Below are 57,487 nucleotides of genomic sequence, written 5' to 3'. Positions count from 1 at the left end.
TCTTAGTGCCGGCAAAGGTCTCCTACGCTATGGTCCATGTGGACGATCGATCGTTCAGGTTGGAGCTTGCCACGCTTTGGCGGACGGCAGCTGCGGCCCTGAATCGGATGCTCGGCAAGTCATCCGGCGGTGAGCTCATGAGCCGGATGCGTGAAAGCCTGATAGCTGCCAACGAGGCCGACTATCACGTGGTCGAGGACAGCGCCTAGCGCGATCGCCCCGACGCAAGACCCGGCGATGACTCGTGTGGGCCGCCGCCCGCAGCGCTCACTGCGGTTCCAACTCGAGAAAGACGAGTTCCGGTGCGCAGAGAAGCCTGAACGGGACGAGACTGACACCCAGCCCCCGGGACACGAAGGCGGGTTCTGGGGCTTCAACCCAACCCTGCGCGTAGCGCGCCCCGTATTGAGAAGACGTGACCAGCGGCCCAACGAACGGCAGGCAGACCTGGCCTCCGTGGGTGTGGCCGCAGAGGATCAGGTCGATCGGCCTACCGGCTGCTGCCGTCGGCCCCAGGTCCGGAATGACGTCGGGGTTATGGCTGACCAGAACCCTCGCTCCTTCACCGTCGGCCAGCCCCTGGAACGTCCTGCCCACGTCCGGTGAGCCACGCCTGAGGTCGTCGAGACCCCCGACGACAAGGTCCTCGCGGAGCCGCACACCCTGGTTCACGAGGAGCGACGCCCCGGCGGCTTGCACGGCCGCGTGCAGCGGCGTCAGGTCAGGGTAGCGGACCCGATCATGGTTACCCGGCACGGCAACGACGCCGAGGCGGCTGGTGAGACGGGAGCCTTCCGCCACCAACTCCGTAAGATCACCGGCGTAGAAGCGGTCCACGAGGTCGCCACCAAGCACGACGAGGTCGGGGACCAGGTCGTTACTCGCGTCCACCCACTCACGCAACTGGCGCCTGCCCATGTAGGGTCCAAGGTGAAAGTCGGCGAGGAACGCGATCGTCAACGGCTCCGTGAGTCCTCGCACTGGCATGGTGTGATGAGAGACACCGAACGCGTAAGCCTCGCGTACGACCTCGCCGGCAAGGAGTCCGCCGGCCAGCGAGGCCCACCCCAGACCCTTCAGGAACCGCCTGCGAGAAGGCTTATCGGGGCCCGTCACCTCCTGCGGCTCCCACCAAGAAGGCGCGCACCACCGCGCGTCCCGAACCCCGACAACCACATGGCCGCGTACGTGATGAGCCAGGCGGCCGCCGCCACCCACGCGAACACCAGCGAAAGGTCGAGCATGGCCTGTAGGCCGACATGCTGCGCGAGTTGATGGGTAGCCACGCTGTACATGCCCAGCGGGAACACGAGCCCCCAATACTCGGGTGCATAGCGTAAGGGGTAACGGGCCACCAAGTGGCGCCACACGCCGAACACCACCAGGAGCGGTATCCACCAACTGCCGAAGGACCAGAACAGCAGGGTGAAGCCGGACAAGAACGGCCTGACCATGCCCCAGATGGGCTCCGGACCGGTCACGGACAGGAGCGTGGCCCCGGTGAGCGTGGTTATCGCCAGGGCGCCCATGTTGATCCAGTAGGGCGGGCTCAGGTCCGCGGGGTGGATCGGGAGGAACGTGAAGCGGTAGAAGATCAACCCGATGACAAGCAGGTATAGGACGCTGCCAACGAGGAACAGGCAAAGACTCACGAAGACGAGTTCGGCGCCCCCCCAACCGCGCGCACCGTCCAACTGTGCGCCGAGAAGCGCGACGGCCTGGGTGGCCACCACCGCCAGCAACCACGAGCCGCTGATGGCTCGATCGAGACGCGGCTTGGCCCTCCTCAGCGTCACCGCGGCGAAGAAGGCGTAGATGATCAGGAGCCAGAGCCCGGCCGCCACCAGCCACAAGACACGCGCCAGCTCGAAGCTTCCGAGGAGAAGCTGCGCCTGCCCCCCGAGGACGCCACTGGCCGCGACCCACGTGAAGTAGCCGGGGCCCCGCACGTGATCCACCAGGTCACGCAGCGTGCGGCCCGGGTAAAGCAGCAGCCTGGCGACGACGAGGAGGATCAGCAGGCCGTAGGTGGCCAGGTTGAGCCACGTGAGGGCCAACGCCAACCCCCCGGCGCCCGCGAGATCCAACGCGAGCGCCACGATCCCGGTCGCCATCACCAGCCCGAAGTACTCGGGAGGGAACTCCCTGACGAGCGAGCGCAGGGCGCCGTCGGGTCGGGTTCCCGGGACCTTACCGGTGCTCGCCTCGCCCGTCACCCTCCCGAGCCCGCTTCCGCCATCATCCGAGGATTCTAGCCCCGCTCGAGGCGCCGCGAGGCGGAAGGCGCCCAGTCACGAGAAGCGCCCGGTGACGAGAGGCGCCGCCCAGCGGGCGAGTACACGGCATGATTGAACCGGGGTAGTCGAGGAGGTATCCATGGCAACGCGCACCGAGATCAAGCCAGGCCACCCGGTCTGGGCGGACGTCATAGCTCCGGACGTCCGCGAGGCGGCAGACTTCTACCAACACTTGTTCGGCTGGGAGTACGAGGTCGGTGGCTCCGAACTCGGCTTCTACCGCACGGCCCTCGAGGCCGGTCGGAAGGTGGCGGGCATCGGCGACGCGTACAGCCCTGATGCGCACATGGCCTGGACGGTCTATTTCGCGACACCCGACGTCGTCAGGACGGTGGCGAGGGCGAACGAGCTCGGCGCCGCCGTCGTCATGGAGCCCGAGGAGATCCCGCAGCAGGGCATGGTCGCCATGGTGTCGGCGCCCGGTGGTGCCACCTTCGGTCTGTGGCAGGCCTTTCACCATCCTGGTTTCGAGCTGAAGTCGGAGCACGGCGCCTACACCTGGTGCGAGGCCGGTGTCTCCAACGTGCAGGCGGCAACGGCCTTCTACTGCGCCCTCTTCGGCTTCGGCAGTTCGGCTTCGGCCGATGGTAAGCACCAAGTGCTGTCGCTGGACGGCGAGAAGCTCGCGGGCGTGAGCGGGCGGCGTGACGACCAGGAAGCAGACGAGTGGACGGTCTACTTCCAGGTCCACGACACCGATGCAGCGGTGGCGGCCGTACAGGCGGGTGGCGGCAGCGTGCTGTTCGGACCGAGCGACCAGGCCGAGGGCCGGGTGGCCGTATTCAGCGACCAGGCCGGCGCCCGCTTCGGAGTCCTCAACCCTTGACCGCCCGTTCCCGACAACTCTCGAGGTGACGGTGACACGCCCTTGACCACGCCCGGGACGCCCAACGGGCGTCCCGCCTACCCAAAACGCAACTGGCTCCAGGTCCTCCCCTCGAATCCCCTCGAAGGTAGGGCACCGGACGGCCCGAACGTTGGCCGACGTGCGAGACTGGTGGCCGTGAATCAGCGAACCGAGGACCAGTCCGAACCAGTACACACCAAAGGTGGGGTGGCGCAACCCCGCCCAACCGGGCCGGTGACCGGCACCAAGGGGCCAAGCAGCGTGGTGAGGGCGACCGGCCTCTCCAAGGCTTACATCAACGGCGAGACCCGCTTCGAGGCGCTAAAGGGTGTGTCGCTGGACGTCCTGGCGGGCGAAACGCTCGCGATCCAGGGCAAGAGCGGCTCGGGCAAATCGACCCTGATGCACATGCTGGCGCTCCTCGACTCCCCCACCGAAGGGAGCATCGAGGTCAACGGGATCGACGCCAGGTCGCTCAAGGACAAGGAACTGAACCGCCTACGCAATTCCACCTTCGGCTTCGTGTTCCAGCAGTTCTTCATGATCCCCAGCGCGACGGTGCTGGAGAACGTCATCCTGCCCCTCAAGATCGCGGGCATGGGTTCGCGAGAGCGACGCGAGCGTGGGCTCATGGTGCTCGAACAGGTCGAGATGGCGGACAAGGCCGGCAACCGGGCCACCGACCTCTCTGGTGGCCAGAAGCAGCGCATGGTGATCGCGCGGGCCATCGCCAACGACCCGCAGGTGATCTTCGCGGATGAGCCTACGGGTAACCTCGACAGCGTGACGAGCAAGGTGATCGAGGACCTCCTCTTCGACTTCAACCGCACAAGGGGCATCACCGTGGTGATCGTCACCCACGACGAGGACCTGGCGCTGCGCTGTGGCCGCCGAGTCATCCTGAAAGACGGGGAGATCGTGGCCGAGCACGTAAGTGGGGCTCAGGCATGAGGCCCCGTGAGATAGTCTCCACCGCCATCGCGAACACGTTCCGCAGCAAACTCAGAACGCTGCTCACCTCGTTGGCGATCTTCGTGGGGGCGTTCACCCTCACTCTCACTAACGGCCTGGGTACGGGCATCACGCGCTACATCGACGGTCAGATAGGCAGCCTCGGCGGTCAGGACCTGCTGTCGGTGTCCAAGGCCTCCACCGATGACGGACCCTTCGGCCAGTCGGACGGACCGCGGGAGTACGATCCCGATCGTCAGGTCATCAAGGCCGGGGGAGGCTTCAACCTCGAAGCCATCGGCCAGGACGACCTCGACTTCATCGCCGGCCTGCCCGGAGTCGTCTCCGTCGAACCCGTGCGCCTCGTTGCGCCTACCTTCATAGAACATGACGGCGGCAAGAAGTTCGAGCTCTTCGTCTCGCCGGCACCGAGCGGCCTGACGGTCGACCTTGCGGTGGGCTCGCAGATCTCGGCTACGGGACTTCGCTCCGTGCCCGGTCATGACGAACCACTGCCGGAGCTACTCCTGCCCGTGGCCTACGTCACGCCCATGGGGTACGCCTCTAACCAGGACGCGGTGGGGTCCATGGTGAGCATCTCGGTGGCCGACGTACAGGGCAAGCAGCATCTCGTACAAGCAGCCGTGGCGGGAGTGCAGCAACCAAGCCTGTTCGGCGACGCCGTCACCGTGTCGCGCCCCCTGATGGACGAGCTCTACGCGGCCCAGACCACCGGCCTGCCGGCGGCCGTAGCCAACGTCTACAGGGGCGCCACGGCGCACCTTAAGCCCGGGCTCTCCAAGGCAGACCTACGCCAGTTGAAAAGCGACCTCAAGGAGCATGGCCTCACCGGCCTCACGCTCGCGGATCAACTCGGGGCCATTAACAGCGTCATCAACGGGATCGTCGGCGTGCTCAACGCCTTCGCCGGCATCGCCCTCGTGGCCGCCGGCTTCGGCATCATCAACACCCTGCTGATGGCCGTGCAGGAACGTACGCGAGAGATCGGCCTCATGAAGGCGATGGGCATGGGGGCCGGGAAGATCTTCGCGCTCTTCTCGAGCGAGGCCGTGTTCATCGGGTTCCTGGGCAGCGCCGCCGGGGCGCTCGTGGCGATAGTCGCGGGCACGCTCGTCAGCGACTGGCTGTCACGGGGCCCATTAGCCGACCTCTCCGGGCTGCACGTCCTCGCCTTCGATCCGCTACGTGTAGCCGTGGTCATCGCCGTGGTCATGCTTCTCGCTTTCTTAGCGGGCACCTTGCCGGCAAGCCGGGCCGCGAGGCAGAACCCGATCGACGCGTTGCGTTACGAGTGAGCGTGCCGGCCGGTCGCGTCCGAGGCGGCCCGGGCCCCGGGCCGGCACTACAATCGGTGCATGAGAAACGATACGCAAGCAGGCGGGAAAACCCCTGACGCGACGCCACTGCGAGAGCGCCTGACGCCTCTCGCCTGGCGCGTCACGCAAGAAGCCGGCACCGAGGCGCCCTTCACGGGTGCCTTCTGGGACCACTTCGCCGCGGGCGACTACCACTGCGTGGTGTGTGGGACCCAGTTGTTCAAGTCCGGTGACAAGTTCCACTCCTCCTGTGGCTGGCCCAGCTTCTCGGACGTGGCCGCGCAGGGTCACGTCACGACGCACGAGGACCTGAGCCACGGCATGCACCGGATCGAGGTCAACTGCGCCCACTGTGGGGCTCACTTGGGCCACGTATTCCCTGACGGCCCTGAGCCCACTGGGTTGCGCTATTGCATCAACTCCGCCGCGCTGGAGTTCGAACCCCAGGACTGACCGCTGCGGCGTGTACCGGACCAACGAGAGCTGCATCCGTACCTATCCTTGCGAGCAACTGATGCTAGCGTCAGCGAGCACGCTAGTTTAGATACGACTCGTTGGAGGAGGGCTTCCATGAGCATCCTGTTGTTCATCATCCTAGGAGCACTGGCAGGCTGGCTAGCCGGCGCCATCACCGGTACCGGGGGCGGGATATTGACCGACATAATCGTCGGCATCATCGGCGCCCTCCTGGGCGGCTGGCTCTTCCAGGAGTTCGGCAGCGCCGGCATCACCGGGTTCAACTTCTACAGCCTGCTCGTGGCGGTCGTCGGTGCCGTCATCCTGTTGGTGATCCTCAAGGCCGTCAGGCGCTGAGCAGCGCACGAGTGGCACGTGCGCCGGCAGACGGGCCGTGTCGGCGTCGGCTAGGTGTTGGCCCGGTTCGGAACCTCGCCCACGAACGCCTCCAGCCAGGCCCTGACTTGCGCCACGTCCTCCTCCACCAGCTCGTGGCCCGCGGCAACCGAGATCTCGCTGACGCGTGCATTGGCGTGCGTAAGGTAAGGCGCCAAGTCGCGCGCGTAGGGCGCGTACGCGTCACGCACTCCGTGGAGCACGAGCACGGGCTTGCCGCCCAAGTCCACTTCCGGAGGCTCGTCGAGCGGCATGACCGCCCTCAGCAGGATCGCGGCCGCGAACGCGTCGGCGTCGTACGCCAAGGTGGCCAGGGCGATGTTGGCACCGTTCGAGTAGCCGCAGGCGACCAGACCCCGCCGATCGAAGCCGTAAGTATCGGCCGCAAGGCGCGCGAACCGCCCAAGCGCCTTCGCCTCGGAAACGAGGTGCGCCTGGTCGTAGCTGGTGGCGCTGAAACGCCGGAAGAAGCGGGTGACCCCCTCTTCGTTGGAGCGTCCACGCACACTCAACAGGTTGGCCTTCGGCGCGACGAGCCTGCCCAGGCCCACCAAGGAGTTCTCGTCTCCTCCAGTGCCGTGCAGCAGCAACAGCGTCAGGGGGCCCGCATTGGTGCCGCGGTTCGGCACGGTCCCCCTCGCAACTGCCGCATCTGCCTCAGCAGGTACGTAACGGTGCAACCAGCCTAAGTCGGGCGCCATGCGTCATCCTCTCGCTACCGAGCGTCTATGGCCGCCCCGTGCAGGCCGAGGCCGCCACCTACCGAAGATCATCGTTGCATGCTGTTCCGGTTCTCGCCGCCCACATGCCACGACCGGGCACCGACCAAGCGAAGGGAACTTCATTGCACCACGGGTCATCTCCCGGTTCTCACGGGCCCCGCGACTGTTCGAAACCTGCGTGAATGGCGGCAGGACTGCTTTCAAGCGCTAGCGGTCGCGGTTCAGTCGAATCCCAGGAAGCGCCTCTTGGCCGCTTCGTCGCTCGGCGCGTCGGGCCCGAGGCCGACGATGTCCGGGACCCTGCTCGGGTCGCGCGCGTAGAGGGGCCAGAGTCCTGCTCGCATCGCGTCTGCGGCCGTGCCGGGCGTTCGGTACACTTCTCTCAGCCACGAGGTCTGCCTATGCAAGGACTCGTAATCGCGGGTCGCGGTCGCCGCGTAGGCCCTTCCCGCCTCTTCCAGCGCGTCCGGCTGGAAGGAGCCCACTCGCCTGATCTCGTCCGTTAGGGCCCTCACGCCCCTCAGCGTCAGGGCCATCCCGCAACCGAAGCTCGGGTCACTGGCCGCAGCGGCGTCGCCTACCAGGGCCGCGCCCTTGCGGTAAGGCGACTCGACCCACACGTCCGCGCCCGAGAACTCCGCGAGGGGGCCGGCGACCTCGGCCTGCTCGAGCCAGGAGCGCGGAACGCCGGCTCCTTCCGTGATCCGCCTCAGGTCCTCGAACGCCGCCTTCCCAGTCAGCCGACGCCGCCCGGTCTGCAGGTCGTAACCGCCGTAGACACGAGTCCTACGGGCATCGATGGGTAACACCATGGCCAAGAGGCCGTCGCTCGGAGCGAAGAACACGTGAGCAGTGTCGCGCGCCGCTTCCGTGAAACCCACCTTGGCACCAGTTACCAACGCGCCCGCGAACATCGGCCCCTCGGGATCGGCGCTCACCTCGAAACCACCCCAGACGCGTGTTCGCGACGTTCTACCGTCGGCGCCGATCACCAAGCTGGCGAGGTAGTCATTGGTGAGCCCGCCTATCCGCGCCTCGACCGAGTGCAGCCGCTGGCCACCCGGGGCCGCGTACAGGCCGGTCGCCACCGCACCGCGCAGCACCTCGGCGCCGGCCCGTTCGGCCGACTCGAGCATGGCGGCCTGGAGTTCGGGGTGGAAGAAGGTGAGGGCGGTGAGACCGGCTTCCAGCTCCGCCGCCAGGTCACGTGGAGCTGCCCGGGCCACTCCCGCGACGTGAGTATGCCAGTACCTCAGCGGCCGACTCACGGCCGCTAGCGGACCGTCGAGAACGCCGAGGCGCTCCGCCTCCACCACGCCCCATGGGTACAGGACGTCGCCACGGATCCGGTCGGCGAAGCGGTGCTCACGTTCGAGCACCAGCACGTCCGCACCGTCGCTGGCGAGCCGATGGGCGCAGGCGGCGCCCCCCACGCCCCCGCCTATGACAACTACGTCGTAGACCCTAGGACTCACCCCAAGCTCCCAACGCCCCGCGAACCGGTGCCAGGCTCAACCGGCCGCCGACGCCCTGCCCTGGGCGTGTGGCAACCGCGCCACCACCCACAGGAGTGGCGCACTCACGGCCGCTCCCGCGATACCCATGGCGAGGTAGCCGGAACGGGCCATGATCAGGCCCCCAAGCAGGGTCGCGGCGGCGGCGGCCCCTCCTACCAGCAGGTCGTTGAAGCCCTGCATCCGGCCCTTCTCGGCGGGCGAGAGGGCATCGGCCAGCAACGCCGACCCCGCCACGTAGCAGAAGTTCCAACCGAGGCCCAGCAGGAAGAGCGCGAAGGCCACTGGCAGGAGGTTCGGGGACAACGGCGCCAGCAGGCAAGAGGTCAACAGGATAGCTGCCCCGATGCCCAGCACCCGCCGGCGCCCCCACTTGTCCGTCAACCAACCCGACAAGGTAGAGAACGCGTACATGCCGAACGTATGGCTGGAGAAGACCACCGAGATGTTCATCAGACTGTGCTCCATCTGGTGCATGTGCAACGACGTCATCTGCATGAGCCCCACCATCACCATGTGCGCCAGGACCACGCTCGTGACCGCCGTGCGCACGGCGGTGTCGGCCAGCAACTGCCGCAGGCTCCGGGCTTTCGCTTGCACGCGCGTCCCGGCCTCCTCGAACGCGATCGCGTCGCCGATCAGGCGCGGTTCCGGCCTGAGCGCGACGAACAGGAGAATGGCCGTAAGCAGGTAGCCGGCGCCGGTGGCGAGGTAGGGACCGGCGATCTCGTTCCATCCCCACGACGTCACGAGGCGCCCGGTCGGCGCCACCAGGATCGGGCCAAGGACGCTGCCCACGGTGCCGCCGAGCACGACCGTCGAGATGGCGCGTGCGCGGCGTGCCCTCGGGTTGACCTCCGCAGCGACGAAGCGGCCGAGCTGCACGGCGGAGTTCCCGGAGCCGGTGATGAAAAGCGCTACCAGGACGAGCATGAAGTTACCGCTCGCCACCCCGATGAGCGAGAGCGTGGCTCCGAACGCGCCGGTGAGCAGCGCGGCCGTGAGGGCGCCACGGCGCCCAACGCGATCGGACCGGCGGCTCCAGAAGTACGCGCCTACGGCAACGCCGATCTGCACGACGGCCGCCGGTAGGCCGGCGAGTGAATCCCGTCCAGACAGCTCGGCGCCCACGATTGCCGCCACCGTTGCCGCGGCGATGGAGCCGGCGGAGCCCAGGCTCTGGCTGACGAAGAGGGCGGCCGTGATGCGCCGGGCATGCCGCGCGCGTGTTGCAGAATCGCTCAGGGACGAGGAGGCGGCGGCGCTGATCGCGGGTGCGCCGATCACGCCGAGTGTGGCCTCGGCCTCCAGGTTGGCTGGGTCGGGAGTCACCCAGCCAGCCTACTCCCGAAGCAGCGACCGTTCCGCAACTGCGAAGTGTGAGGGCTGCCCTTCCCCAACGGCGGCCGGGGCGCCACGCTGCGCTTACACCCTGCCGATACGCACCCTCCACACTTTCGGCCCCTCTTCCACGGGATCCCAGGAGAACTCACCGGGGTGCTCGGCGGCGAACTGGTAGTAGAGCGGCTTGGGGTCGTGGTCGTTCACGAGCACGAAGGCCTTGCCGGGCTTTAGCGCGAAGTAGGTCTCGAAGATCACGCGGTGACGCTCGGCCGGGGAAAGGTGCCGCACTTCGAGCAGCTCGTCGTCCGCTTCGGCGGGGGCGGGCTTGGGTTTCACCGTGCGGGTCAGGTAATGCAGCGTGCCGTTGAGGCGCTCTCCCTCGCGGGGCCACTGATGCCTGAGGAGCGTCCAGCCCTGCGCGGCCAGCTCGCAAGCCGCATCGGCCTGGCCGGCATCTCCGAGCGCCTTCAGGGCGGAGTCGAACAGCTTGTTGAGGCGGGCGATCGCCGCCTCCGGGGTGACCGGCTCCGGTACGGCCGTATTCCCTGCGGGTTCTGATCGTGACATGGAAGTAACTTAAGCTCGGCCGGGAAGCGCGCTCCATGACCTGGGCCATGGCGCCGGCGCCAGCTATTCCGCCGCGCTCTCACTCGTCTCGGCGAGGGCGGCTTCCAACTCCGCGATGGCCCGTTCCTGGCTCACGAACTGCAAGGACCTGATTCCCAGCGAGGCGGCCGCGGCCACGTTCACCGGCAAGTCGTCGATGAAGACGGCAGCGGCCGGACTGGCCGCCTCGGCAGCCAGGATGCGCAACCAGAAGTTGGGGTTGGGCTTCGAGACGCCCATGAGGTTGGAGGCGTAGACGTGGTCGAAGACTGCGTAGTCCCCGCGGGCCAGGTGTACCTCGTAGTGGGCGTCGATGGTGTTGGTGCCGACCACGACCCGCGCGCCCGCGGCCTGGAGGCGTTCGACCAGCGCATACATGGCGGGGCGCCGCTCGGGGGCGAAATAGTCGCGCCAGGGCTCTCCCGGAAGGGTCAACCCTGTGAGGGCCTCGAAGCGCGCCCAGTAGTCGGGTGCCGTGAGCGTCCCTTCGTGCAGCTCGTCGGCGCCGGCCGCCTCCATCATGGCCCTGAGCTCGCCGAGGTCCAGGCCCAGGGCCGGGGCCATCGTCGACGTCACGTCGAAGCCGTCCACCATGACGCCGCCCATGTCGAAGATGAAAAGCCTCATGAGGTTCTCCCGCCGCGGACGCAGCTACCCAGGCTGTCGCGGCGGGTCCGGGGTGAGCCGCGCGCCTTCACTCCTTACCGGCCGAGAAGACGTTGGCGCCCTTGAGGAAGTACTTCGCAAGGCTGAAGAAGATCACCAGCATCGGGATGCTGGCCAGGGCCGCCACGGCCACCATCGCGCCCTCGTTGGTGGTCTTCTCCTCCATGAACGTCACCACGTACAAGGGCATGGTCTTGAGCGCAGGCTTCTGCACCACGAGCAGCGGCCAGATCAGGTTGTCCCACTGCTGCTCGAACGTCAGGACGGCCAGCACGGCCATCACGGGCAGCATGTTGGGCACGACGATGCGGAAGAAGATGCCCAACTCGGAGGCGCCGTCGATGCGAGACGCATCGATCAGCTCGTCCGGGAAGGTGAGCAGTGACTGGCGCATGAGGAAGACCCCGAAGGCACTGAGGAGGAACGGCACGATCAAGCCCGCGTAGGTGTTCTGCATCCCGAGCCCCGTGACGACTACGTACAGGGGGATCATGACGGTCTCGAACGGGATCATCAGCGTGGAGAGGATGAGCATGAAGACGACGTTGCTGCCGCGGAACCGGAGCTTCGTGAGGCCGTAACCGGCGGCGGTGGAGAAGAGCACGGTGGTGAACGCGACGCTGCCGGCAACGATGACCGAGTTCAAGATGGCGCGTGGGAAGATGAACTTGCCGTCGTTACCACGGATCGCTTGCCAGAAGTTGTCCAGATAGAGGCTCTTCGGCCACCATTCGAACGGCATCCGCATGATGTCCTTCGCAGGCATGAACGAAGCTATGAACATGAAGGCGAGGGGCGTAAGCACGAGCGCCACCGCCAGGACCAGCACCACCCAGCCGAGGACGTTGAGGACGGACTCAACGAGGCTGCGCCCCCGCACGACAGTGGCCACGGAGCGCCCCCTGGTCACGGCTTCAGTTGCCATTCAGGCGTCCTGCCTTCCCGAGAGGCGGAACTGCAGCAGGGCCAGCACGAACATGACGAGCAGCAGCACCACGCTCATCGCGCTCGCCAACCCTATCTGGTAGTCGCGGATTCCGGTGTTGTAGATCCCGAGTGTCACCACGTTGATGGGCTCGAGCGGAGCCCCGGCGCGAGTGAAGAGGTACTGCGTGCTGAACGTGCGCATGCAGAAGATCATGGCCATGATCGATACGAGCAGCGTCGTTGGCTTGAGCAGCGGCAAGGTGATGTGGCGGTACAACTGCCAGCCCGTGGCGCCGTCCACCCTTGCGGCCTCCTTGACGCTTTGCGGGATGGCCCCGAGCCCCGCGATGAAGATGATGGTGAAGAATCCTAGCTTGCCCCAGAAATATACGAGCACGGTGGAGAACCTGACCATGTCGGGGTTCGCCAACCACTTGCGGTCCACGCCGCTGACGCCCAGCACGAAGTTGACCCACTGGTTGGCGATGCCGCGCGGGTCGAGCAGCAGCAGCCACACGGCGGCGGCCACCACGCCCGGGATCACTGCGGGCGAGTACAAGGACATCTGAAAGAAGCGTTGCAGCCTGAGCCGGGACGCGATGAGGCCGGCGAGGAAGAGGCTGACGAGCACCAGGGGCACGGCCGTGCTCACCGTGAAGAGGCCGGTCGCCTTCCACGAACTCCAGAAGGTGGCGGAGTTGACCAGGTCGACGTAGTTGCGCAAGCCGATGAAGCGCGGCGGGCGCAACGAAAGGACGTTCTTGCTGTGGAGGCTCAACCAGAACGCGTTGAAGATCGGGTAGAAGCTGAAGACCGCGAAGTAGGCGAGGGCTGGGAGTACGAACCCCCAGCCCCACAGAGCCCTCCGGGTAGCGACCGTTATTACGGGCTTCCTACGGGCCACCGATGCTGCTTAGAGCTCGCCACGCATGGCGCGCTCGACGCCTTCACGCATGGTCTTGAGCACGTCGGCCGGGTCCTTGCCCTGGAGCATGACGGCCTCGACCGCATCCTTGAGGACCTGCTGCACCTTGGGCGAATCCTCGCCGTAGTAGATGACGTGGGCCTTGGCCAGGTCGCTCATGAACACGTCCGAGTACGGGCTGTCCTTGAATAGGTCGGAGTTGACGAGTGACTGCGTGGGCTGCAAGATGGCGACCCGCTCGAAGAAGTCGGCGGCGTGGTGCGACAGGAAGCCGAGGAAAGCCCAGGCGCCCGCCTGCTTCTCCTTGGAGGCCTGCGCGTTCACGAGCCAGTAGTGACCGTAGTAGGGCTCGGCCACGTCGGCGACGGCGTCCTCCCACTGCGGGAACGGGATGACCATCCAGCCCTCACCGGGCTTGAAGCCGGGGTTGTCATGCATGATGCGCGCGGCCTGGTACTGACCGGACTCCATCATGCCGATGTCGTTGTTGTCGAGGTTGAAGATCTTGCGTGCGGCGGTGTAGGTCGGCGAGCCGAGGTTCTTGCCGTTGGGGCCCCACTGTTGGAAGTACTCGAGCACGCGCAGCCAGGCGGCATCGTTGACGATGGCGCTCTTGCCGTCGTCGGAGATGAGCTTGCCGCCGAGTTGCTCGGCCATGGGAACCATGAAGTTGAGGTAGTACGGGTAGCGGAAGTCGAAGCCGCGGCGCGTGATGATGTCGCCGTCACGGATCGTGAGCTTCTCGGCCACGTCCATCATCTGCTCCCACGTCTTCGGGTAGTCGGTGAGGGGGTCGAGGCCGGCGCTCCTGAACACGTTCATGTTCAAGTAGATCGCCCAGTTGGTTACCTCGAGCGGCAGACCGTACAGCTCGCCCTCGTAGGTGACCGGATCCAACACGCCCGGGAGGTAGGCGTCGTAGATCGCCTGCGTGTCCGCGTAGCCGGCAGCCGCCGCATCGACGGGCGTCACGCGCGCGTTGACGATGTACGGGAACTCCTGGGGGATGTCCATGTTGAAGATGTCAGGGCCGCGGTTGGCGGCGAAGGCGGTGAGGATGAGCTGGCCCATCTGGTCGGACGGGTTGGTGACACGCACGACCTTGTAGTCGGGGTTCTCGGCTTCGAACTTCAAGATCAGTTCGTCTTCGAGAGCGGTGCGGTTGGGGTCCTCGTGGGTCCAGTAGACGATCTCCGTCTGGGCGAGGGCTGCTCCGCCGGCCATCATGAGGGCCAGCAAGAGAAACGACATTCTGCGGAATAGCTGCTTGGACATGCTACCTCCCGGCCTCCAGGCGTGCGCCCGAGGCTCCGCGGCACGAGGACGCGAAACCGAAGACGGTTCGGAACGGCAGATGGCTGACCGCGCCTTCCACCCGAGGCATTCGCCACGAGCATAGTGGTTCGGCTTGGAGCCGGTCAACGTGCCCGGTGTAGGGACGAGAGCCAGAGGAAGCAAATTCTACGTCGCAACTGAGTGGTTCGGGGGACCGCGCCCCAATCCGAGGTCCCCAGTAAGTCAGTTGCGCGAGAAGGTGTCGCAGGCGTTGGGGTCGCCCGTGTCGTAGCCGGTGCTGAACCACTGCGTGCGCTGAGCGGAACTGCCGTGCGTGAAAGTCTCCTGGTTGGGGATGCGGCCGGCGCGTTTGGCCAGCGTGTCATCGCCGACTGAAGAGGCCGCGGTGAGCCCCTCCTGAAGGTCACCCTCCTCCATGATGCCGCGGCCCTCGGCCGAAGCCGCCCATACTCCCGCGTAACAGTCGGCTTGGAGTTCGGTGGCCACCGACTGGCTTCTGCTCTGCGCCTGGGCGAGGGTGCCGAGGAGGTTCTGGACGTGATGACCCAGCTCGTGGGCTATCACGTACGCCTCCGCGAAGTCTCCAGGTGCCCCCAGGCGCCTGCTCAGCTCGTCGAAGAAGCCGAGGTCGAGGTAGACCTTCTGGTCCTCAGGGCAGTAGAAGGGTCCGGCGGACGCCGGTGCGACGCCGCAGGCGGACTCCACCGCCTCCCGGTACAGCACGAGGTGGGCGTCGGTGTAGTTGAGGCCGCTAGCGGTGAAGGTAGCTGTCCAGAACGACTGCACGTCGTCTAGCACGAACGATACGAACTCGACCCGTGGTTCCTCCGCCTGGATCTGCGCCTGGCTGGGCGGTGCCTGGGCCGGACCCGCAGTCGGGGTGATGCCCAGTGCGGAGAACAGGTCGGTGCCGGTGAGGGCGCTGAGCGCGAGGATGATCAACACGCCACCGATGCCGAGCGGAACGGCGGCCCTGCCGGGGCCACGTTGCCCGCGCCGGTCCTCGATGTTCTTGCTGCGTCCTGTGTCTTCCCACTTCATCCTCGAGCTCCCGGGGTCGCTGCTGCCAACCGGCGCTCATGCCGGCATGAAGCCTGGTGGCGAGCATGCTACACCGCCAAAGTGGGAGTGGCACGCGCTTCCGCCACAACACGCGCGGCCCGGGAGTACCCGCGGCGCAACGGCGCGGTAGCATTGACCGATGGCAAGTCCCGTGACTCCCGGTTCTCAAGATGCGCGTTTCCTGACGCTGGACGGCACGCTGAACACCCGTGACCTCGGCGGGTTGCCGGTGACCGGCGACGGCGTGACCAACTTCGGCGTCTTCTTCCGCTCCGACATCCCGATGCAGTTGGGCGAGGCCGATTTCGAACGCTTGAGTTCGATGGGCCTCAAGACCGTGATAGACCTGCGTCAGCCGCAGGAACTGGAGCGCGACCCGAACAGCCTCGCCTCGCGGGCGGGCATCGATTATCAGAACGTCGAGATCTGGGGTCACATCGATGCCGGCGCCCAACCCGAGGACCCCTACGACATCACGGCGTTCTACCTCCGGGCACTCGATCACGCCGGTGGCGCGTTCGTGCGGGTCATGACCCTGCTCGCCGACTCGCCGGGGGCCGCGCTTTACCACTGCACCGCGGGCAAGGACCGCACGGGCCTCGTGTCGGCGTTGCTGCTCGAGGCCGTGGGCGTGGACCGCCAGTCGATCATCGACGACTTCGCTCTAACCCACGACCGGATCGACCCGTTGCGTCAGCGTCTCCTGGACGACGCCGAACGACACGGGATAGCGCGCCACGACTTCGAGCGGCTGCTCGGTGCTACTCCCGATCTCATCGGACCGGCTCTCGATCACTTGGACTCGGTTTTCGGCGGGGCCGTCGCCTACCTGCGGTCCAACGGACTGCCGGACGACGTCCTGGAGAGGCTCAGACACAAGCTAACCGGCTGAGGGGGTTGCGCCGGAGCCGGTTGCCACCCCTTCACGGAAAGATAGTGTCATCACATTACGGAACGATCGTTCCATAATGTGTTAGCCTTGGCCCGATGGCGAGGCCGAAGGAGTTCGATCACGACCAGGTGGTGCTCAAAGCCGCGGCGCTGTTCCAGCGCCAGGGTTACGAAGCTACCTCCGTCAGGCAACTGCTCGACGAGCTCGAGCTTAGCTCCAGCTCCTTCTACGCCGCCTTCGGCGGCAAGGAACAGCTGCTCATGGAGGCACTTGCAGCTCACGCGCGGATCGAACGTGACCAGCTAAGGCAAGCACTCGAAGGCCCCGGCCAGTTCCGCGACAAGTTCGCGGGGCTACTGGCAACGCTCATCGACGAGCTCAGCTCGGCAGGCGGCGTGAGCTCCCTCACCCTGAGCGCGGCAGTTGAGCTGGCCGGCACGAAGCCCCAGGTCCTCGCGTTCCTCTCGAAGTACATGGAGGAACTGGTGGGGATGGTCACGGAACTGATCGTCTTGGCCATGAACCGAGGAGAACTCGGCCGCGGCCCCGCGCCCGAGCACCTGTCCCGCTTCCTGCTGTTCAACGCCTTCAACCTTGGCTTCGTCGCCAAGGTGACGGGCGCGCGCGACGACCTGGAAGGTTACGCGGCGGTCGCACTGGCCGCCCTCGACGCTCACCCGAACGCACACCCAACCACTTAGGAGGCTCACGAAAGAATGATCCGCGACCCAGCAGCATCGAACCCCATCTGGAACGAACGTTCCAACTTGAGCCTCGCATGACCCCGCGCTCTCGTCGCCGCGACTGGGCCATCGTGGTGGTGTTCGCCCTCGTGTCCGCTGTGCTCGGCCTCGGCGCGCTCAGGCTGAAGCTCGACGCATCCATATCTGCCATGCTGCCAGACAAGAGCAGCGTTGCCGACCTGCAGCGCGAGGCATCCGACGTGTTCGGCTCCGACGGCATCATGGTGGCTCTCGTGGAGGGCGACATCTACACGCCCGCGGGAGTGGCCACCTTGCGCCGCGTCTCCGCCGACCTCGCCAAGGTGCCGGGCGTCACGAGCGTCACCAGTGCCGGTAACGCCCAGCGCATGGTCGACGACGACGGTTTCCTCCTCACCGAGGACCTCCTGCCGGATAACCCCACCGCCGAAGAGATCGCTTCGGCGAGGGAGTACCTCGAGACCTCGCCCCTCTACCGCGGCGGGCTGCTCGTGGCCGAGGACGGCCAGGCGGCCAACATCATCATGGAAGTCGACGGGGACGCCGATTCGGAGGCTCTGAGCAGCGGCATCCGGGGCATGCTGCAGACCGACTGGCAGGGCGCAGGCATGGGCGCCTTTCACCTGGTCGGGGGACCGCTCATCGACGGCGAGATGCGCGCCACGCTCGCCAAGGAGATGCCCCTGCTAGGCGGGTTGGCGGCCCTCCTCATCCTCGTCATGCTCTACCTCAACTTCCGTACCGTGCGGGGTGCGCTACTGCCACTCATGACCGTATCGGTGGGGCTCTTGTGGTCGTTGGGTGTCATGGGCTGGATAGGGGCCGAGCTGAGCACCCTCAGCATCATCGCCCCCGTAGTCATTCTCGCCGTGGGCAGCTCGTTCTCGCTTCACTTGTTGGGCCGCTTCTTCCAGGAGCTCGCACACGGCGCCGACAAACGGGCGGCCGTTGGCATCTCCGTCAAGGAGACGGGCCTTGGCGTCCTGATCTCGGGCCTCGCGATATCGGCGGCGCTCTCCACGTTCGCGCTCTCGGGCATGCCCACGGTGCGCAGCCTCGGCCTCCTGACGGCCGGCGGCGTGCTCACCACTTTACTGGCCTCGCTCGTGCTGCTTCCGGCCGTCCTCGGGCTCATGCGGGCACCTCGCAAGACCATCGACCCCGAGCAGCCCGGCGTCATCGCGCGGTTCCTGGAGGCCCTGGCCCGCTTCGTCGACAAGCGCCGCTACCCCATTCTGATCACCGCGGCGTTACTGCTGGTCGTGGCCGTCGTCGGCGCCACCCGCATCGTGCCCAACACGGCCGTCATCGACTACTTCAACGTGAACTCGCCCCTGCGGAGAGACTACGCGGTCGTCGAGGAAGCGTTCGGGGGCTCGAGCCAGGTCGTCGTGTTGGTCAAGGGTGACATGAGCGACCCCGCCGCTCTCCAAGCGATGTTCGAGTTCCAGCAGGAGGTGGCGAAGATCGACGGCGTGGGGCCCACCAGCTCCATCGCCACGGTGCTCCGCGCCATCCATCACACGCTGACCGGCGTCGACGGCCTGCCCACCACGCGCGAGGAGGTGGCTCAGGAACTCCTCCTCTACCAGCTCTCCGGCGACCCGGAGCAGGTGAGCAAGTACCTCACCCTCGACTCCCAGATGGCCCTCGTGGACATCGCCACCAAGTCGGAGCCGACCGCCATCCTGCGGCGCATGGTGGACGACATCGAGGCCGCCGGTGAGGCGACACTCGGCAACTACGCCGAACTCGGCTACACGGGCTCGACGCCATTGCAGCTCGCCATCGAGGACTCGCTGCTGCACGACTTCATCATCAGCCTCTCGCTGGCCATCGTCTTGGTCATCATCATCGACTCGTTCGTGCGCTCAGTCCGCGCCGCCGTCGTGACCATCTCCGCGCTGCTCCTCACCATCGCCTTGCAGTACGGTCTGCTCGGTTTTTTCGGCATCCCACTGGATCTCTCGACGATGCTGCTTGGGGCGCTGGCCATCGGCGTGGGCGACTACGCCATCCACCTGACCGTCAGGTACATGGAGGAGCGCCGGGCCGGCCTGGCACCCGAAGCCGCCATGAGCCAGGCCCTGCACTCGTCGGGCCGCTCCATCCTCTTCACCGCACTGACGCTGGGGGCCGGCTTCCTCGCCCTGGTCGTGAGCCAGTTCGTGCCCGTGCGTACCCTGGGCTCGCTCATGGCATTCACCGTCGTGTCGGTCGGCACGGCGTCGTTGACGCTGCTGCCCGCCGCGTGCCTCGTGTTCCTACGCAACCCGCGCGGTTCGACCACCGCCGCCACCGCCCCCGCCAAAGCGTGACCCCTAAGGAGACCTTCCCTATGACCAGCAAGCCAGCCGCCCGCTCCATTCTCGCTCCAGCCATGGCCCTGCTCCTCGCCCTCACGGGTCTGGCCGCCGCCCAGCGCTACTCCACGGCCCAAGAGGTCGTGGACGCCATGAAGGCGCAACCGGCGCCGGCTACGACGATCGCCACCATGAGCATGACCATCACCGCCGCCTCAGGGCACTCGCTCACCCGCGTGATGCAGATCTGGGCCGCCGACGACGGCCGCTCGCAGCTCATCAAGTTCCTGGAGCCCGCCGACGTGCGCGGTTCGGGCTTCCTGTCCGTAGAGAAGGCCTCGGGCGAGACGGAGACGATGATCTACCTGCCGGCCCTGGGCCGCGTCCGCCGGGTGGCGGGCGGCCAGAAGCAGGACTCCTTCTTCGGCTCGGACTTCTCGTACGAGGAGATCTCGAGCTTGAGTGGCGACTTCGGCGACGACTTCGACTCCGCACTCAAGGAGACCCTCCCGGGCCCCACCTACGTGCTGGAGGGCACGGCCAAGCCGGGTTCGGAGAGCAGCTACGACCGCATCGTCTACCAGGTGCCCGAAGCCACGCTGGTGCCTGAACGCGTCGACTTCTACCGGGGCGGCGAGCTGGTGAAGACACTCACCATCTCGGCCACCTCGCAAGTGGGCGACTACGTCCTCCCCAGCACCATCCGCATGGAGACCGTGGCCGCGGGTTCGTACACGACCCTCGAGCAGTCCGACTTCAGCGTCGACCAGGACATCCCGGCCGACGTCTTCACCGAACGCTTCTTGCAGCGCTGAGGCGCTGAAGGCAACGAGGTGCCACAGATGAGCCGTCACGCGACCCTTAACCCACTTCTCGCCGCGCTGGTCAGCCTGGCCCTGGCCCTCGGCACACCCGCGCTGGCCCAGGTGAGTTACCGCTTGGGCGGCAGCGTTGCCGCCGAGTTCGGTGTGGCCATCGACGGGAGCATCCCCGTGGCCGCCGCCGACCTGACGCTGAAACTCGACGGCGAGGTGGGGTCGGGGTTCTTCCCCGACGCCGTCTTCACGGCCGAGCTGCTCTCGCGCTACGACGCCGCGGCCGACGAGCCCTTCAGCGTGCGCTTGGGCCGCGCCTACGCGACGGTCTACCTGGGCGCCCTCGACCTCAGCCTCGGCAACCAGGTCGTGGCCTGGGGCTCCGCCGACGCCGTCAACCCGGTGGACGTCGTGAATCCCCGAAACCTCTCCAATCCGCTTGCCGACCCCGCCGACCAGAGGTTGCCGACGCCCCTGGTGCGCGCCACCTGGCACGCCCCCGAGGGCGTGACCGTAGACCTCGTGCTGGTGCCGGTGTTCGTGCCCTCGACCCTGCCCGGCGCGCGTTGGCAGCTCTCTCCCGCCGCGCCGCCCGCCCTGCCACCCGGTGTGACCATCGTCGGAGTGTTGCCGCCGCAGGAGGCCGCGCCGGCCTTCGAGTTGGGGAACATGCAGTTCGGGGGGCGCGCGACCCTCGACCTGGAGCTGGGCGGAGGGGCCGACGTCAGCGTCATGGCCTACCGCGGCTTCAGACACCTGCCCACTGCCTCGGTCGACTTGGTGCCGACCCCCACTCCGGGCATGTTCGAGCTGCAACCCAAGCTGGCATATGACCGGGTCACGGTCGTCGGCGTCGACTTCTCGGCCGTGTTCGGCGACTACGTGGTGCGGGGCGAGTCGGCCTACACTTTCGGTGACGACCCAGGAGGCACCGAGCCGAGCATCGGCAACGACGACTTCGCGGCCGTCCTGGGCGCCGAGACCAACGTCTCGGGCGGTCCGTTCCTCACCCTTCAGGGAGCGTACCAACGCACGGCGGCGGACGCGGGCGCCGACCCGGAGCATTCCTTCTCGACCGTCCTGGCCGCCTCCTTCGACCCCGACAACCGCATCGGCCTCGACGTCGCCTGGCTGCACGAATGGACCGACGGCAGCGGCGTTATCAGGCCCTCGTTCAGTTACACCTTCGCGGACGGCCTGACAGGAACCGCCGCGGCCACCGTCTTGTACGGTTCCGATGGGAGCACCTATGGAGTCTGGAAGGACAATACCCAGCTCAGCCTGGGAGTCGAGTTCTCGTTCTAGGCGGTTCGCGAGGACCAGGGGCACGCGCGTGCTCGCGGCCCTCGCCTGCGCGCTGCTGCTCGCGCCACTGGCTTGGGGCCAGACACCCACGGCGCTAGCGGACCGGGGCGATTACCCCGCCGCCTGGGAGAAGGCGAGCCAGGTGCAGACGGCCGCCATGCAGACGACGGCGGCGCGCGCCGCGACCGACGAGGTCGCTTACCATCTCGCGCGCGTCGGCGCACCATTGTCCGAGGAGCTGATCTGGTTGAACCGCGCCGTGACCGCCGCCGAGACGGCCACGAAGCTCGACCCCGACTCGGCCGCCGCCATCTTGCAACTGGTGAGGGCCAAGGGCGAGATAGCCCGGCGCTCGGGGATCTTGCAGAACCTGAACGTGGCTCCCGAGCTCAAGACGCTCTTCGACCGCGCACTGGCGCTCGACCCCAACGAGCCCGACGCGCTGGCCGGTCTCGCGATGTGGCACCTCGAGCTCGTGAAGCACGGGGTGGGCTGGCTGTACGGCGGGCGCAAGGAAGCCGTCATCCCCCTCCTCGAGAAGAGCGTGACGCTGGCGCCTGAGCAGATAAACCTGAGGCTGGAGTACGCCACCGCGCTGATAGCCCTGGGCAAGCCCGACGGTGCCAGGGCGCAGCTCGAGGTGGCCCTGACCCTGCCGACAAGGCGGGCGTCCGATGACCTCGACAAGGAGAAGGCCGCCGACATGCTGAAGGGCCTGGCAAGCGACCGCTGAACGTCGGCGGCGCGTCCGGCTCGATGTAGTAGACTCTCGCTACCCGATTCCCCAACGGGTAACAGTCTCACTCGTCAAATGGAGGCAGCATGCGGCTCAAGCGGATAGCAACCCTGGTGGTTGCGCTCATCTTCGCACTGGCAGCGGCGTTCGGCGCCGCGCAGTCGGCTCGTCAGACGACCCTGGTAATAGGGGGTGACTGGGGCGATCTGTTGACCATCGACCCGGGCGTGAGCTACGAGTTCTCGGGCACCGTCGTCATCGACAACATCTACGAGCGCCTCGTCAAGTTCGAGGGCGCCGACCTCTCGAAGATCGTGCCCGGCCTCGCGGAAAGCTGGGAGATCACCCCCCGCGACGACGGCGGCAACAGCATCACGTTCCACTTGCGCGACGCCAAGTTCTCGACCGGTCGCCCCGTGAAGGCCTCGGACGTGGTCTTCTCCTTCGACCGCGCCATCCAGATCGCCGGGCCGGGTTCGTTCCTGTTCACCGACACGGCCGGCATGCAGGTCGGCTCGACGGTGGCCGTCGACGACAAGACCGTGCGCCTCGACCTTCCCGAGGGCAAGAACCCCACCATCGTCCTCAACCTGCTGACCTTCAACATCGGCGGGGTCATGGATCAGGCCGAGGTCGAGCCGCACTTCCAGGACGGCGACTACGGGCAGACGTGGCTCAACGACAACTCGGCCGGCTCCGGCCCCTACAAGCTGGAGCGCTGGGACCGCAGCGCCCAGGTGGTGCTGGTCGCCAACCCCGAGTACCCCGACCCCGGCCCCATCACCCGCGTCATCATGCGCTACATGCAGGAGTCCAACGCGCAGCGCACCGCGCTCGAGTCCGGCGAGATAGACATCGCGTGGGACTACACCCCCGAGGCGTTCCAGGCCGCGGCGGGTAACCCCGACCTCAAGACGTACAAGACCGACACGTTCCAGATGACCTACCTGGGCATGAACTCCGGGGAGGGCGCCCCGTTCGCCGACAACCGCGTCCGCGACGCCGTGCGCTACGCGGTGGACCAACAGGGCATCATCGATAGCCTCCTGCTGGGTCTTGGCCGCCGCATGCAGACGATCATCCCCGCGGGGCTCATGGGCGCCGACACGACCATCTACTACGAGCGCGACGTGGAGAAGGCCAAGTCCCTGCTCGCCGAGGCAGGTGCCACGGGTCTCACGGTCGAGTTCCTCGTTCCGACGGGCGCCTGCGGCGGCGGCATCCCGTGCGCCGACCTGGCCGCGAAGATCCAGTCCGACCTCGCCGAGGCCGGCATTACGGCCAACATCAAGCAGACGGTATCGAGCGAGCTTTACACCATCTACCGTGCCCAGGCCGCCCAGCTCGTGCTGGCCGCGTGGAGCCCCGACTACCCCGACCCCGACGGCAACGCCACGTCGCTTGCAAGCTACGCGGCCAAGTCGATCGCGTGGCGCAACGTGTGGGACAACGCCGAGGCGAGCGAGCTGGCGGGCGAAGCCGCCACCACCATCGACGTGGACGCGCGCAAGGCGCTCTACGCCAAACTCACCAAGCTCGTCGCAACCGAGGGCCCCTACGAGATGCTCTACCAGCCCTACAAGCCCGTGGTCACGTCGGCCAAGGTCGAGGGCTTCGAACGCAGTGCCCAGGGGGACGTCGAGTTCGAGCGCATCAGCAAGCTCCCCTGACGGCGGCCGGAGCAGTCCGACGTCTACGAAGTTCTTGGAGGGCTCGGGTGACCGGGCCCTCCTCCAGCTGACCCCGGAGGGCCGTTGCTAGCTTTCCTACTTCGCCGCCTTGGCTCGTTGGTCTTCGTCGTGTGGGGCGTCGGGTTCGCGGCCTTCTTCATATCCCAGGTGGTGCCGGCCGATCCGGCCGCGGCCGCCCTGGGCAACAACGCCCGGCCGGCGCAGGTGGCCGCCTACCGTGAGAAGCGCGGCCTCGACAAGCCGGCCTGGAAGCAGTACCTCATCTACATGAAAGCGCTGGTGACGGGCGACCTCGGCCGCTCGCTCCGCACGCAACGCCCTATCTTGAACGACCTGCGAGACTTCTTCCCCGCCACCTTCGAGCTGACCCTGGCCGCCATGCTCTTCGCCCTGGCGCTGGGCATCCCGGCCGGCATCCTGGCGGCGGTGCAACAGGACCGCCCCCTCGACCTGGGTGTGAGGGCCCTGGCGCTGGTCGGGGGTGCCACGCCCGTCTACTGGCTGGCCATCCTGATGCTCCAGCTCTTCCACGCCAAGCTGGGGTGGCTGCCCGGACCAGGGCGGCTCGACGCCTATCTCCTCGCCCCCCACCGAGTCACCGGCATCCTCACGCTCGACGCGTTTCTCGCCCAGGACTGGGAAGTGCTGGTGGACGCCCTGCGCCACCTGTTGCTGCCTGCCGTGGTGCTGGGTGCCTTCTCGATGGCGCTCGTGGCCCGCATGGTGAGGAGCGCCATGCTGGAGACCCTGTCGCAGGACTTCGTGCGCACGGCCACCGCCAAGGGCCTGCCGGGGCGCAAGGTCGTCATGAAGCACGCGTTGCGCAACGCCGCGCTGCCGGTACTGACCGTGCTCGGAAGCCTCCTGGGCTCGCTCCTGACCGGCGCCGTCCTTACGGAGACCATCTTCTCCTGGCCGGGCTTGGGCTCTTACGCGACCGCCAGCGCCACGGCCCTGGACTTCCCGGCCGTGATGGGCGTGACCCTCGTCGCCGGCTTGGCGTACAGCCTCATAAACCTGTTGGTGGACGTTTTGTACGTCGTTCTGGACCCCCGGGTGTCGTACGTATGATCGCCGCCGCCAAAGAGAAGCGGCTGGTGCGCAACAAGGCGCTGAGGCGCTTCCTCAGGAACCCGGGCACGGTGCTCGGGAGCGCTCTGGCGCTGCTGCTACTGCTGGTGGCGGTCTTCGCGCCTCAGATCTCGGGTGACCCGCTCGCGCAAGATCTCGCCGTCCGCCTCCAGCCTCCCAGCGCCGAGCACCTGCTTGGCACCGATCAACTGGGGCGCGACGTCTGGTCGCGCGTCGTTCACGGCTCACGCATCTCACTGCGCATCGGATTGACCGTGGTGAGCGTGGCGCTGCTGTTGGGCGGCTTCATCGGGCTGGTGGCCGGCATGTTCGGCGGGCTCGTGGACGAGGTCGCCATGCGCATCACCGACATCTTCTTCGCCTTCCCCGCCCTCATTTTGGCCATGGCCATCGCGGGTGCGCTCGGGCCCAGCCTCGGGAACCTCATGATCGCCGTCGCGGCCGTCACGTGGCCCTACTACGCCCGCCTGATCCGCGCGCAGGTCCTGAGCCTCAAGACGCTCGACTTCGTCGACGCCTCGCGCGCCCTTGGCGCGAGCCGCTGGCGCCAGGCCCTGCGACACGTGCTGCCCAACGCCATCACGCCGCTGTTGGTGCAGGCGAGTTTCGACGTGGGCGCCGCCATCCTCACCGCCGCCGGCCTCGGCTTCATCGGCTTCGGCGCTCAGCCCCCCACGCCCGAATGGGGAGCCGTGGTGTCCGAGACGCGCTCTTTCATCTCGGAGGCGCCCTGGGCCTCTTCCGCCCCGGCGATCGCCATCCTTATCACCGTGCTCGCCTTCAACTTGCTGGGCGACGGCTTGCGCGACATCCTCGACCCGCGCGGTCGGCGGCGCAGCTAAGCTCGAGCCACCCGGCCGGCAGCGCAACTGAACTCAGGCCACATGGTCGGCGGCGCAGCTGAACTCAAAACACGAGGTCGGCGGCGCAACTGAACTCAGGCCACGCGGTCGAAGAGGCCGGGCTGCCCTAGGGGCGCGTCCACCGTCACCCACTTACCCTCACCAGCTTCGAAGTTCACCCCGCTCCAGCGGTGGCGCCACGTGCCGCTCGCGGCCGGGAGGTACGCCCGCACGCTGCGGGCGCCCTCGTCCAGCACCGGCGCCACGAGCAGGTTCGGGCCGAGGAAGTACTGTCTCGCAAGGTCCTCACAGTTGGCGTCCTCCGGGTACTGCAGCCACGGGTGGCGCGCGACCGGCATGCCCGTCTCGCGCGCCTCCGCCATCAGGCGTACTCGCAGGTCCCGCCATCCCGCGTGAAGGCGTGCGGCGTGCGCGAAAGCCGACCTGGTGCCCTGGTCCGAGTACACCTGAACGTTGTGCTGCGGCCGGTTGCCCTCGTGGGTGCGCAATAAGGCGGTGAACGCCATGAGCTCGCCCCAGCGGGCCAGGAGTTCGGGGGAGCGCAGAGTGGTGGGGAGGGGCGGCAGGGTCGAGGTGTACCCCCCGACGTCGCCGTGATTCAGGGCGAAACCCGAGAAACCGCCCGAGAGGAGGCCCGTCAGGGCGCTGGCCAGGCCGTCGAAGCGGTCCCACGTAACGCACTGATCGCCCAACCAGAAGAGCCCGGCGTCGCCCGGGCTGCGGGTGAAACCGGACCGGAAGAACGTGAGGTAGTCGTCGGCGCTCCCGCCGCTGCGCTCTGCCACGAGGCGGCGAAGGTCGTGGTTGAACGCGGCCCAGGCCTCCGGGTAGTGGTTGTGCCACTGGAGTGCCGTGCCGTGCGCCAGTTGGGCGTCGAGCGGCAAACCCTCGCCGAAGTCCGCCATCCAGCCCGAGGCGCGGCTCTCGCTCAGGTTGAGGGCCAGCGTCTCCAGGTACCAGGAGCGCGCCTCCGGGTTCGAGAGGTCTATGAGGCCCGCGGTGAAATCGCCCTGGTCGGTCAGGTACGTGCCCCCCGAGGCGTTCTTGACGAAGTACCCGGCGGCCTCGGCCTCGTCGAAGAGCGCGGGCCTCCCACCGGGGCGATCGTCCATTGGTGCCAGGAAGGGGTTCACGTACGTGAGGACCCGAACACCACGGGCCGCAAGGCGCTCGAGCATGCCGTGCCAGTCGGGGTAGCGGCCCTCGTCGCGCTGCCAGTCCCACCACAGCCTCGTGCCGAACGGCAACTGCCGGTTGCCCACCCAGTCCTGCAGCCACACCGCGGCGAGCGGGGCGCCCTCGGCCAGCAGGTCGGCCACGACCCGCTCCACCTTGTCGGCGCCACCCTGCAACCCGAGGATCGCACCGGCGTGGGCCCAGTCCGGTAGCGGGGGCATCCGCCCCGTCTCACGCGTATGGATCTCGAGGAGGGTACGCGGGTTGTGGGCCGAGTACGCCAGTGCCCGCAGGCGCGGGCCGTAGAGGCGGACGCTGCCGACACCCGGCCAGCGCAGGTCGAAGCGGGCCGGCTCCGACTCTCGTACCAGCAACCCCGCCATCTCCGTGGTAACGAAGCCGGGCACGGGAGCGTAGGTGCTCCACCAATCGCCGCCGGCGCCACCCAGGCTCTCGGTGAAGCGGGTCAAGGGTTGCGCCCCACGTCCTACCCCCTGCTCGGCCGTGATTATCGGTACGGCGCGGCCGCGCATGTCGAGGTAGGTGAACTGCACCCCGAAGCCGAACACGCGCACTCTGGGCGGTTGCTCCCAGAAAAGGTCCGTGAAGAGGCCGTCCTGCTGGAGGCTCACCTCCACCTCCAGCCGCTCCGCGTCCACATCCACCAGACGGACCTCGTAGGCGACGGCGTCTTCGGGCACGCTCCCGGCGGCTACCGCCTGCAGGTCGCTCGTCGTGAGCGTTAGGAGGCCCCGTAGCTCGAGCATCGGGCGGCCACCCGTTACCCCGCCGACCACTCCCCCAAGCCACTGGTGGCGGTAGCGCGCTGCGAGCCGTTCCGCCGGCCTCAGGTGGCCCGCCAGGCCGGTGGCGCGGTACTCACCGCGAGAGGCCGCCAGGAACGCCCGTCCGGCTGGACCGCGGAAAGTGGCTGCGTGGGCCCGGCCGGTGCTGCGACGCACGTTCAGTCGATCGAGTCCATCGCTCCCCCGCAGCCGCAGTTCGAACGCCCCGAACACCACGGCAAGGTCGTGCAGGCTAGGGGCCATCCTCAGCCTGCCCGGCCGCGTGGTCCTGCTGCTCGTCGCGAACGGAAACGCAGTGGTGAGAGCCGACGCCCCACCATCCCGCGGCATGAACGTCAGCCTTGCCGGCCGCGGTTGATGCCTTGCATCGCCGCTATGGCCATGCCGAACGAAACGGCCGCCAGGAAGAAGAACAGCGGCCCGCCGCCCTGCAGCGCCCGCCACAGCAGATAGCCGCCTATGGCCAAGAACACCAGCACCATGATCACGCTCGGTGCGCGCTTCACGAGCTCGACCTCCTCTTCCGCCACTCGGGCGCCCCGTCAGGTGAAAGTATCACGTTGCTCGTTGCGGCCACCTGACGAGGAACCCAACTGTTACCGTTACGTGCCATGAGGGCTGCGAGGGTCGAACGTGCCGCGTTGACCGGCACGGGCCTCGCGTTGCTCCTCGCCCTCGCGCACTTCGCCAACGACGCCTTCACCAACGTGCTCCCGGTGTTCCTGCCTATCCTGCAGGTTCGCCTAGGGGTCGGTGAGGTCGTGCTGGCCACCTTCGTGGCCGTCATCTCCATCTCGGCCAACGTGATGCAGGCCTTCGTGGGCGGGCTGGCGGACCATTGGGGCCTGAGGCGAAGCGCGGCGCTTGGCCTCATCGTGGGTTCCGCCCTGATGAGCTTCGTCGCCGTGGCGCCGAGCGTGGTCTCGCTCCTCCTGATCCTCCTGATCGGCGGGCTCGGCTCGGCGACATTCCACCCGGCGGCCGCCTCGATGGCCGCGGCCTCCGGAGCGCGCAAGAGCCTCGCGGTCGGGCTCTTCACCGCCGGCGGCCCCCTTGGCGTGGCCCTGATGCCTATCGTGGTGCTGGCCATAATCCGCGGAGCCGGACCGCAGTACGTGCCCTATCTCGCGCTCTTCGGTACCGCCGTCGGCCTGCTCCTGCTTTACCTGGCCCCCAAGCGGGCCCGTCCCCTGACGAGCAGGCGCGGCAAGGTGTTCGACGCCACGCTGTTCGCGGGACCCGTGGGGCTATTGGCGCTGGCCGGGCTGTTCAGGGCGATGGCCTTCATCAGCTTCATCAACGCCGTGCCACTCTACCTAGCAACCGTGCGCGGCTTCGCGCCCGACGCCCAGGTCATCGGCTTCACCCTCGGCCTCTTCAGCGGCGCGGGAGCCATAGGTGGCTTGATAGCCGGGCTGCTGGAGCCGCGCGTTGGGCGAAGGCGCCTGGTGGTAGGAGCCATGCTGCTTGCGCTGCCGCTGATGGCCGCGGTGCTGTTCGTGGCTCCGGGCTCCCTCCTTTACTACGTGCTGGTCGCGCTCGCCGGGTTCAGCAGCAACTCGCCCATCCCGCTCCTGGTGGTGAGCGCACAGGAGCTGGCCCCGCACGCGGTCGGGGCAGCCTCGGGCATGTTGATGGGCCTCACCTGGGGCACCGCCGGCGTCTTGTACATAGGCTTCGGTGCGTTGCAACAGGCCGTGGGGCTGACGCCCGCCATGCTGCTGGGCTTCGCGTTCCTCCTGCCGGGTGGCTGGCTGGCCGGCAGCGTGCTGAAGCGCAACGCCTCGCTGCTCAGCAGCTGAACTCCCCTGGAGCTCCGGACGGGGTTCGGAGGAGCAAAGCTAACCTCCGGGATGGTTCCTAGCCCGCTACAGCCGATCTAAGAACGCCAGAACGTTCGTCATGAACAGCCGCGCCACCGCCGGCTCGTAGTCCGGCAGCGAGCTGTCGGCGAAGAAATGCTTGTTGCCCGGATACAAGAAAAGCTCGGCGTCAGCGGCGGCGGCCACCACGGCGCGGGCCGTGGGCAGGTCGTAGCCGTTGTCGAACTCCGGGTCGTGCTCCTCGGCGTGAATCTGGAGGGGAACGCCGCGCGGCCACGGCCCGCCGAGCTCCTCCGGCGGCAGACAGGCGGCCACGAGGACCGCGCCTCTCGCACCCGGCCTGCTCTGCGCGAGCTTCTGGGCTGGAATGCCGCCCAGCGAATAGCCCATGTAAACGGCCGCCGGGCTCAGCGCCTCGGCCGCGCGGACACCCCTGGCTGCAACCTCCTCGAAGCCGAGGGTCCGGACGTGCGCCATGCCTTCTTCGAGCGACGAGAAGACCTTTCCTTCGAACAAGTCCGGGGCAGTTACCGCGTGTCCGTGGTGCCTCATTTCCTCGGCCAGGCGCTCGATGCCTTCGGTGAGACCGAGCACGTGGTGGAACAGTACGACTTCAGCCATCGGACCTCCAATGTTCCAAGCGGAAGTGCGCTATGAGAATTATGCACGGCGGCGGCGAGTACGCCGGGGCATTCGCCGGCAACTGCCCGTGTGATGCTCCTGCAGCCCGCCAATGCGAAGGTGGCCGGCGGCCGCTACCCTCCGTTTCACGATGGGCTACTCTCGGATGAGTCCGTAGCCGTCCGTGCGCACGACGTCCGCCCAGACGCCGTCGGGAAAGATGTGGCATAAGGAGTCCCAATGAGCAAGTTCCACGGCGTTCACACCATAATGCCCACGCCCTTCACGGACGCCGGCGCGCTGGACCTCGAGAGCCTGGCGACCCTAACCGAGTTCCTCATCGGCCTGGGTGTCGACGGCCTGGTGGTGCTCGGCGTCCTCGGGGAGGCACCCAAGCTGTCACAGGCCGAACAGGACGAGGTCATCCGCGTGACGGTCGAGACCGCAAGGGGCCGCGTGCCCGTCTTCGCCGGCTCCGGCGCAGGCGGCACCGACCTGGCCGTCGAGAAGAGCCTCAGCGCCCTGAAGCTCGGGGCAGCAGGCCTGTTGGTCGCACCGCCGCCGGTGCAGAACGACGCCGTCATCTTCGAGTACTACCGCCGCATAGACGCCGCGGTAGACAAGCTCGTCATCTTGCACGACTATCCCGCCGCCACGGGCGTCAGGCTGAGTCCGCAGTTGATCGTCAAGCTCCACGCCGAACTGCCTAACGTGCAGGTGATCAAGCTGGAGGAAACACCGAGCGTCACCAAGGTCACGGCCTTACGCCAGCTCGGTTCCGACATCGCCATCGTCGGCGGCCTCGGCGGCATGTACTTCTACGAAGAACTCGAGCGCGGCAGCAACGGCATGATGACGGGCTTCTCGTACCCCGAGGTGCTCGTGGAGGTCTACCGCGCCTTCACCGCAGGCGACAAAGCCAAGGCAAGGCGCGCCTTCTATGCCGCCTGCCCCATCCTCCGTTACGAGTTCCAGCCCGGCATCGGCCTGGCGCTACGCAAGGAGGTCTACCGGCAACGTGGCGCCATAGCCAGCGCCTTCGTGCGCCACCCCGGCGCGCAGATCGACGCGCAACTACGAGCCGAACTCGCCAGTGCCCTCGAGCACTCGGGGCTTAAGGGGAAGTAAGGGGAGTGACCCCGGGCGCCGGCTGGCCAGGACCCTGCTCCCGGACCGCGCCTTTGTCGCCAAGCAGTGCCAGTACCCGCGCAACACCGAGTCGGCCCGCCTCCTCGTAATGCGGCAGCGACCCCGCCGCCAAGTGCATGACCAACCCGTATTCGCGCCGCGCCTGCGCCAGCTCGCCCTTCTCGAAGAGCGCGCCCGCCAGGTGGTAGCGGCTGACGACTTCCTGGCCGCGGTCCTCGAAGACCCGGGAGTCGACGGCGGCGTGTCGCAACGACTCCACGGCAACTTCGAGCTTTCCGGCCGCCAGCTGCACCATGCCGGCCGCTGCTTTGAAGGCCGCCGGGTGCTCCGCCGGTAGTGCACTCCGGGCCAGGTCGAAGTAGTGTTCTGCGCTCACGGCGTTCTTCTTGCTAAGCGCGACGTGCGCAAGGGCCGTGTAGGCGTTGCGGGCACCCCAGAACTCGCCGGCGGGCAGCAGCACGTCCAGCGCCTCTTGGGCCTCCGTTGCTGCCTCCTCCAGTCGCCCCGTCCACATGAGGTTCATGGCCCTCATGGCCAGGAGCTCGCCCACGAGCCCAGGGGTGCCGGAGTCGGCAAGCGCTTCCAGCCCCTCGTCGGCCAACGTCAGGGCCTCCGCGGTCCACCTCATACGGCCGTACAGGGCGTAGATGCCTCGCGCCAGGCTCCTCGCGGCCTCACTGTCGCCGCGAGCCAGCGCCCTGCGGAAAGCCAACAGCGTGTTGGGCCGTTCGTCGAGCAGCAACTGTTGGATCGCGGCCTGCCGCGCCCCGAACGCTTGCTGGTAATGGCGTCGCGGAAGGTCCGCGTAGTAGGCGACGTGTCGCTCGGAGACGCGGGTAAGCAACTCGGGCGTGGCCTCCAGGTCCTTCCTGGCGAACAGTCTCGCGAGGGCGGTGAGCCGGAACCGGCCATTGGCCTGCGTTCGGAGCAAAGAGAGGTCTTGAAGGCCGGCCAGGCCGAAAACGCCCGCACCCGCCACCTCGACGGCTCCTTCTCGCGAGAAGCTTCCCTCGAAATACGACAGTGCCAACAGCAGCCCGCGCTCCTCGGCCGCCAGGCAGGCCAGCGCGTGGTCGAAGCGCGCCCGCGGGCTCCTGGACCGCTCCGGCACGCCGCTGCGGAACGCGCCGAGAGCGTCCGGGTCGGCCTCCACCAGCTCGGCTATCTCAGCCGGACCCGAGGTGCCCGCGAACGCCGCAGCCAGGCTAAGGGCGAGGGGGTGGCCGCCCACCAGCCGGGCCAGTCGCCGGATGCCCGCAACGTCATCGGCGCCTATTATGCGGTTCCCATGCACTGACCGAGCCCGCGCCAAGAACAGGTCTGCTGCCGACCCGAACGCGCTACCGTCCTCGGCCTCGTTCTCGCCGACCCCCTCGACCAGATAGGCGATCTCGGAGGGCACCCCCAAACGCCGGACGCTTGTCACCAGGATCCTCACGGCGGGCCACGCCCTCAGCAACGTCGTGACGAAGTCGCCCACCTGTGCGAGCGCGGAATCGGACTCGCCAACCCCGTCCACCAGCACTAGGACGCGCTCGCGGTGGCCCGCCCGCGAGGCGTCGCCGAAGCTCGCGGATGCCCCCAAGCCGGAGGCTTCGATCGCCTGCACGAAGCGAGCCGTCAGGTCCTCTACTGTTGCTCCTTCGGTGTCCAGCGCCAGAACCCCGTCGGGGAAATCCTCGCTTGCAAGACAGTCGTCGGCGACCTGACGCCCCAGCCAAGACTTCCCGACCCCACCCTCACCCACCAACGTCACCAGCCGGCAGTCGAGCCGCCGCAGCAAACCTGCCACTTCCAACCGCTCGCGCTCGCGCCCGACCACTAGCGCCGGCGGCCCCACGAGGTTGGTAGGCGGTATTGCCCGGAGGGTACGCAGGGCCGCTATTCTCGGCCGCCCGGCTGGGGCCCCATTGGTCCGGCGGCGGCCCGCCGGCGCCACTGCGGCCCGGCTCGTGACCAGGATCTCACGAAGCGCGTCATGGAGCACCGGGTCGCCAATTTCGGTCTCCGAACTCCTTCGAGCGGCTTCCGCTAACGCCGCGGCCTCGGTAGCTCGCCCGTCGGCCGCCAACCGGCCACATGTCGTCACCGCTTCCCGTAACAGACGGTTGGCCAGCTCCTCCCTCACGGCCAGGATCCAAGACGCCAGATCGTCGGTTACGCGCTCCTCTTCCCCCGCGAGGAATGGGCCGGCGTACAGCTCGACCGCTCGGCTCACGTCATGCAACTCGAGTGCCTGGAGCAGCACTGCGTGATCGGTAGCGAGGTCCAAGCCAACCGTCGAGGCGTCGGCTTGCAGCGCGTCCGTAGCTCCGGCCGTGCGCAGGTGCCGCCGCAACCGGGTGAGGTTGACCGATAGCTGGTTGAGCGGATCGACCGTCTCGGAGAAGAAGAGTTCCGCCAGGCGTCCGCGCCTTTGCCGGCCTTCGATAGCGAGATAAGCGGCGAGCACGAGGGGGCGACGACCGGGAAGGTCGCACCCGATCATCTCGAGCCCCCCGAGGGTTCGCAACTTGAACAAGCCGACTCCAATGCTGTGGCGCGTCGATCGGCAAGCCGGACGGACAGATGAAAGACAGACCGATTCTTACATACTCTCTCATCGGGCGCTCAGGTAAATGGACCGCTCGGGTCAGGCCGTGACACCCCGGACGGCAACGCAAGAGCGGACCGGCGCGGAACACGGCCATCCGCGCGCAGCAACGTGAAGGGGAGAAAGAATGCTTGTTTCTACGACGTCCTCCAGCAAGAACACAAGCAGGCGCTCTCGGGCCGCCAAGGCGTACTTCTCGAGCATCTTCTTGCTCGCTGTGCTGTTCGGCTGCGCGGGTCCCGGCGCGACCAAAGCACCCGTCAACTTGGCCGCCCTGACCGCCGTCAGAGCCACCAGCAACACGTCCTTGCTGGCGACTTTCGACAAACCCGTTGCCGACTCTGCCAGTGATCCGAGCCTCTACTCCGTCACGGGGCCGGCCGGCGAGTCGCTCGAGGTGATAGGTGCCTACCCGAGCGCCACCGGGCTGGCCGTGGCCCTGGCGACCGCGCCCCAAGAGGAGGTCACTTACCTTCTGGCAGCAGACGCCGTTCCCGCCAAGGGCCCGGCGGCGGCCGCCGCCAAGCTTGCACCCTCCGCGGCAGCACCCGGTGCCTTCAAGGGGAGTCTCGTGCCAGCCCCAGTTCTCGCCCGCGCCGTGCCGCTAGCCAACGACAGCCTGCTGGTGACCTTCGCGGATGCATCGGGCGCTCCCGTCGCCATGAGTGACGACGCGCTGCTACCGAGCAACTATGGCGTCACCCCGCGGTCGCGGATCCTCGCGGCCGCGTTCGACGTGGCCGGCGGCGGCGTCGACCGCAGCGCCGTGATCCTGACCACCGAACCCCTGGGGTTCGCAGTCGGCCGGGTCGAGGTCCTTGGTGCCACGACGTTCCACGCTCAGATGCTCCTCAAGCCAGATGCCGACTCCGCCGAGTTCAGGCCCGTCGCCACGCTCGACCAGAGCGCGCCTTACATCGCCGAGGCGTGGGCTCCCGACCCCGAAACGGTCATCCTCCACTTCAGCGAGCCGGTGAGCGACACGCTCGCACCGACTTCAATGGCCGGCGGCGTGTTCTCACTCGAGGGCCCCGGGGCAACCCGGATCGGCGTCACCAGTGTGAGCAGCGAGCAGCAAGGGACGCGTGCGCGGCTGAAGGTCGCGGGCCTGAGTGCCGGGTACCCCTACGAGCTCACCGTCAGCGGCCTCGCCGACCGCGCCGGCAACGCCCTCAAGCAACTGACCAGCGAGGGAGTCATCATCGTCGGCCCGAGCCCGATCGGTACCCCCGACAACACGGCGCCGCGCGTCACCGGCGCGGTCTCCACCAGCCCTACCACGGTCCTCGTGACGTTCAGCGAGCCTGTGAGGGGCGGGGTGGACAGTGCGGAGAACCCGAGCCACTACGGGATCGGTGGCGTCGAGACCACCGACCTGGCGGCCGCCTCCGTGCTTTCGGTGACGGGCGCAACGCTCTCCCCATCCGGCCGCACCGTCACGCTCACAACTCTGGCCCAGAGCGACATCACCTACGGCCTCAAGGCCGTTGCCATCGCCGACATAGCGGGGAACCTCGTGGTGCCCCCCGATCGCGACAACCCGTACCAGGTGACGTTCGTGGGCACCGCCACCAGCGGGCCCGGGGTAGACAGCGACGGCGACGGCCTGACCGACGACGCCGAGCAGCGCGGCTGGACCGTGCGCGTGCGTCAGGCCGACGGCTCGATCATCACGCGCACCGTGACCAGCGACCCGTTCCTCGTCGACACCGATGGCGACGGCGTGAACGACCGCGACGAGCGCGCGTACCTCACGGACCCGCGCTCGGCAGACACAGACGCCGATCAACTCAGCGACTACTGGGAGCTCAACTACGTCTACAGCGACCCGACGGCTCAGGACAGCGACGGCGACGGCCTCATCGACGGCCTGGAGTTCTACTTCTTCCGCACCTCGCCCAACCTCACCGACAGCGACGGCGACCAGATCGACGACGGTGACGAGATCAACCTGGGCAACCGCAACCCCCGCCTGGCCGACCTCCCGCGCCCGGGCATCCAAGTCGGAGCGGTCGACATGCAACTCGACGTGCGCTTCGCCGCCACCAGCCAGCGCGGCACTCGCGAACTAGAGACCAAGAGTTTCTCGTCGACCTTGACGCAGGCCGATACCCGCTCGACGAGCAACACCGACAGCAACACTCAGGAGTTCACCGTGAAGGCCGGCGTCGAGATCGGTTAGAAGGCGGGCGTCGACTTCGGGGCCTCGGGCAAATTCAGCGTGGAGACGGGCTACACGGGGCAGTGGAGCTCGTCCTTCACCCGCGAGTCGTCACGCGCGGCCCAGGAAGAGTACGCCCGGTCCCACGAGACCCAGGCTGAGCTTCAGGTCGACGAGTCGCTGACCCGCGAGGTGCAAGGGGCGACGATCAAGCTCACCGTCAGCCTGCGCAGCCTCGGCGACATCGCCTTCAACATTTCGAACGTCCAGGTGACGGCCTTCGTGCAAGACCCGCGCGTTCCCGGCCGCCTCGTGCCCATCGCCACCTTGGTGCCCGAGCACGAACCCGAGGGCGGTTACAACCTGGGCCCGCTCGTGCCGGAACGCGGCCCGCTCGTGTTCGTTGCCGATCAGGTCTTCCCCGCGCTCGTGGAACAGCTCATGCAAGACCCCACGGGCCTCGTCTTCAAGATCTCCAACTTCGACGTCACCGACGAGCTGGGGCGCAACTTCGCGTTCACGTCACAAGACGTCAACGACCGCACGGCCACCATCGTCCTCGACTACGGCGCGGCGGACAGCGACGGCGACGGCGAGGGCGACCTGACCGAGAGGCTGAAGGTAGCCACCAGCTCCGGACGCGCCATCGCCGACGAGAACGGCGACGGTGTCATCGACGACGCCGACCGCGTGGTCTACGACCCCAACGGCCGGCAGGTCGGGATCACGCTGGCCGAGGGTCTCGGTGCCGTGCTCGGGCTGACCCACTACGACGAGGACACCACACCGACCTCGTCGCTCAACGCGGTGCAGATCCAGGACAGTTACTCCACCCGCACCGTCGGCGGCGTGGAGGTCATGTGGCGCGTGCGCGGCGTATCGCAGACGCTCGGCAACACCCTCAAGCGCTGGTTCGTCCTCACGCCCCAGGGCATCATGGCGGCCGACCAGGACGTGGGCGGCCGCGTGTTGCAAGCCGGCGAGGGCATCACGCTCGCGTTCGTGCAGGATGAGGACGACGACGGCGTGCCGGCGCAGATGGAGTACACACTCGGCTGCTCCGACGTACTGGCAGACACTGACGGAGACGGTCTCGACGACCGCTTCGAGGCCTACGAGGGCTGGCGCGTGAGCGTCGTGGGGCGCGGCGACTATCAGGGTTACTCCAGTTGCGCGCGCGTGGACTCCGACCAGGACGGGCTTGACGACGTCAACGAGCACCTGCTCGGCACCGACGCCAAGCGCCGCGACACGGACGGCGACGGCCTCACGGATTTCGAGGAAGTCAACGGGTTCGACATCGACATGCGCTTCGGTCCCCGACTCTTCGGGGTAGTGACCGACCCGCTCAACCCCGACACGGACGGCGACACGCTCCCCGACGGCGCCGAGCGCGACCTGGGAACCGACCCGAACGTCAACGACGGCGACATGGTCTTCGACGACGATGGCGACGGGCTGGTCAACTTCCTCGAGACGAGCGGTTGGACCGTCACGACCTACCCGGTCTCCGTCACCCCATACGTGCAGCCGGCAGCGGTCACGCGCCACGTAACGTCCGACCCGACCCTTCGCGACACCGATGGTGACGGCCTCGACGACAACGCCGAGTACCTGGCGGGCACCGACCCGCGCAACCCCGACACCGACGGCGACGGACTGAGCGACAGCGCCGAGGTGGCGGCGGGGACCAACCCGCTGGACGCCGACACCGACGACGACCTGCGCACGGATGGCGCCGAGATCGGCGAGGCGTTGATCATCCGCGTGGCCGGCAAGGCCTCCTACCAGGTGTTCAGCGACCCCCTCGTCGCAGATGCCGACCTCGACACCCTCGTCGACGGTCAGGAGGCGGCCCACGGGACCGACCCGACCAAGGCCGACACCGACGGGGACGGCGACGGCACCAACGACGCCGAAGAGCTCCTCGTCTGCACCGTGCCCGCTCCCGGCGTTTGCCGCGATCCCTTGGTGCCCGACCAACTGCTGAAGATCACCTTCAGGATCGAGGTGACGCGCGACGGCGACGTCGACGTGGGCGGTGGAAGCGGCGAGTTCCATTACGACGTCAGCGCGCAGTTCGGGCCAACCTCACTCTCGAACAGCGGCTGGCGCTACCCCGAGGACGGCGATAAGCTGACCTTCTGGACCGTGTCACGCATCCGCCCACTGTCCCAGGCGCTTACCACCAGGGTCGACGTCTACGAGGACGACCCGGCCGGCTCTCCCACCGACCAGTGCCACATGACTGAGACCGCCACCTTCAACCAGGTACCCATGCTCATCGGTCCCTCCGACAACAAGTCCTACTCGATGTCGCACGTTCCGGACGACATCATCAATGCTTGCGTCTACTCCGTCTACGTGGAGTTCGAATCGAACTGACGGTCGAGTCGTGGGCCCGGCGCCTTGAATCGCCTGGCGCGCGACTCACCCCAGTTACACGACTTACGCCGAGCACACGGCAATAGAGAGGAGCGCGGCCGCCGAATCTCCGGCGGCCGCGCTCCGCCTTGTGCGGTGTGGTTCGGCTTGGGCGGCCCCTACTGCCCCAGGATCATCGCGAACATCAGCGGCGCCACTATGGTGGCGTCCGACTCGATGATGAACTTGGGAGTGTCTATCCCCAGCTTGCCCCACGTGATCTTCTCGTTGGGCACGGCGCCCGAGTACGAGCCGTAACTGGTGGTGGAGTCGCTGATCTGGCAGAAGTAGCCCCACAGGGGCGTGGGGCGCCTCATGTCCTGCTCGAGCATGGGCACCACGCAGATGGGGAAGTCGCCGGCTATGCCGCCGCCGATCTGGTAGAAGCCCACGGAGCGCGTGGCAGCCACGTCCGTGTACCAGTCCGCCAGGAACATCATGTACTCGATGCCCGTGCGCACGGTGTGCACGTTGCTTATCTCGCCCGTCAGGTTGTGAGCCGCGTACATGTTGCCGCTGGTGGAGTCCTCCCAACCGGGAACGATGATGGGCAGGTTCCTCTGCGCGGCCGCCAGCAGCCACGAGTCCTCCGGGTCTATCTGGTAGTGCTGCTCGAGCTTGCCGGAGAGCAGGATGCGGTAGAGGATCTCGTGGGGGAAGTAGCGCTCCCCCGCCTTGTCGGCGCGCGTCCACTCGTCGACCAGGGCGCCCTCGAGGCGGCGCATGGCCTCGCCCTCCGGGATGCAGGTGTCCGTCACGCGGTTCATGTGCCGTTCGAGCAGGTCCTGCTCGTCCTGCGGGGTCAGGTCACGGTAGTGCGGAACGCGCTCGTAGAAGTCGTGCGCTATCAGGTTGAAGACGTCCTCCTCGAGGTTGGCGCCGGTGCAGGTGATGATCTGCACCTTGTCCTGTCTGATCATCTCGGCGAGTGAGAGGCCCAACTCGGCCGTGCTCATGGCGCCCGCGAGGGTGATCATCATGGCGCCGCCGCCTTCTAGGTGCTTGGTGTAGGCGTCGGTGGCGTCGATCAACGTGGCGGCGTTGAAGTGCCGGAAGTGGTGCCTGAGGAAGGTCGAGACGGGGCCTGGTGAGGACTTGGTGGGCATGTGGGGCACCTCCGCGGATTCGTGGCGCCGAGTGGCGCCCTGCCTCGTCATCCTAAGGGCGACGGCCACCTTGCGGCGTGAACGCTGCCGGCCCGCGGGTCCAGGTCGCCTCAGCGTGCGCCGCCGCGGGCCGTCAACGCCAACCCCAAGCGGCCAACGGCGAAGTCGGCGAGCAGCGCGAGGATAGCGACAGGGACCGCCCCCTCGAGCACCATGGCGAGGTTGCCGACCGCCAACCCTGCGATGATCGGAACGCCGAGGCCCCCAGCCCCGATGATCGGCGCCACGGTGGCCGTGCCGATGGTGTACACGGTGCTCACGCGGATTCCCGCCACGATCACGTCCGTGGCCAGAGGCAACTCGACGCGCCAGAAGCGGGCCCCCGGCCCCATGCCCATGCCGCTGGCGGCCTCGAGTGAGTCCTTCGGTACCCCCTGCAGGCCCGCGATGACGTTGCGCGCCACCGGCAATAGCCCGTACGCGACGAGCGCGATGAGCGTGGGCTTGAGTCCGAAGCCGAAATAGGGCAGCGCGAGCGCCAACACGGCCACGGGGGGAAAGGTCTGCCCCACTGCCAACAGGTTGCTCGCTAGAGGCAGGAAGGCCCTGCCGCTCGGGCGCGTCAGCCATACCCCAAGCGGTAAGGCGAGCGCGAGTATGATCCCGAGGCTGGCGCCAACGATGCCCAGGTGCTGCATGGTCAGCTGCAACAGCGAAGTGCGCTCGAACAACACGTGGGGCTGGTCGGGGAACGCGACTTGCAGCGCAGCCCGCCACCACTCCTCGCGGCTGAAGAGGAAGAGCGCGGCCGCGAGCAACGCCGCCGCAAGCGCGAGTTGCCACAGGGCGTGCCTGCGCGCGTTGCGCCTCGTGGTGGCGGTCATTCCTGCTTGCCCAACGCTACTATGTCGTCCAGAACCAGCTCGCCGACGCGTTCACCGCCCTCGTCGACGACGTCGAGCTCCGAGGCGCCGTGCTCGAGGAACGAAGACAGCGCGGTGCGCAGGTCGGCGCTCGGCGTCACGCTGGCCACGTGGGCCGCACCGGCGGCGGGCCGCATGATGCCGGCCACCGCGAGCCGGCTGAGGCGTTTGAGTGCCCGCCCGGAGCCCACGAAGCGCTCGACGAACTCCGTGGCCGGCGCGCTGAGGAGGCGTTCGGGCGGGGCGAACTGTTCCACCGCCCCTTCGCGCATGAGGCAAACGCGGTCTGCGAGCCGGATAGCCTCGTCGAGGTCGTGGGTGACGAACACCACGGTCTTGCGGAGCCTGCGCTGCAGCTCGAGGAACTCCTCCTGGAGCCGGTCGCGCGTGATGGGGTCCACCGCCCCGAAGGGTTCGTCCATGAGGAGGACGGGGGGATCGGCGGCGAGGGCTCGGGCCACACCCACGCGCTGCTGCTCGCCGCCGGAGAGGTCCTGCGGATAGCGGTCGAGGTACTCGGCCGGCTCGAGCCCCACCAGGGCCAGCAGCTCGCGCGACCGTGCCCGGCGCCGCTCTCTCGACCAGCCGAGGAGGCGCGGTACCACCTGCACGTTCTGCCCCACCGTCAGATGCGGGAAGAGGCCCACCGCCTGGATGACGTAGCCGATGCCACGCCGGAGTTCCTGCAGGTCCTGGCTCGTGACGTCCGCGCCGTTGACTTGAATGGTCCCTCTGCTCGGCGTGATCAGCCGGTTGATCATGCGCAAAGTAGTCGTCTTGCCACAACCCGAGGGGCCGAGCAGCACCACGAACTCACCCGCGTAGATCGTCAGGTCGAGGTCGCGCACGGCCACCACATCGCCGTAGGTCTTGCTCACGTTGGAGAAGCGGATGGCCACGGGTGTGCCGGGCGCCTCGGGCGTGACGGGCGTGGTGGGCGTGACGGGCGTGGTGGGCGCTTCAGGCGGCACGGGGCCTCCCGCGGCGAAGCGGCGGGGCGCAGAGAAGGTAACCGGCAGCGCGCAGGGCGCCGTCGGCCAGGAGCGCCAGGGCGATGACGGGCAGCGCGCCGAGGAGCACGAGGTCGGGCACCACCTGGTCTATGCCGCGCTGGATGAACACCCCGAGCCCGCCCGCCCCGATCAGATAAGCCACGGTCGTGATGCCTATGATCAGGACGGCGGCGGCGCGCAGCCCCACGAAGATGAGCGGTAATGCCAGGGGCAGCTCGACGCGCAAGAGGACCTGCCGCCGGCTCATGCCCATGCCCTGACCTGCCTGCACGGCAGCCTCGGGGACGCCGCGCAGTCCCTCGTACGCGTTTCGCACGATGGGTAGGAGTGAGTAGAGCGTCAACGCGATCAGGGCAGGCGCGGCGCCTATCCCCCTGACCCCCAGCGAGGCGAGCGGCTGCGTCAGGCGCGGACCGGCCCCGCCGAAGGGCGCGGGCGCCGCGCCCGCGAGCAGGGCGGCGAGGACGCCCGAGAGCGTCGTAGCGATCACGGTCAGGTAGAGCAGCGCCGGTACGGCCGCCGCCACGATGACGACTACCTTCAACCAGGGGCGCCCGAGCCACGGCAGTAGTGCGAGAGGTAACAGTAGTAGCCCCAAGGCCAACGTCGTCCCGAGGGTGACCCCCTGGCCGAGGCGCGCGAGCGGCGGCAACAGGATGCCGAAGAGCGCCAATGACGGCACGGTCTGAAAGAACGCCACCGTCGGCAAGAGCCAGGCGGCGACGTCGGCGCGGCGGCTCGCCAGCACCGCCGCGGGCAGGCCGATGGCGGCCCCCAGGAGGAGGCTGGTGCCGCTCAGCGCCAGATGCCGCGCCAGTTCGGAACTGAAATCGGTGCCCTGCGCCGAGAGTTCACGCGCCAGGCCCAGGTCGGCGAAGTGCCCTACTGCGACCAGGTAGACGACCCCGGCGGTCGCGATGACGGCCGCCGGCGCGAGCAGGTAGCTCCGCGCTCCCGCACCCAGCTGAGCCGCGGCGAACCAAGCCACGTAACAGGCCAGCAACGCTACCCAGAACCCGATCCCGAGCGACACGCGGGCGCTAGCGGGCTGGTCCGCCATCAGGAGCGTGGCGCCGTGGCCGCACAGGTACAGGGTCAGGAGGGTCGCTACCGCGGCGAGCGGTGCGGCCACGACACGCGACCAGCCGGCCGGGAGGAGGGCCATGACGAGCAGCGCCAACCAGACTCCCAGCAGCGCGTAGCTTCCGGGAGCGAAAACGGTGGCGGGCGCGAAGAGCTCGCCCGCCACCAGCCTGTTCGGTTTGAGCACGAACCACCCCGCGCTCCAAGGACCAAGCGGCGTCTGCGCCAGCACGCCGAGCACACCGGCGACCAGTAGTACGCGCTGATCGCCGCTCCTCATGGTCCGGTCAGTGGAGGAATCCGGCGCTTACCAGGTAGTCGCGGGCCACGTCGGTGGGGTTCTCGCCGTTCACGGCCACGCGACCGTTGAGGTCCTGAAGCACCGACTCGTCCAAGGTCGCGAACACCGGATCGAGAAGGCTGCCGAGCTGGGGGTACGCCTCGGCCACCGGACCCCGAACGATCGGGGCGGGTTGGTAGATGGCCACCGCGCCCTTCGGATCCTGCAGCGTCACCAGGCCGAGGGCACTGATGGTGCCGTCGGTGCCGTAGGCCATGGCGGCGTTCACGCCGTCCGTGCCGTTGGCGGCGGCCGTCTCGGTCTGCGTGGTGTTGCCGCCCGCTAGTATCACGAGCTGGTCGCCTTCGAGCGAGAAGCCGTAGGTCTTCTCGAATGCGGGCAGGGCGTCCTCGCGGTCGACGAACTCCTGGCTGGCCGCCAGCTTGAAGGGCTTACCGGCGTTCACGTATGCGGCCAGGTCGGCCATCGTGACCAAGTCGTTGGCGTCGGCCAGCGTCTTCGGCACGGCTATCGCCCACGTGTTGTTGGCCGGTGACCGGCCCAACCAGACGACATCGTTCTCTTCCTTATCCAGGCGCTTGACGGCGTCGTACAGTTCCTGTGGCTTGGTGGCGATGTCGGCCGGCAGGTCGGCGTTGGGGAAGAACGTGAGCGCCGTGCCCGTGTACTCGGGGTACATGTCGATCTCGCCCGAGAGAAGGGCCTGGCGCACCACGGCCGTCGTGCCGAAGCCGGAGCGGTCGATGACTTCTATGCCGTTGTTCTCCAGCACGAGGCGGATTATCTGGGCGAGAACCGAACCCTCGGTGTCGATCTTGGAGCCGAGCGTGATGGGCGCAACGGGCGACTGGGCGGCGGCCACCAGCATGCCCATGGTCAGTATCAGGGCGAGAGCGAGTCTTCTCATTGCGAGCCTCCTTGGGTAGATGCGGCGCGGAGTCGTTGACGCATGGCGCGTTCGGCGATCGGTTAAGAGTACACGCGCTTCCCGGAGAACTCAGTGCGGTACGAACTTCCCGGCAGCCGCCAAGCGCCTGGTCGGGCGCGGCCCCGCAGCCCTACTGTTTCTCGAGCTGCAGGGTGCCACGGGTGAGGTTGGAGCACGCAGCGGGGTCGGCCACGGCGGCGTAATTGCCTCGCATGGCCTGCTGTTCGCGCGACAGGGTCAAGCGGTAGGAGCAGTCACTCGCCACGGCGGGGCTCAGGTTGACCTCGACCAAGTCGCTGCTGGCGCCCACGAAGACGTTGCCGGTCCAGGAGCCGCCGTTCTGCCGGTTGGAGTCGCCGCCCATCACGCTGTGCCACGTGCCGACTATGCTGAGGTCCTGCTGCTCGAGCGTGGCAACGAAGGTGCCGGCGCCATGCGCCTCGTCTATCACCGTGCCCTTCCACGTTCCCGAGTACCGGGCCTCGTCCACCCCACCGCGCCCGCCCAGGCCACATGAGTTCAGTAGTAGCGCCACCGCCGTCAACGTCGCCACGAGCAGCACCCTGGCAACCGGTCTGGGTGTCGAGTTCCTGTTCCGCACCACGCACCTCCCGCGCACCGAGGCTAGCACTACTTGGCGCGTCGCCCCTCGACCATGACCGTGGCCGCCTGAGCCAAGCGCGAGCGCGGCCGTCGGAACCAGGCGCGACCGTAGCGGTCGGAACTAGGCGCGACCGTAGCGGTCGGGGCTAAGCGAACCTACGCTTATCGACGGCGGCGCCTCAGCCACCAGCTCTGCCACTATCTTGCCCGTCACCGGGGCGAGGCTCACGCCCATCATGCCGTGGCCCGCCGCCACGATCACGTTCTCATGGCGCTGCGTGCGCCCCAGGTACGGCAAACCGTCCGGCGAGCACGGCCTGAAGCCGTGCCACCACTCCCCCCGGAAGTCGGCGGTGGAGAGTGAGGGGAAGTACTCGAGTGTCGACTCGACGATCCCCAGTATGCGCGTCTCGTTCTCCCGAGGGTCGAAGCCGTTCAGTTCCATCGTCCCGCCTACCCGGAGCCGGCCACCCAGCGGGGTGACGGCTACCCGGGCCTCGGCTAGGATCGACGGCACCCGCAGCCGCTGTGGTGGGTCCTCGAGGGTCGTGCTGTAGCCCTTGCCCGGCTGCATGGGCAGCTCGAGCCCGATGGTGCGTGCCAGTAAACCCGACCAGGCGCCCGCGGCCAACACGAACTCGTCGCCCAGGATCGTATCGACCTCCCCTCTCGCCCGCCTCACGTTCACGCCGACCACGCTCTCGGCGCGCGTCGTGAAGCCGGTAACCTCGCAGCCGAACTCGAACTCCACCCCTCCCGCCGCCAGGCTGCGCTGCATGGCGCGCATGAGGCGGCCGGGGTCCAGGTGGGCGTCGTCGGGGAAGTGGACGCCGCCGACCACCGACAGGTCGATGTCTGGCTCCAGCGCCTTCACCCCGCGGGCGTCCAGCACCTCGGCGCGCGCGCCCAGCTCGTGCGCGAGCTCCACCACCCCCGCCTCGTCGTCGAGCCCCTTCTGAGTGGCGCACAGCATGCTCAGGCCGCGCCGTTCCAGGCCCACGTCCTCCCCCAGGCCCTTCACGAGGGCCACGTACTCGTCGCGGCTGGCAAGGTTGAGGGCGAGGAGCAGCGGCGCGCTCCGCCTCACGCGACGGGCAGTGCCGGCGCGCCAGAAGCGCCAGGCCCAGGCGATGAGGTCGGCCGAGAGCCGCGGCCTCACGTAGAAGGGGCTCTTCGGGTTAGCCATCCACCTGATGCCCTGCGCCACCACGCCCGGCGCGGCCAGCGGTACGAAATGACTTGGAACGATCATCCCGGCGTTGCCGTACGACGCGGTCGCGCGCTCGGCGCCCTCCCTGTCGATGACGACGACTTCGAGGTCACGCTGCCGCAGGTAGTGCGCGCACATCAGGCCGATCACGCCGGCCCCGATGACCACCACGCGCTTGCTCACGAGATCCCCCAGCCGAACTCGTCGGTGGGGTCTATGAGCAGCGTGCCCTCGGCCATGACGTGGGCGCGGCCGGTGATGACCGGCAGGACCTCGCCCCGTGAGCCCAGCGAGTAGCTCGCCTCGAAGCGGCTGCCGATCACACTCTCCTGCACCCAGGCCTGGCCCGGGCCGAGGGCGCCGTCGGCGGCCAGGCACGCGAGCTTGGCGCTCGTGCCCGTGCCGCACGGCGAGCGGTCGTAGGCCTTGCCGGGGCACAGCACGAACGAGCGCGAGTCGGCGCCCGCCTCGCCGGGTGCGAACAGCTCGATGTGGTCGATCTCGGCGCCGCCCGCACCCGTGACTCCGGCGGCGGCCAACGCCTGCTTCACGCGCCACGAGAACTCCGTCAGGGCGGCCAGATCGCGGACGTTCACATAAAGGCCGTAGCCGTCCACGACGTCCGTGCATAAGAAGAACCAGTTTCCGCCCCAGGCCACGTCGCCCGTCACCCGCCGCGCCTCGCCGCGCCACTCCACCAGGACGCTCGCGCCGGCCAGGTGCCGGTAGGCGGGCACGTTGTGCACGCTCACGCGCCCGTCCGGGTGCAGTTCGGCCGCCACCTCGCCCACGGGCGTCTCGATCAGGTGCTTGCCCGGCCCGAGCCGGCCCATGTATGCGAGGGTGGCCACCAGCCCGATGGTGCCGTGCCCGCACATCCCCAGGTAGCCGACGTTGTTGAAGAAGACGACTCCGGCCGCCGCAGACGCCCGGTGTGGCTCGCACAAGAGCGCGCCCACCAGCACGTCGGAGCCGCGCGGCTCGTTGACGACGGCCGACCGGAAGCGGTCGTGCTCCGCTCGCAGGCGCGCCAGGCGCTCGGCCAACGGACCCGCTCCCAGGTCGGGGCCGCCGGCTACCACCAGCCGCGTCGGCTCGCCGCCCGTGTGCGAATCGACGAACTGCACGCGCCTCAACCCGCTACCTCCAAGCGCACCTGAACTTCGGCTACCATTCACTACATCATGACTTCCGCGCGCGAGACTTACACCCTGCCGGGGATGCTCGTCACTAACCGCCGCTTCGAGCTGCCCCTCGACCATTCCCGGCCCGACGGCGAGAAGCTGAGCGTCTTCGCGCGTGAGCTCGCGCCGCTCGAGAGGCAAGGCGCCGAGCTGCCGTACCTCGTCTTCTTCCAGGGCGGACCGGGTTCTGCTTCACCGCGGCCAGAGTCGCGCTCGGGTTGGATAGGCCGCGCTCTCGATGAGTATCGGGTCCTGCTGCTGGATCAGCGCGGAACGGGGCTTTCGAGCCCCGTCAGCTATCAGAGCGTGCCGCAGCGGGGCGGCCCCGAGCAGCAGGCCGAGTACCTGTCGCACTTCCGCGCCGATTCGATCGTCGCCGACGCCGAGTTTATCCGCCGGGAACTGATAGGCAACGAGCCCTGGACCGTGCTGGGCCAGAGCTTCGGGGGCTTCTGCGTCGTGCGCTACCTCTCGGCGGCGCCAGGAGGCCTGCGGAGCGCCCTCATTACGGGCGGCATCCCCTCGCTCACGCGCTCCGCCGAGGACGTCTACCGCGCCACCTTCCCCCGCGTAGCGGCCAAGAACCGCGAGTTCTTCGCGCGCTACCCGCACGCGCAGCTCACCTGCCGCCGCGTGGCCGATCACTTGCTCAAGAACGACGTAAGCCTGCCCAACGGTCAACGCCTCACGGCCCGCCAGTTCCAGCAGCTCGGCCTCGACTTCGGCGGCGCCGGCGGTTACGAGCGGGTGATGGACCTCCTGGAGCGTGCGTTCGTGACGGTCAACGGACGCGACGAACTCTCGTACGCCTTCTTGCACGGGGTGTTCACGGCCGTCGGCTTCCACACCCGCCCGATCTTCACCCTGTTGCATGAGGCCATCTATTGCCAGGGAACGGCGTCGAACTGGGCCGCTCACCGGGTGCAGGACGAGTTCCCGGAGTTCGATTACGCGCCCGGCAAGGAGTTCCTCTTCACGGGCGAGATGGTCTACCCGTGGATGTGCGACGAGTTCGAGGCCCTGCGGCCCCTCGAGGATGCCGCCATGCTCCTCGCGGCCAAACAGGACTGGCCCCGGCTCTACGACCTCGACGCGCTCTCGCGCAACCGGGTGCCCACAGCCGCGGCGCTCTATTACAACGACATGTACGTCGACCTCGACCTGGCGATGGAGACAGCCGACCGCGTCCCTAACCTGAACGTGTGGGTGACGAGCGAGTTCGAACACAGCGGCCTGCGCACGGACGGCGCGAGGATCTTGGACCGCCTGTTCGGGATGCTTCCTTACGTGCCCGACGTTGACGGCCGCTAACGGCAGTGCCTAGGCGCACTCTTCGCCAACGGGTCGAGCAGGCAAAGGGTGAACGCGGGCCCAAGGGGCGCCGCTGATCAACCCTCGGCTGATACCCCTCGCCCCGAACCCTTGACTCGGACCTTGCCAATAGATTGTATGCAACATACAATGCTGTGTGGCAGACTTTCAGCGCCCCAGGACGGTGGCCGCCGGCGTTTACCTCCACCTGCGCCGCGAGTTGCTCGCGGGAACGCTGGAGCCCGGGGCCTGGTTGCGGGAACAAGAGCTGGCCAAGAACCTCCAGGTCTCGCGCACGCCCGTGCGCGAAGCCGTCAGGCAACTCGCGCAGGAGGGCCTGCTCGTCATCGAGCCGAACCGGGGCGTACGCGTGCCGCGCCTCAGCCTCGAGGAGGCCGTCGACACCTACGCCGTGCGCGAGCCCCTCGAGGCCATGGCCGCACGGCTCGCCGCAGCGCGCACGGGCGCGTCCGACCACGCCGAGCTGGCGGCGCACCTGGCAGCGATGGAAGCGGTTGCCGACGACGACTTCCCGGAGCACATCCGCACGGACGACGCCTTCCACTCGCTCGTCGCCAGGCTCTCCGGCAACCCGGTGCTGCAAGAGACGATCGAGCGCCTCAGCCACCGCGTGATGAGGGTCAAGATCCTCACGCGCGACGTGAACACTAGCGCCGCCGCGCGCGCGCAGCACGGCCGCATAGTGGCGGCCATAACGTCCAACGACCCGAACGCGGCCGCCGCGGCCATGGCCGAGCACATCCGCACCAACTTGGAGATCGTCAGGGACCGCCTGGGCCTAGAAGCGCGCCGGGCGGCCGATGGGAGTTGAGCATGCAGGTGAACTTCGAAGGCATCATACCAGCCATTACGACCCCCTTCAACGAGGACCTCGGCATCGACCACGCCTTGCAGGCCGAGCACGCCAACTGGATGGTCGCCGCCGGCTGCACGGGCATCGTGCCGTTCGGGTCGCTCGGCGAGGCGGCCACCCTGACCTACTCCGAGAAGCTCGAGACGGTCGCCGGCCTGGCCGAGGCGCTCCGTGGCAAGGCGCCCGTCATCCCCATGGTTGCTTCGCTCAGCACGGCTGAGGCTGCGCGCTTCGCGCGAGACGCTCAAGCCGCCGGCGCCAGCGGCTTCATGGTCCTGCCGCCGTACGTCTACTCGAGCGACTGGCGCGAGATGAAGGGGCATGTCAGCGAGGTCCTCGCCGCAACCGACCTACCGTGCATGCTCTACAACAACCCCCTCGCCTACAAGACGGACTTCCTGCCCCCGCAGGTGGCCGAGCTCGCCGCCGAGTACCCGCACCTGCAGGCCATCAAGGAATCGAGCGCCGACCTCAGGCGCATCACCTGGCTGCGCACCCTGATGGGCGAGGACTTCAAGATCCTGATCGGCGTCGACGACCTCATCGTCGAGGCCATCGGCGCCGGGGCCGTGGGTTGGATCGCGGGCCTGGTGAACGCCATGCCGGCCGAGTCGGTGCGCCTGTTCGAACTGGCCCGCGCCGGGCGCGACGAGGAGGCGTTCGAACTCTACTCCTGGTTCCTCCCCCTGTTGCGCCTAGACATCGGCACGAAGTTCGTGCAGATGATCAAGCTGGCCGTCGAGTACGCCGGCTGGGGAAGCTCCCGCGTGCGCGCCCCGCGCTACGCGCTCCAAGGCGCCGAGCTCGCGGCCGTCATGCGCACCATCGAAGCGGGCTTCGCCAGTCGGCCCGACCCGGCGGCATGGTCATGAGCCACTTCCGGGCAGTCGAGCCCCGCACGGGTCACAGCCTGCCGGGCGATTTCGAGACCACCACCCCCGCGGGACTGGCGGGCCTCGCGGCTGCCGCCAAGGCCGCGTTCGGCCCGTACTCGCGGCTGCCGGGCGCGGATCGGGCGAGGTTCCTCGTCGCCATCGCCGCCGGGCTCGAGGCGGACGCAGACGCCATCGTGCCGCGCGCCGCGGCCGAGACGGGACTGCCCGAGGCGCGCCTACGGGGAGAGGTCAACCGCACCAGCAACCAGCTGCGCATGTTCGCCGACCTGATCGAGGGTGACGGCTGGCTCGACGCGCGCGTCGAGCCGGGAGACGCCGGCCGCGAAGGCGCGCCCAAGCCGGACGTCCGTTCCCTGAAGCGCCCGCTGGGGCCGGTGGCGGTGTTCGGCGCGAGCAACTTCCCCCTGGCGTTCTCAGTGGCTGGAGGCGACACCGCTTCGGCGCTGGCCGCCGGCTGCCCCGTCATAGCCAAGGCTCATCCCTCCCACCCGGGCACGTCAAAGCTCGTCGCCGACATCATCATGGCCGCCGCGCGCGCCACGGGCATGCCGGACGGCCTCTTCGGCCTCGTCCTCGAGCCCGGCACCGAGATGGGGCAGGCGCTCGTCGAGCGCCCCGAGATCAGCGCGGTGGGCTTCACCGGGTCGCGGGCGGCGGGCGAGGCGCTCATGCGACTCGCGGCCGCCAGGCCCGTGCCCATCCCCGTGTACGCCGAGATGGGCAGCGTGAACCCCGTGTTCTTGCTGGAGGGCGCGCTGGCGGCGCGCGGTGACGCCATCGCCGACGGGCTCTTCGCCTCGTTCACTCTCGGGGTGGGGCAGTTCTGCACCAATCCCGGCGTCACGCTGGTGCCACAAGGACCCGCCGGCGACCGCCTGGTGGCGCGCCTGGCCGCGCTGACCGAAAAGGCCGAAGCCGGCGTCATGCTCAGCCGGGGCGTCTGCGAGCGTTACGGGCAGGGCCTTGCCGAACTGGCCGCGGCCGGCGGTCGCGAGGTGGCGCGCGGGGTGAGCCCGCAGCCTACGGCCACCAGCGGAACACCGACCCTCTGGGAGGCCGAGGTGCAGGCCGCCGTCACCGAGCCCCGACTCCTGAGCGAGGTCTTCGGACCCAGCACTCTGATCCTGCGTTACCGCACGCTCGCCGAGCTGCTCGCTTTCGTCGGCGCCCTGGAAGGGCAGCTGACCGCCACTCTCCATGCGGAGGTCGACGAGCTCCCCGGCATTGCGCCGCTGGTGCACGCCCTCGCCGACAAGGCCGGTCGACTGATCCTCAACCAGTTCCCCACGGGCGTCGAGGTAGGGCCCGCGATGGTCCACGGCGGCCCCTACCCCGCCACGTCCGACGGCCGCAGCACCTCGGTAGGCACCCGCGCCATCGACCGCTTCACGCGGCTCGTGGCTTACCAGAACTTCCCGCCCGAGCTGCTCCCGCCCCCGCTGCGGCGCTGAGCATGGCACACTTGACTCATGGATAGTCGCAAGATCGGCTCCCTCGCCGTCTCTGTCGTCGGCCTCGGTTGCAACAACTTCGGGCGCCGCCTCGACGAGGCGGCCACCAAGAACGTCGTCGATGCCGCCATCGCGGCGGGCATAACGTTCCTGGACACCGCCGACACCTACGGTGACGCGCTCAGCGAGTCGTTCCTCGGGACCGTGCTTCAGGGCCGGCGCGACGAGGTGGTCCTAGCCACCAAGTTCGGGAACAAGGGCGTCGAGCAGGCCGGTGGGGCCCGCCCGGAATACGTGCGGAGCGCGCTAGAGGCGAGCCTCAAGCGGCTCCGGATGGACCACGTCGACCTCTACCAGCTCCACAAACCCGACCGAGAGGTCCCGCTGGCCGACACGCTCGGCGCCCTCGCCGAGGCGGTAACCGCGGGCCTGGTGCGTGAGATCGGCTGCTCGAACTTCAGCACCCAGCAGCTGGAGGAGGCCGAGGCGATCTCGCGGCAGCACGGTTGGCCCCGCTTCGTGAGCGTGCAGAACGAGTACTCGATGCTGCGGCGCGAGCCCGAGGCCGGGGTCCTGGCAACGTGCCGCCGCCTGGGCGTGGCCTTCCTGCCCTACTTCCCGCTGTTCAGCGGCATCCTGACCGGCAAGTACCGCCGTGGCCTGCCGCTGCCGGCGGGCACGCGCGTAACCGGTAACGAGCACTGGGAAAAGCACCTCACGCCGGGCACCCTGGACCTGATCGAGGACCTGGTGGCGTTCGCCGCCGACCGCGGCCGCGAACTCCTGGACCTGGCGTTCGCCTGGCTACTGGCCGAGCCCACCGTTGCCAGCGTCATCGCGGGCGCCACCAGCGCCGAACAGGTGCAGCGCAACGCCCGAACGGCAGACTGGAGCCTGACGACCGACGAGCGGGCGACGGTCGACGCGCTGCTGAGCTCCTACGGCTTCGACCCCTAGCCTCGAGCCCGCAACGAACCCAGCCCGGGAGGCCCACCATGGCCCGACGTCAGGACAGAGTCATCATCAGTTGCGCCGTCACCGGTGGCATCCACACCCCGAGCATGTCGCCGGGCCTGCCCGTGACGCCCGCCGAGATCGCCCGCCAGAGCATCGACGCCATTCATGCGGGCGCGGCAATAGTGCACCTGCATGCGCGGGACCCGCGAACGGGCGTGCCGAGCCCGGACCCCGAGCTGTTCATGGAGTTCCTGCCCGTCATCAAGGCCGCCACGGACGGCATCGTGAACATAACCACGGGTGGCGGCCAGAACATGACCGTCGAGCAACGGTTGGCGCCCCCGCTGCGGGCCAGTCCCGAGATGTGCTCCCTCAACCTGGGCTCGATGAACTTCGCCATCTACCCGCTCGCCCGGCGTGAGACGCGCTGGCAGCAGGAGTGGGAGGTGCCGTTCCTGGAACAGAGCGACGACTTCATCTTCCGCAACACGTTCCGCGACATCCGTTACCTGGTCGAGAAGCTCGGCAAGGGCGAGGGGGTGCGCTTCGAGCTGGAGTGTTACGACGTGGGCCACCTCTACAACCTGGCGCACCTCATCGACGAGGGGGTGCTCGAGCCGCCGTTCTTCGTCCAGACGATCTTCGGGGTGCTGGGCGGCATAGGGCCCGATCCCGAGAACCTCATGTTCATGAAGCGGACTGCAGACAAGCTGTTCGGAGACGCCTACTACTGGTCGGTGCTGGCTGCGGGTCGCCACCAGATCCCGTTCACGACGCAGGCGGCCGCCATGGGCGGCAACGTGAGGGTCGGCCTCGAGGACAACCTCTACCTGAGCCGCGGGGTGCTGGCACCCGACAACGCGGCGCTCGTAAGGAAGATACGCAGCATCTTGGAGGAGTTGGGGTTACAACCTGCCACGCCGGCCGAAACGCGCCGGATGCTGGAACTGAAGGGCACGGACAACGTCGGCTTCTGACTCCGAAGGCTTAGCTCAACGTGCCCGGCGATACGGCCTCTCGAAGCGGTACTCCACGTACCGCAGCGCGACCGCGGAGATGTTGCTAAGGACCAGGTAGACGAGCGCGATGGCAAGGTACACCGTCATCGGCTGAAAGGTGCGGGAGATGACGTTCCGCCCGGCGAGCAGCAGCTCGCTGACCGTTATCACCGAGACGAGCGTGGAGTCCTTGATCAGTGAGATGAACTGGTTCCCGAGCGCCGGCACGGCCAGGCGCGTCGCCTGCGGCACGAGCACGTGACGGTACGTTGCCCAGGGTTTGAGTCCCAACGCCCTGGCGGCCTCCGTCTGGCCGTGCGGCACGGCGTTGAAGGCGCCGCGGATGATCTCCGCGTAGTAGGCCCCAACGTACAAGGTGAGGCCGATCGCGCCCGCCCAGTAGGCCGGTAGTGGCCTGATGAACGGCAGCGAGGGCAGGCCGAAATAGATGATGAACAGCTGCACCAGTAGCGGCGTGCCCCGGAAGAACTCGATATAGACGAGCGCCAGGATCCGCAGTACGCGGGCTCCCGACATGCGCCCCAACGCGGCGAGCAAGCCGAGCACGAGCCCGGCCGTTCCGGAGAAGGCAGTTATCGAGATGGTGACCGTCATGCCCTTCCAGAGGGCACGCAGCGTTGCCGGAGTGAAGATACTCGCCAGGTACTCGAACATCCAGCCTCCCGTTAGGGTTCGAGGCGAATAGCGAAAGGCGTGCGGCCGGCCTGCACCGGCCGCACGGGCTTAGCGGTCGATCAGGGGCGCTTCACTCACTGGGTGGCGTGACGATGTCGCCGCCGATCCACTTCATGCTTATCTCGAGCAGCGTGCCGTCGGCACGCATGTCACGTAGCGCCTGATTGATGGCGGCCTCGAGGTCGCTGGACCCCTTGGCCATGAGCACGTAGGCGTTCTCCTCGAAGATCAGCCCGGGCATGGCCTTGATGGGCTGTCCGGCCTTGACCGCCTCGAAGCCGACCACGGGGTTGGTGAAGATGGCCGCCGCGCGGCCGGAGGCAACTGCCAGGAGCTCGTCCTGGACACCTGAGTACGTGTCGATGCGCGGGTAGTTCACGCTCTCGAGGTACTGCTGGTTGGTGCCGCCCAGGTCGACGGCGATGACGGCGTTGTCGGCGGCCATCTCATCGAGGCTGGTGTAATCGAGGTCCTTGTGGATGAACATCTGACCGCCACCGTAGTAGTAGGGGATGTCGGAGAAGGTAACGGCCTTCTTGCGTTCCTCGGTGACGGAGTGCGACGCGACCGAGAAGTCGAAGGCGCCGCTCTGGATGCCGGCGATGATCGAGGAGAACTCGGCCTGCTGCAGGATCGGCTCGACCCCGAGGCGCTTGGCGAGCTCACGAGCCACGTCGGCGTCCATGCCTATCATCTCGCCGTTCTCGTCGGGCATGGAGAACGGCGGGTACTCGCCCGACATGGCGATGGTTGCGGTGCCCTTGGCCTGGATGTCGCTCAGGTCTGCAAGAGCAACGGGTAGGAGTATCAGTGCGCCGAGCAGCACTAGCGTGGAGCGGAACAAGTTCTTCTTGCGAATCATCTTGCCTCCCATGATGGGTGTCTGGCGGCCGGGAATGGATTGTCGAGCTCCCAAGACCTCTTCCGGCGCACGCGTGCGGCTCGCCTCACTCAGACGGTGAGTACCGCCGTGATGAACTTGCCCTCAGGACCTGACCAACAGGACCGAAACCGGATTCAGCACGGTAACACGCATCCGCCAAGAGGCTGGCGGGGGCCATGAGGGAGTGGCACCGACCGGGCCGGTGGTAGATTCGCCTGGTTGAGTCTTGAACGGGGTTGGTCATGCATCAGGAAGACCGCGGCTTGCTGTTCTATCAGGATCACCTGGAGCTACCCACCGTCGAGCGAGCACAAGGCATCTGGATGTGGGACACCGCCGGCAGGCGCTACTTGGACGGCTGCTCGGGCGCAGTGGCGGTGGCCATCGGGCACGGCGACCCGCGCGTGCTGGCGGCGCTCGAACGTCAGGCTCGCAAGGTCACCTTCGCTTACCGCACGCAGTTCGAGAACCGGCCCGCCCACCAGCTCGCGACTCGGCTCGTGACCCAGCTCAGTCAAGGGCTGAACCGCGTCTTCTACACGTCGGGGGGCTCCGAATCGGTGGAAGCCGCCCTGAAGCTCGCCCGCCAGTACCACCTGGCCAAAGGCGACGTTGGACGCTTCAAGATCATCAGCCGCTTCCCCTCCTATCACGGTTCGACGCTGGGTGCCTTGAGCGTGACGGGGTACGCCCCGCTCAACGACCCGTTCACGCCGCTCACACTTCCGCACCTGTACGTGCAGGCGCCGACCGGCCCCGGTGGCCGGATGCTGGACCCAGAATCATATGTGGCCGCCTGTGCGGCCGAGTTGGAAGGCGTGGTGCAGCAGGCGGGCCCGGACACGGTGGCCGCCTTCATCCTGGAGCCGGTGGGCGGCGCGTCTACCGGCGCGCTCGTTCCGCCACCGGGTTACCTGGGGGCCATCACGGAGGTGTGTAGGCGTCATGGCATCCTCATCATCTACGACGAAGTGATGACGGGTATCGGCCGCACCGGCGCCTTCTCCGCGTATCAGCATTGGGAGAACGATGAGCCCGTCGGTGCCGAGGTCGACATCCTGGCGCTCTCGAAGGGGCTCGGGGCGGGGTACATCCCGCTCGGAGCGATCGTGTGCCGCAGCGAGATCGCCGACACGGTGGTGGCTGGCGGCGGCTTCGCACATGGACATACCTACGCCGGTAACCCGTTGGCCTGCGCGGTTGGTAACGCCGTCCTCGAGGTCGTGGCCGAGGACGGGCTCGTCGAGAACGCCCGCGTGCGGGGCGCCGAGTTGGTTGCCGGGCTCAAGGGCATCCAATCGGGCAACTCGATAGTCGGGGACGTACGGGGCCTGGGCCTGCTCACCGCGCTGGAGTTCGTGGCGGACCCCGAGACGATGGAACCGTTCCCAGCGGAGCTCGACGTACACCAAATGATGACCGGGCTGGCGCGCGAACAGGGACTGTTGGTCTATCCGAGACGCAGCCGCGGCGGGAACGTCGGCGATCACATCCTGGTGGCCCCGCCGCTATCGATCGACGGGCCGGAACTGGCGGAGCTGCTGGACCGTTTGGGCACCGCAGTAGCGGCGCTGCAACGCCGCCTGGTGGCCTGACCGGGCAACTCGCTCAGAGTCTCGCTCGGCAGGCACCGACCCTAACGGGCTCCGGCGCCCTCGGAACCGCACCAATCCAGGATGGTCGCGCTCAGCACCCGCGTCACCTCCCGCACGCTCTCGAGGTCGACCCACTCGTCGGGCGCGTGCAGGTTCTCCCCCACCGGTCCGTAACACGTGGCGGGGATTCCGTGATAGAGGTTATAGAACCTCGCATCGGTGGTCGCGGTCGAAACGTACGGCTGTAACGGCCGGCCGACCAAGCTCTCGTGGGCATGGCCCAGCGTGGTGAGGATCTCCTCGTCACCGCCCAACTCGAACCCCTCGGCGTCGAAGGCGAAGAACGTGACCTCGGGCGGGTGCTCTCTTAGCCACGCGTCCTGGGCGCACGCTCGCCGGATGCCGGTCGCGAAACTCTCGCGGGCCTCGCGGGATGATTCGCCGGGGAACATGGAGAGGCGTACCTCGAGAGTGCACTGGGCCGGCACCGTAGAGGGCCAGTCGCCCGCGACGATGGTACCGACGTTGTAGTTCAGAGGGTGCTCGACCTCACGCCACAGCGGGGGCCGGGGCCTGGAGTTCGCACTCCTCTCCAGCTCGTTGATGGCGTCGATGACGATGCGGGCCTTCTGCACCGCGTTCACGGCCTGCGGGCCCGAGGCCCCCAGAACGTGCGCGGCTGCACCCTTGACCTCGATGCGCGCCCACAAGACGCCGACCTGAGCGATGAGCTGCGTCGGCCCGAACGGTTCGGGGATTATGGCGGCGTCTGCCTTGGCGCGGCCGGCTCGACGACGCAGGCTGGCGAGCGCACCGTTGCCGGTGCACTCTTCCTCGATCACGAAGTCCAACAGCACGTCGCCGGCCAGGCGTGCGCCGGCTTCCTTCAGGGCCCGCACGGCGTAAACGATGGCGCTGACGCCTGCTTTCATGTCGGCGGCGCCACGGCCGTAAAGC

At 67.9% G+C, this 57,487-nt stretch carries 52 protein-coding genes (1 of these 52 cut by a window edge); 26 read left to right on the top strand and 26 right to left on the bottom strand.

Going from position 1 to position 57,487, the window contains the following annotated elements; translation table 11 throughout:
• Window positions 1-209, top strand: the 3' end of a protein-coding gene (locus ROY82_01440; protein ID MDT3681129.1) for a sugar transferase. Its footprint begins 481 nt before the window's first position; the window shows 209 of its 690 coding nt (coding positions 482-690); its start codon lies beyond the left edge, outside the window; its stop codon occupies window positions 207-209.
• A gap of 58 nt (window positions 210-267) precedes the next feature.
• Here the strand turns inward: ROY82_01440 and ROY82_01435 are convergent, their stop codons facing one another.
• Complete coding sequence (locus tag ROY82_01435; protein MDT3681128.1) at window positions 268-987, bottom strand: metallophosphoesterase; 720 nt, start codon at window positions 985-987, stop codon at window positions 268-270.
• Window positions 988-1,112: 125 nt separating this feature from the next.
• Window positions 1,113-2,216, bottom strand: a complete 1,104-nt coding sequence (locus ROY82_01430) for a tellurite resistance/C4-dicarboxylate transporter family protein (protein ID MDT3681127.1) — start codon at window positions 2,214-2,216, stop codon at window positions 1,113-1,115.
• Between the two features lie 160 nt (window positions 2,217-2,376).
• Between ROY82_01430 and ROY82_01425 the strand changes: the two genes are divergently transcribed.
• The 5 genes from ROY82_01425 to ROY82_01405 all read left to right on the top strand — a co-directional run bounded on the left by ROY82_01425 (window position 2,377) and on the right by ROY82_01405 (window position 6,245).
• Window positions 2,377-3,123: a VOC family protein gene (locus tag ROY82_01425; protein MDT3681126.1), complete on the top strand. Its 747-nt coding sequence runs from the start codon at window positions 2,377-2,379 to the stop codon at window positions 3,121-3,123.
• Between the two features lie 177 nt (window positions 3,124-3,300).
• Complete coding sequence (locus ROY82_01420; GenBank protein MDT3681125.1) at window positions 3,301-4,095, top strand: ABC transporter ATP-binding protein; 795 nt, start codon at window positions 3,301-3,303, stop codon at window positions 4,093-4,095.
• Window positions 4,092-5,411, top strand: coding sequence for an FtsX-like permease family protein (locus ROY82_01415; protein ID MDT3681124.1), 1,320 nt, complete (start codon window positions 4,092-4,094; stop codon window positions 5,409-5,411). Before ROY82_01420 ends, ROY82_01415 begins: the two co-directional genes overlap by 4 nt.
• A 60-nt stretch (window positions 5,412-5,471) precedes the next feature.
• On the top strand, window positions 5,472-5,885 hold the full coding sequence (msrB, locus tag ROY82_01410) for a peptide-methionine (R)-S-oxide reductase MsrB (protein ID MDT3681123.1): 414 nt from the start codon (window positions 5,472-5,474) through the stop codon (window positions 5,883-5,885).
• Window positions 5,886-6,002: 117 nt separating this feature from the next.
• The gene (locus ROY82_01405; protein ID MDT3681122.1) at window positions 6,003-6,245 is read left to right on the top strand and encodes a GlsB/YeaQ/YmgE family stress response membrane protein; all 243 of its coding nucleotides are present in this window, start codon (window positions 6,003-6,005) and stop codon (window positions 6,243-6,245) included.
• Window positions 6,246-6,295: 50 nt separating this feature from the next.
• Here the strand turns inward: ROY82_01405 and ROY82_01400 are convergent, their stop codons facing one another.
• From ROY82_01400 to ROY82_01360, 9 genes are all read right to left on the bottom strand, one after another.
• Complete coding sequence (locus ROY82_01400) at window positions 6,296-6,985, bottom strand: hypothetical protein (protein ID MDT3681121.1); 690 nt, start codon at window positions 6,983-6,985, stop codon at window positions 6,296-6,298.
• Between the two features lie 242 nt (window positions 6,986-7,227).
• Window positions 7,228-8,481 carry an FAD-dependent monooxygenase gene (locus ROY82_01395; protein MDT3681120.1) on the bottom strand — a complete coding sequence of 418 codons (1,254 nt, stop codon included), beginning with the start codon at window positions 8,479-8,481 and terminating at the stop codon, window positions 7,228-7,230.
• 36 nt (window positions 8,482-8,517) lie between these two features.
• On the bottom strand, window positions 8,518-9,852 hold the full coding sequence (locus ROY82_01390) for an MFS transporter (protein MDT3681119.1): 1,335 nt from the start codon (window positions 9,850-9,852) through the stop codon (window positions 8,518-8,520).
• A 93-nt stretch (window positions 9,853-9,945) separates the two neighbouring features.
• Entirely contained in the window at window positions 9,946-10,431 is a 486-nt protein-coding gene (locus ROY82_01385; protein MDT3681118.1) for a DUF2249 domain-containing protein, read from the bottom strand.
• Window positions 10,432-10,494: 63 nt separating this feature from the next.
• Complete coding sequence (locus ROY82_01380) at window positions 10,495-11,097, bottom strand: HAD-IA family hydrolase (GenBank protein MDT3681117.1); 603 nt, start codon at window positions 11,095-11,097, stop codon at window positions 10,495-10,497.
• 67 nt (window positions 11,098-11,164) lie between these two features.
• Window positions 11,165-12,061 (bottom strand): carbohydrate ABC transporter permease, encoded by an 897-nt coding sequence (locus tag ROY82_01375; GenBank protein MDT3681116.1) that lies wholly within the window; start codon window positions 12,059-12,061, stop codon window positions 11,165-11,167.
• Complete coding sequence (locus ROY82_01370; GenBank protein MDT3681115.1) at window positions 12,062-12,967, bottom strand: sugar ABC transporter permease; 906 nt, start codon at window positions 12,965-12,967, stop codon at window positions 12,062-12,064.
• Between the two features lie 9 nt (window positions 12,968-12,976).
• Window positions 12,977-14,263: an extracellular solute-binding protein gene (locus ROY82_01365; GenBank protein MDT3681114.1), complete on the bottom strand. Its 1,287-nt coding sequence runs from the start codon at window positions 14,261-14,263 to the stop codon at window positions 12,977-12,979.
• Between the two features lie 243 nt (window positions 14,264-14,506).
• Complete coding sequence (locus ROY82_01360; protein ID MDT3681113.1) at window positions 14,507-15,325, bottom strand: neutral zinc metallopeptidase; 819 nt, start codon at window positions 15,323-15,325, stop codon at window positions 14,507-14,509.
• A 160-nt stretch (window positions 15,326-15,485) separates the two neighbouring features.
• On the opposite strand from ROY82_01360, the gene ROY82_01355 reads away from it, so the two are divergent.
• From ROY82_01355 to ROY82_01315, 9 genes are all read left to right on the top strand, one after another.
• A complete protein-coding gene (locus tag ROY82_01355; GenBank protein MDT3681112.1) occupies window positions 15,486-16,238 on the top strand; it encodes a tyrosine-protein phosphatase in 753 nt (250 codons plus the stop codon).
• 95 nt (window positions 16,239-16,333) lie between these two features.
• Window positions 16,334-16,939 carry a TetR/AcrR family transcriptional regulator gene (locus tag ROY82_01350; protein ID MDT3681111.1) on the top strand — a complete coding sequence of 202 codons (606 nt, stop codon included), beginning with the start codon at window positions 16,334-16,336 and terminating at the stop codon, window positions 16,937-16,939.
• Window positions 16,940-17,016: 77 nt separating this feature from the next.
• The gene (locus tag ROY82_01345; protein ID MDT3681110.1) at window positions 17,017-19,278 is read left to right on the top strand and encodes an MMPL family transporter; all 2,262 of its coding nucleotides are present in this window, start codon (window positions 17,017-17,019) and stop codon (window positions 19,276-19,278) included.
• Between the two features lie 20 nt (window positions 19,279-19,298).
• Entirely contained in the window at window positions 19,299-20,078 is a 780-nt protein-coding gene (locus ROY82_01340) for an outer membrane lipoprotein-sorting protein (GenBank protein MDT3681109.1), read from the top strand.
• Window positions 20,079-20,105: 27 nt separating this feature from the next.
• Window positions 20,106-21,383 carry a DUF1302 family protein gene (locus tag ROY82_01335; GenBank protein MDT3681108.1) on the top strand — a complete coding sequence of 426 codons (1,278 nt, stop codon included), beginning with the start codon at window positions 20,106-20,108 and terminating at the stop codon, window positions 21,381-21,383.
• 28 nt (window positions 21,384-21,411) lie between these two features.
• Window positions 21,412-22,116 (top strand): hypothetical protein, encoded by a 705-nt coding sequence (locus ROY82_01330; protein ID MDT3681107.1) that lies wholly within the window; start codon window positions 21,412-21,414, stop codon window positions 22,114-22,116.
• Window positions 22,117-22,205: 89 nt separating this feature from the next.
• On the top strand, window positions 22,206-23,789 hold the full coding sequence (locus ROY82_01325; GenBank protein MDT3681106.1) for an ABC transporter substrate-binding protein: 1,584 nt from the start codon (window positions 22,206-22,208) through the stop codon (window positions 23,787-23,789).
• Between the two features lie 84 nt (window positions 23,790-23,873).
• Window positions 23,874-24,881: an ABC transporter permease gene (locus ROY82_01320; protein MDT3681105.1), complete on the top strand. Its 1,008-nt coding sequence runs from the start codon at window positions 23,874-23,876 to the stop codon at window positions 24,879-24,881.
• The gene (locus tag ROY82_01315) at window positions 24,878-25,744 is read left to right on the top strand and encodes an ABC transporter permease (protein MDT3681104.1); all 867 of its coding nucleotides are present in this window, start codon (window positions 24,878-24,880) and stop codon (window positions 25,742-25,744) included. Before ROY82_01320 ends, ROY82_01315 begins: the two co-directional genes overlap by 4 nt.
• 95 nt (window positions 25,745-25,839) lie before the next feature.
• Here the strand turns inward: ROY82_01315 and ROY82_01310 are convergent, their stop codons facing one another.
• Window positions 25,840-27,990 carry an alpha-glucosidase gene (locus tag ROY82_01310; GenBank protein ID MDT3681103.1) on the bottom strand — a complete coding sequence of 717 codons (2,151 nt, stop codon included), beginning with the start codon at window positions 27,988-27,990 and terminating at the stop codon, window positions 25,840-25,842.
• A 92-nt stretch (window positions 27,991-28,082) separates the two neighbouring features.
• Window positions 28,083-28,253, bottom strand: coding sequence for a hypothetical protein (locus ROY82_01305; protein MDT3681102.1), 171 nt, complete (start codon window positions 28,251-28,253; stop codon window positions 28,083-28,085).
• Between the two features lie 105 nt (window positions 28,254-28,358).
• Between ROY82_01305 and ROY82_01300 the strand changes: the two genes are divergently transcribed.
• Complete coding sequence (locus ROY82_01300; protein ID MDT3681101.1) at window positions 28,359-29,549, top strand: MFS transporter; 1,191 nt, start codon at window positions 28,359-28,361, stop codon at window positions 29,547-29,549.
• Between the two features lie 66 nt (window positions 29,550-29,615).
• Here ROY82_01300 and ROY82_01295 read toward each other — a convergent pair whose 3' ends face one another.
• Window positions 29,616-30,191, bottom strand: coding sequence for a dienelactone hydrolase family protein (locus tag ROY82_01295; protein ID MDT3681100.1), 576 nt, complete (start codon window positions 30,189-30,191; stop codon window positions 29,616-29,618).
• Between the two features lie 240 nt (window positions 30,192-30,431).
• On the opposite strand from ROY82_01295, the gene ROY82_01290 reads away from it, so the two are divergent.
• Window positions 30,432-31,319 (top strand): dihydrodipicolinate synthase family protein, encoded by an 888-nt coding sequence (locus ROY82_01290; protein ID MDT3681099.1) that lies wholly within the window; start codon window positions 30,432-30,434, stop codon window positions 31,317-31,319.
• On the opposite strand, the gene ROY82_01285 is transcribed toward ROY82_01290, so the two are convergent.
• Window positions 31,306-33,861 carry a hypothetical protein gene (locus ROY82_01285; GenBank protein ID MDT3681098.1) on the bottom strand — a complete coding sequence of 852 codons (2,556 nt, stop codon included), beginning with the start codon at window positions 33,859-33,861 and terminating at the stop codon, window positions 31,306-31,308. The genes ROY82_01290 and ROY82_01285 overlap by 14 nt on opposite strands.
• A gap of 199 nt (window positions 33,862-34,060) precedes the next feature.
• On the opposite strand from ROY82_01285, the gene ROY82_01280 reads away from it, so the two are divergent.
• Window positions 34,061-36,115 (top strand): hypothetical protein, encoded by a 2,055-nt coding sequence (locus ROY82_01280; protein MDT3681097.1) that lies wholly within the window; start codon window positions 34,061-34,063, stop codon window positions 36,113-36,115.
• 39 nt (window positions 36,116-36,154) lie between these two features.
• Window positions 36,155-38,479: a hypothetical protein gene (locus tag ROY82_01275; protein MDT3681096.1), complete on the top strand. Its 2,325-nt coding sequence runs from the start codon at window positions 36,155-36,157 to the stop codon at window positions 38,477-38,479.
• A gap of 158 nt (window positions 38,480-38,637) precedes the next feature.
• On the opposite strand, the gene ROY82_01270 is transcribed toward ROY82_01275, so the two are convergent.
• The 8 genes from ROY82_01270 to ROY82_01235 form a co-directional block, all read right to left on the bottom strand.
• Complete coding sequence (locus ROY82_01270) at window positions 38,638-39,624, bottom strand: deoxyhypusine synthase family protein (protein ID MDT3681095.1); 987 nt, start codon at window positions 39,622-39,624, stop codon at window positions 38,638-38,640.
• A gap of 110 nt (window positions 39,625-39,734) precedes the next feature.
• A complete protein-coding gene (locus ROY82_01265; GenBank protein MDT3681094.1) occupies window positions 39,735-40,508 on the bottom strand; it encodes an ABC transporter permease in 774 nt (257 codons plus the stop codon).
• Complete coding sequence (locus ROY82_01260; GenBank protein MDT3681093.1) at window positions 40,505-41,518, bottom strand: ABC transporter ATP-binding protein; 1,014 nt, start codon at window positions 41,516-41,518, stop codon at window positions 40,505-40,507. The genes ROY82_01265 and ROY82_01260 overlap by 4 nt, the downstream gene beginning before the upstream one ends.
• Entirely contained in the window at window positions 41,508-42,923 is a 1,416-nt protein-coding gene (locus tag ROY82_01255) for an ABC transporter permease (protein MDT3681092.1), read from the bottom strand. The genes ROY82_01260 and ROY82_01255 overlap by 11 nt, the downstream gene beginning before the upstream one ends.
• Before the next feature lie 7 nt (window positions 42,924-42,930).
• Entirely contained in the window at window positions 42,931-43,851 is a 921-nt protein-coding gene (locus ROY82_01250) for an ABC transporter substrate-binding protein (protein MDT3681091.1), read from the bottom strand.
• A gap of 151 nt (window positions 43,852-44,002) precedes the next feature.
• Complete coding sequence (locus ROY82_01245; GenBank protein ID MDT3681090.1) at window positions 44,003-44,473, bottom strand: hypothetical protein; 471 nt, start codon at window positions 44,471-44,473, stop codon at window positions 44,003-44,005.
• 123 nt (window positions 44,474-44,596) lie between these two features.
• Window positions 44,597-45,868: an FAD-dependent oxidoreductase gene (locus ROY82_01240; GenBank protein ID MDT3681089.1), complete on the bottom strand. Its 1,272-nt coding sequence runs from the start codon at window positions 45,866-45,868 to the stop codon at window positions 44,597-44,599.
• On the bottom strand, window positions 45,865-46,812 hold the full coding sequence (locus ROY82_01235; protein ID MDT3681088.1) for a proline racemase family protein: 948 nt from the start codon (window positions 46,810-46,812) through the stop codon (window positions 45,865-45,867). The genes ROY82_01240 and ROY82_01235 overlap by 4 nt, the downstream gene beginning before the upstream one ends.
• A 57-nt stretch (window positions 46,813-46,869) precedes the next feature.
• Here ROY82_01235 and ROY82_01230 point away from each other — a divergent pair, with 57 nt between their 5' ends.
• From ROY82_01230 to ROY82_01205, 6 genes are all read left to right on the top strand, one after another.
• Window positions 46,870-48,180, top strand: coding sequence for an alpha/beta fold hydrolase (locus ROY82_01230; GenBank protein ID MDT3681087.1), 1,311 nt, complete (start codon window positions 46,870-46,872; stop codon window positions 48,178-48,180).
• A gap of 157 nt (window positions 48,181-48,337) precedes the next feature.
• Entirely contained in the window at window positions 48,338-49,012 is a 675-nt protein-coding gene (locus ROY82_01225) for a GntR family transcriptional regulator (protein MDT3681086.1), read from the top strand.
• A gap of 2 nt (window positions 49,013-49,014) precedes the next feature.
• Window positions 49,015-49,926, top strand: coding sequence for a dihydrodipicolinate synthase family protein (locus ROY82_01220; GenBank protein ID MDT3681085.1), 912 nt, complete (start codon window positions 49,015-49,017; stop codon window positions 49,924-49,926).
• On the top strand, window positions 49,923-51,401 hold the full coding sequence (locus ROY82_01215) for an aldehyde dehydrogenase (NADP(+)) (protein ID MDT3681084.1): 1,479 nt from the start codon (window positions 49,923-49,925) through the stop codon (window positions 51,399-51,401). Before ROY82_01220 ends, ROY82_01215 begins: the two co-directional genes overlap by 4 nt.
• A gap of 18 nt (window positions 51,402-51,419) precedes the next feature.
• Window positions 51,420-52,358, top strand: a complete 939-nt coding sequence (locus ROY82_01210) for an aldo/keto reductase (protein ID MDT3681083.1) — start codon at window positions 51,420-51,422, stop codon at window positions 52,356-52,358.
• Window positions 52,359-52,396: 38 nt separating this feature from the next.
• Complete coding sequence (locus tag ROY82_01205; protein ID MDT3681082.1) at window positions 52,397-53,335, top strand: 3-keto-5-aminohexanoate cleavage protein; 939 nt, start codon at window positions 52,397-52,399, stop codon at window positions 53,333-53,335.
• A gap of 15 nt (window positions 53,336-53,350) precedes the next feature.
• Here the strand turns inward: ROY82_01205 and ROY82_01200 are convergent, their stop codons facing one another.
• Together ROY82_01200 and ROY82_01195 are read right to left on the bottom strand one after the other, a co-directional pair.
• On the bottom strand, window positions 53,351-54,031 hold the full coding sequence (locus ROY82_01200; GenBank protein ID MDT3681081.1) for an amino acid ABC transporter permease: 681 nt from the start codon (window positions 54,029-54,031) through the stop codon (window positions 53,351-53,353).
• Between the two features lie 91 nt (window positions 54,032-54,122).
• Window positions 54,123-54,914, bottom strand: a complete 792-nt coding sequence (locus ROY82_01195) for a transporter substrate-binding domain-containing protein (GenBank protein MDT3681080.1) — start codon at window positions 54,912-54,914, stop codon at window positions 54,123-54,125.
• A gap of 263 nt (window positions 54,915-55,177) precedes the next feature.
• On the opposite strand from ROY82_01195, the gene ROY82_01190 reads away from it, so the two are divergent.
• Window positions 55,178-56,530 carry an aspartate aminotransferase family protein gene (locus ROY82_01190; protein ID MDT3681079.1) on the top strand — a complete coding sequence of 451 codons (1,353 nt, stop codon included), beginning with the start codon at window positions 55,178-55,180 and terminating at the stop codon, window positions 56,528-56,530.
• A 41-nt stretch (window positions 56,531-56,571) separates the two neighbouring features.
• Here the strand turns inward: ROY82_01190 and ROY82_01185 are convergent.
• Window positions 56,572-57,487: M20/M25/M40 family metallo-hydrolase (locus ROY82_01185; protein ID MDT3681078.1), on the bottom strand; the 916-nt coding region annotated here is incomplete at its 5' end.

Origin of the sequence: Truepera sp. (assembly GCA_032027045.1) — a bacterium.
Lineage (GTDB): Bacteria > Deinococcota > Deinococci > Deinococcales > Trueperaceae > JAAYYF01.
Note: the sequence above shows the minus strand (reverse complement) of the source record. Positions and strands in the feature narration are given on the sequence as shown.

Excerpts from the sequence above, each read along its gene's own strand:
- ROY82_01205 (MDT3681082.1), top strand. The coding sequence starts at position 52,397 with ATGGCCCGACGTCAGGACAGAGTCATCATCAGTTGCGCCGTCACCGGT.
- ROY82_01255 (MDT3681092.1), bottom strand. The coding sequence starts at position 42,923 with ATGAGGAGCGGCGATCAGCGCGTACTACTGGTCGCCGGTGTGCTCGGC.
- ROY82_01415 (MDT3681124.1), top strand. The coding sequence starts at position 4,092 with ATGAGGCCCCGTGAGATAGTCTCCACCGCCATCGCGAACACGTTCCGC.
- ROY82_01425 (MDT3681126.1), top strand. The coding sequence starts at position 2,377 with ATGGCAACGCGCACCGAGATCAAGCCAGGCCACCCGGTCTGGGCGGAC.
- ROY82_01295 (MDT3681100.1), bottom strand. The coding sequence starts at position 30,191 with ATGGCTGAAGTCGTACTGTTCCACCACGTGCTCGGTCTCACCGAAGGC.
- ROY82_01350 (MDT3681111.1), top strand. The coding sequence starts at position 16,334 with ATGGCGAGGCCGAAGGAGTTCGATCACGACCAGGTGGTGCTCAAAGCC.
- msrB (MDT3681123.1), top strand. The coding sequence starts at position 5,472 with ATGAGAAACGATACGCAAGCAGGCGGGAAAACCCCTGACGCGACGCCA.
- ROY82_01195 (MDT3681080.1), bottom strand. The coding sequence starts at position 54,914 with ATGATTCGCAAGAAGAACTTGTTCCGCTCCACGCTAGTGCTGCTCGGC.
- ROY82_01385 (MDT3681118.1), bottom strand. The coding sequence starts at position 10,431 with ATGTCACGATCAGAACCCGCAGGGAATACGGCCGTACCGGAGCCGGTC.
- ROY82_01380 (MDT3681117.1), bottom strand. The coding sequence starts at position 11,097 with ATGAGGCTTTTCATCTTCGACATGGGCGGCGTCATGGTGGACGGCTTC.
- ROY82_01250 (MDT3681091.1), bottom strand. The coding sequence starts at position 43,851 with ATGAGAAGACTCGCTCTCGCCCTGATACTGACCATGGGCATGCTGGTG.
- ROY82_01310 (MDT3681103.1), bottom strand. The coding sequence starts at position 27,990 with ATGGCCCCTAGCCTGCACGACCTTGCCGTGGTGTTCGGGGCGTTCGAA.
- ROY82_01345 (MDT3681110.1), top strand. The coding sequence starts at position 17,017 with ATGACCCCGCGCTCTCGTCGCCGCGACTGGGCCATCGTGGTGGTGTTC.
- ROY82_01375 (MDT3681116.1), bottom strand. The coding sequence starts at position 12,061 with ATGGCAACTGAAGCCGTGACCAGGGGGCGCTCCGTGGCCACTGTCGTG.
- ROY82_01315 (MDT3681104.1), top strand. The coding sequence starts at position 24,878 with ATGATCGCCGCCGCCAAAGAGAAGCGGCTGGTGCGCAACAAGGCGCTG.
- ROY82_01200 (MDT3681081.1), bottom strand. The coding sequence starts at position 54,031 with ATGTTCGAGTACCTGGCGAGTATCTTCACTCCGGCAACGCTGCGTGCC.
- ROY82_01290 (MDT3681099.1), top strand. The coding sequence starts at position 30,432 with ATGAGCAAGTTCCACGGCGTTCACACCATAATGCCCACGCCCTTCACG.
- ROY82_01340 (MDT3681109.1), top strand. The coding sequence starts at position 19,299 with ATGACCAGCAAGCCAGCCGCCCGCTCCATTCTCGCTCCAGCCATGGCC.
- ROY82_01270 (MDT3681095.1), bottom strand. The coding sequence starts at position 39,624 with ATGCCCACCAAGTCCTCACCAGGCCCCGTCTCGACCTTCCTCAGGCAC.
- ROY82_01220 (MDT3681085.1), top strand. The coding sequence starts at position 49,015 with ATGCAGGTGAACTTCGAAGGCATCATACCAGCCATTACGACCCCCTTC.
- ROY82_01335 (MDT3681108.1), top strand. The coding sequence starts at position 20,106 with ATGAGCCGTCACGCGACCCTTAACCCACTTCTCGCCGCGCTGGTCAGC.
- ROY82_01230 (MDT3681087.1), top strand. The coding sequence starts at position 46,870 with ATGACTTCCGCGCGCGAGACTTACACCCTGCCGGGGATGCTCGTCACT.
- ROY82_01405 (MDT3681122.1), top strand. The coding sequence starts at position 6,003 with ATGAGCATCCTGTTGTTCATCATCCTAGGAGCACTGGCAGGCTGGCTA.
- ROY82_01300 (MDT3681101.1), top strand. The coding sequence starts at position 28,359 with ATGAGGGCTGCGAGGGTCGAACGTGCCGCGTTGACCGGCACGGGCCTC.
- ROY82_01210 (MDT3681083.1), top strand. The coding sequence starts at position 51,420 with ATGGATAGTCGCAAGATCGGCTCCCTCGCCGTCTCTGTCGTCGGCCTC.
- ROY82_01215 (MDT3681084.1), top strand. The coding sequence starts at position 49,923 with ATGAGCCACTTCCGGGCAGTCGAGCCCCGCACGGGTCACAGCCTGCCG.
- ROY82_01280 (MDT3681097.1), top strand. The coding sequence starts at position 34,061 with ATGCTTGTTTCTACGACGTCCTCCAGCAAGAACACAAGCAGGCGCTCT.
- ROY82_01365 (MDT3681114.1), bottom strand. The coding sequence starts at position 14,263 with ATGTCCAAGCAGCTATTCCGCAGAATGTCGTTTCTCTTGCTGGCCCTC.
- ROY82_01190 (MDT3681079.1), top strand. The coding sequence starts at position 55,178 with ATGCATCAGGAAGACCGCGGCTTGCTGTTCTATCAGGATCACCTGGAG.
- ROY82_01360 (MDT3681113.1), bottom strand. The coding sequence starts at position 15,325 with ATGAAGTGGGAAGACACAGGACGCAGCAAGAACATCGAGGACCGGCGC.
- ROY82_01325 (MDT3681106.1), top strand. The coding sequence starts at position 22,206 with ATGCGGCTCAAGCGGATAGCAACCCTGGTGGTTGCGCTCATCTTCGCA.
- ROY82_01355 (MDT3681112.1), top strand. The coding sequence starts at position 15,486 with ATGGCAAGTCCCGTGACTCCCGGTTCTCAAGATGCGCGTTTCCTGACG.
- ROY82_01435 (MDT3681128.1), bottom strand. The coding sequence starts at position 987 with ATGCCAGTGCGAGGACTCACGGAGCCGTTGACGATCGCGTTCCTCGCC.
- ROY82_01265 (MDT3681094.1), bottom strand. The coding sequence starts at position 40,508 with ATGACCGCCACCACGAGGCGCAACGCGCGCAGGCACGCCCTGTGGCAA.
- ROY82_01400 (MDT3681121.1), bottom strand. The coding sequence starts at position 6,985 with ATGGCGCCCGACTTAGGCTGGTTGCACCGTTACGTACCTGCTGAGGCA.